General features: G+C 50.9%; 45 protein-coding genes and 1 tRNA gene (1 of these 46 running past the window's edge). 18 read left to right on the top strand and 28 right to left on the bottom strand.

Annotation, left to right across the window (positions count from 1 at the left end; all coding sequences use genetic code 11):
* Both polX and ligA read left to right on the top strand, forming a co-directional pair.
* Positions 1-429 carry the final stretch of a DNA polymerase/3'-5' exonuclease PolX gene (gene polX, locus F4Z13_00335; GenBank protein MXZ47692.1) on the top strand. 1,290 nt of this gene lie to the left of the window's left edge, so the window shows 429 of its 1,719 coding nt (coding positions 1,291-1,719); the start codon falls outside the window, past its left edge; the stop codon is at positions 427-429.
* A gap of 1 nt (position 430) precedes the next feature.
* Positions 431-2,494, top strand: coding sequence for an NAD-dependent DNA ligase LigA (gene ligA / locus F4Z13_00330; GenBank protein ID MXZ47691.1), 2,064 nt, complete (start codon positions 431-433; stop codon positions 2,492-2,494).
* Here ligA and rlmB read toward each other — a convergent pair.
* Entirely contained in the window at positions 2,481-3,227 is a 747-nt protein-coding gene (gene rlmB / locus F4Z13_00325) for a 23S rRNA (guanosine(2251)-2'-O)-methyltransferase RlmB (protein MXZ47690.1), read from the bottom strand. The genes ligA and rlmB overlap by 14 nt on opposite strands.
* Positions 3,224-4,606 (bottom strand): M23 family metallopeptidase, encoded by a 1,383-nt coding sequence (locus F4Z13_00320; protein ID MXZ47689.1) that lies wholly within the window; start codon positions 4,604-4,606, stop codon positions 3,224-3,226. The genes rlmB and F4Z13_00320 overlap by 4 nt, the downstream gene beginning before the upstream one ends.
* A gap of 315 nt (positions 4,607-4,921) precedes the next feature.
* Here F4Z13_00320 and F4Z13_00315 point away from each other — a divergent pair, with 315 nt between their 5' ends.
* Both F4Z13_00315 and der read left to right on the top strand, forming a co-directional pair.
* On the top strand, positions 4,922-8,737 hold the full coding sequence (locus tag F4Z13_00315; GenBank protein MXZ47688.1) for a hypothetical protein: 3,816 nt from the start codon (positions 4,922-4,924) through the stop codon (positions 8,735-8,737).
* A 51-nt stretch (positions 8,738-8,788) separates the two neighbouring features.
* Positions 8,789-10,132, top strand: coding sequence for a ribosome biogenesis GTPase Der (gene der, locus F4Z13_00310; GenBank protein MXZ47687.1), 1,344 nt, complete (start codon positions 8,789-8,791; stop codon positions 10,130-10,132).
* 1 nt (position 10,133) lies between these two features.
* On the opposite strand, the gene F4Z13_00305 is transcribed toward der, so the two are convergent.
* On the bottom strand, positions 10,134-11,342 hold the full coding sequence (locus F4Z13_00305) for a glycosyltransferase family 4 protein (protein ID MXZ47686.1): 1,209 nt from the start codon (positions 11,340-11,342) through the stop codon (positions 10,134-10,136).
* Positions 11,343-11,452: 110 nt separating this feature from the next.
* On the opposite strand from F4Z13_00305, the gene F4Z13_00300 reads away from it, so the two are divergent.
* Entirely contained in the window at positions 11,453-12,181 is a 729-nt protein-coding gene (locus tag F4Z13_00300; GenBank protein ID MXZ47685.1) for a hypothetical protein, read from the top strand.
* Positions 12,182-12,190: 9 nt separating this feature from the next.
* On the opposite strand, the gene F4Z13_00295 is transcribed toward F4Z13_00300, so the two are convergent.
* The 6 genes from F4Z13_00295 to F4Z13_00270 form a co-directional block, all read right to left on the bottom strand.
* Positions 12,191-13,291 carry a metal ABC transporter permease gene (locus tag F4Z13_00295; GenBank protein MXZ47684.1) on the bottom strand — a complete coding sequence of 367 codons (1,101 nt, stop codon included), beginning with the start codon at positions 13,289-13,291 and terminating at the stop codon, positions 12,191-12,193.
* Complete coding sequence (locus F4Z13_00290; protein MXZ47683.1) at positions 13,288-14,412, bottom strand: metal ABC transporter permease; 1,125 nt, start codon at positions 14,410-14,412, stop codon at positions 13,288-13,290. Before F4Z13_00290 ends, F4Z13_00295 begins: the two co-directional genes overlap by 4 nt.
* Positions 14,412-15,188 (bottom strand): metal ABC transporter ATP-binding protein, encoded by a 777-nt coding sequence (locus F4Z13_00285; protein MXZ47682.1) that lies wholly within the window; start codon positions 15,186-15,188, stop codon positions 14,412-14,414. The genes F4Z13_00290 and F4Z13_00285 overlap by 1 nt, the downstream gene beginning before the upstream one ends.
* Positions 15,188-16,171, bottom strand: a complete 984-nt coding sequence (locus F4Z13_00280) for a manganese transporter (GenBank protein ID MXZ47681.1) — start codon at positions 16,169-16,171, stop codon at positions 15,188-15,190. The genes F4Z13_00285 and F4Z13_00280 overlap by 1 nt, the downstream gene beginning before the upstream one ends.
* A gap of 11 nt (positions 16,172-16,182) precedes the next feature.
* Entirely contained in the window at positions 16,183-16,842 is a 660-nt protein-coding gene (locus F4Z13_00275) for a metal-dependent transcriptional regulator (protein MXZ47680.1), read from the bottom strand.
* A gap of 178 nt (positions 16,843-17,020) precedes the next feature.
* Positions 17,021-18,466 carry a hypothetical protein gene (locus tag F4Z13_00270; GenBank protein ID MXZ47679.1) on the bottom strand — a complete coding sequence of 482 codons (1,446 nt, stop codon included), beginning with the start codon at positions 18,464-18,466 and terminating at the stop codon, positions 17,021-17,023.
* A gap of 180 nt (positions 18,467-18,646) precedes the next feature.
* On the opposite strand from F4Z13_00270, the gene F4Z13_00265 reads away from it, so the two are divergent.
* Positions 18,647-19,510, top strand: coding sequence for a glutaminyl-peptide cyclotransferase (locus F4Z13_00265; protein ID MXZ47678.1), 864 nt, complete (start codon positions 18,647-18,649; stop codon positions 19,508-19,510).
* 39 nt (positions 19,511-19,549) lie between these two features.
* Positions 19,550-19,623, top strand: a tRNA-Arg gene (locus F4Z13_00260).
* A gap of 15 nt (positions 19,624-19,638) precedes the next feature.
* Here F4Z13_00260 and F4Z13_00255 read toward each other — a convergent pair.
* The 9 genes from F4Z13_00255 to F4Z13_00215 form a co-directional block, all read right to left on the bottom strand.
* The gene (locus F4Z13_00255) at positions 19,639-20,331 is read right to left on the bottom strand and encodes a glycosyltransferase family 2 protein (protein MXZ47677.1); all 693 of its coding nucleotides are present in this window, start codon (positions 20,329-20,331) and stop codon (positions 19,639-19,641) included.
* A 7-nt stretch (positions 20,332-20,338) separates the two neighbouring features.
* Positions 20,339-23,410 carry an AAA family ATPase gene (locus F4Z13_00250; GenBank protein MXZ47676.1) on the bottom strand — a complete coding sequence of 1,024 codons (3,072 nt, stop codon included), beginning with the start codon at positions 23,408-23,410 and terminating at the stop codon, positions 20,339-20,341.
* A 3-nt stretch (positions 23,411-23,413) separates the two neighbouring features.
* Positions 23,414-26,428 (bottom strand): hypothetical protein, encoded by a 3,015-nt coding sequence (locus tag F4Z13_00245; protein MXZ47675.1) that lies wholly within the window; start codon positions 26,426-26,428, stop codon positions 23,414-23,416.
* A gap of 215 nt (positions 26,429-26,643) precedes the next feature.
* Complete coding sequence (locus tag F4Z13_00240; GenBank protein MXZ47674.1) at positions 26,644-27,039, bottom strand: type II toxin-antitoxin system death-on-curing family toxin; 396 nt, start codon at positions 27,037-27,039, stop codon at positions 26,644-26,646.
* Between the two features lie 2 nt (positions 27,040-27,041).
* Positions 27,042-27,290 (bottom strand): hypothetical protein, encoded by a 249-nt coding sequence (locus F4Z13_00235; protein ID MXZ47673.1) that lies wholly within the window; start codon positions 27,288-27,290, stop codon positions 27,042-27,044.
* 88 nt (positions 27,291-27,378) lie between these two features.
* The gene (locus tag F4Z13_00230) at positions 27,379-27,840 is read right to left on the bottom strand and encodes a hypothetical protein (GenBank protein MXZ47672.1); all 462 of its coding nucleotides are present in this window, start codon (positions 27,838-27,840) and stop codon (positions 27,379-27,381) included.
* A gap of 58 nt (positions 27,841-27,898) precedes the next feature.
* Entirely contained in the window at positions 27,899-29,287 is a 1,389-nt protein-coding gene (locus F4Z13_00225) for a class II fumarate hydratase (GenBank protein MXZ47671.1), read from the bottom strand.
* A 68-nt stretch (positions 29,288-29,355) separates the two neighbouring features.
* Positions 29,356-32,478, bottom strand: coding sequence for an efflux RND transporter permease subunit (locus tag F4Z13_00220; GenBank protein MXZ47670.1), 3,123 nt, complete (start codon positions 32,476-32,478; stop codon positions 29,356-29,358).
* Positions 32,475-33,557 (bottom strand): efflux RND transporter periplasmic adaptor subunit, encoded by a 1,083-nt coding sequence (locus tag F4Z13_00215; GenBank protein MXZ47669.1) that lies wholly within the window; start codon positions 33,555-33,557, stop codon positions 32,475-32,477. The genes F4Z13_00220 and F4Z13_00215 overlap by 4 nt, the downstream gene beginning before the upstream one ends.
* A 208-nt stretch (positions 33,558-33,765) precedes the next feature.
* Between F4Z13_00215 and trxA the strand changes: the two genes are divergently transcribed.
* The 8 genes from trxA (at position 33,766) to nuoH (ending at position 41,616) form a co-directional block, all read left to right on the top strand.
* The gene (gene trxA, locus F4Z13_00210; GenBank protein ID MXZ47668.1) at positions 33,766-34,098 is read left to right on the top strand and encodes a thioredoxin; all 333 of its coding nucleotides are present in this window, start codon (positions 33,766-33,768) and stop codon (positions 34,096-34,098) included.
* Positions 34,099-34,123: 25 nt separating this feature from the next.
* Positions 34,124-34,414, top strand: coding sequence for a GYD domain-containing protein (locus tag F4Z13_00205; protein MXZ47667.1), 291 nt, complete (start codon positions 34,124-34,126; stop codon positions 34,412-34,414).
* A 169-nt stretch (positions 34,415-34,583) separates the two neighbouring features.
* On the top strand, positions 34,584-35,849 hold the full coding sequence (locus F4Z13_00200) for an ABC transporter substrate-binding protein (protein MXZ47666.1): 1,266 nt from the start codon (positions 34,584-34,586) through the stop codon (positions 35,847-35,849).
* Positions 35,850-36,083: 234 nt separating this feature from the next.
* A complete protein-coding gene (locus tag F4Z13_00195; GenBank protein MXZ47665.1) occupies positions 36,084-37,367 on the top strand; it encodes a histidine--tRNA ligase in 1,284 nt (427 codons plus the stop codon).
* A gap of 42 nt (positions 37,368-37,409) precedes the next feature.
* Positions 37,410-38,642 carry an OFA family MFS transporter gene (locus tag F4Z13_00190; GenBank protein ID MXZ47664.1) on the top strand — a complete coding sequence of 411 codons (1,233 nt, stop codon included), beginning with the start codon at positions 37,410-37,412 and terminating at the stop codon, positions 38,640-38,642.
* A 42-nt stretch (positions 38,643-38,684) separates the two neighbouring features.
* Positions 38,685-38,900 carry a twin-arginine translocase TatA/TatE family subunit gene (locus F4Z13_00185; GenBank protein MXZ47663.1) on the top strand — a complete coding sequence of 72 codons (216 nt, stop codon included), beginning with the start codon at positions 38,685-38,687 and terminating at the stop codon, positions 38,898-38,900.
* 62 nt (positions 38,901-38,962) lie between these two features.
* A complete protein-coding gene (locus F4Z13_00180) occupies positions 38,963-40,570 on the top strand; it encodes a molybdopterin-dependent oxidoreductase (GenBank protein ID MXZ47662.1) in 1,608 nt (535 codons plus the stop codon).
* Positions 40,567-41,616, top strand: a complete 1,050-nt coding sequence (nuoH, locus tag F4Z13_00175) for an NADH-quinone oxidoreductase subunit NuoH (GenBank protein ID MXZ47661.1) — start codon at positions 40,567-40,569, stop codon at positions 41,614-41,616. The genes F4Z13_00180 and nuoH overlap by 4 nt, the downstream gene beginning before the upstream one ends.
* 93 nt (positions 41,617-41,709) lie before the next feature.
* On the opposite strand, the gene gyrB is transcribed toward nuoH, so the two are convergent.
* The 9 genes from gyrB to F4Z13_00130 form a co-directional block, all read right to left on the bottom strand.
* On the bottom strand, positions 41,710-44,169 hold the full coding sequence (gene gyrB, locus F4Z13_00170) for a DNA topoisomerase (ATP-hydrolyzing) subunit B (GenBank protein ID MXZ47660.1): 2,460 nt from the start codon (positions 44,167-44,169) through the stop codon (positions 41,710-41,712).
* Positions 44,170-44,351: 182 nt separating this feature from the next.
* Positions 44,352-44,915: a dCTP deaminase gene (locus F4Z13_00165; GenBank protein MXZ47659.1), complete on the bottom strand. Its 564-nt coding sequence runs from the start codon at positions 44,913-44,915 to the stop codon at positions 44,352-44,354.
* A gap of 177 nt (positions 44,916-45,092) precedes the next feature.
* Positions 45,093-46,112, bottom strand: coding sequence for a phenylalanine--tRNA ligase subunit alpha (pheS, locus tag F4Z13_00160; GenBank protein MXZ47658.1), 1,020 nt, complete (start codon positions 46,110-46,112; stop codon positions 45,093-45,095).
* Positions 46,113-46,228: 116 nt separating this feature from the next.
* Positions 46,229-47,140 carry a protein translocase subunit SecF gene (gene secF, locus F4Z13_00155; GenBank protein ID MXZ47657.1) on the bottom strand — a complete coding sequence of 304 codons (912 nt, stop codon included), beginning with the start codon at positions 47,138-47,140 and terminating at the stop codon, positions 46,229-46,231.
* Positions 47,141-47,150: 10 nt separating this feature from the next.
* Positions 47,151-48,752, bottom strand: coding sequence for a protein translocase subunit SecD (gene secD, locus F4Z13_00150; protein MXZ47656.1), 1,602 nt, complete (start codon positions 48,750-48,752; stop codon positions 47,151-47,153).
* Between the two features lie 4 nt (positions 48,753-48,756).
* The gene (gene yajC / locus F4Z13_00145; GenBank protein MXZ47655.1) at positions 48,757-49,083 is read right to left on the bottom strand and encodes a preprotein translocase subunit YajC; all 327 of its coding nucleotides are present in this window, start codon (positions 49,081-49,083) and stop codon (positions 48,757-48,759) included.
* Between the two features lie 51 nt (positions 49,084-49,134).
* Entirely contained in the window at positions 49,135-50,244 is a 1,110-nt protein-coding gene (gene tgt, locus F4Z13_00140) for a tRNA guanosine(34) transglycosylase Tgt (protein ID MXZ47654.1), read from the bottom strand.
* Positions 50,245-50,264: 20 nt separating this feature from the next.
* Positions 50,265-51,065, bottom strand: coding sequence for a 4-hydroxy-tetrahydrodipicolinate reductase (locus tag F4Z13_00135; GenBank protein MXZ47653.1), 801 nt, complete (start codon positions 51,063-51,065; stop codon positions 50,265-50,267).
* Between the two features lies 1 nt (position 51,066).
* On the bottom strand, positions 51,067-51,540 hold the full coding sequence (locus F4Z13_00130) for a nuclear transport factor 2 family protein (protein MXZ47652.1): 474 nt from the start codon (positions 51,538-51,540) through the stop codon (positions 51,067-51,069).
* Between the two features lie 185 nt (positions 51,541-51,725).
* Here F4Z13_00130 and F4Z13_00125 point away from each other — a divergent pair, with 185 nt between their 5' ends.
* Complete coding sequence (locus F4Z13_00125; protein MXZ47651.1) at positions 51,726-52,598, top strand: YicC family protein; 873 nt, start codon at positions 51,726-51,728, stop codon at positions 52,596-52,598.
* Between the two features lie 46 nt (positions 52,599-52,644).
* On the opposite strand, the gene F4Z13_00120 is transcribed toward F4Z13_00125, so the two are convergent.
* Complete coding sequence (locus F4Z13_00120; protein MXZ47650.1) at positions 52,645-53,097, bottom strand: hypothetical protein; 453 nt, start codon at positions 53,095-53,097, stop codon at positions 52,645-52,647.
* Between the two features lie 463 nt (positions 53,098-53,560).
* On the opposite strand from F4Z13_00120, the gene sucD reads away from it, so the two are divergent.
* Both sucD and F4Z13_00110 read left to right on the top strand, forming a co-directional pair.
* Positions 53,561-54,430: a succinate--CoA ligase subunit alpha gene (sucD, locus tag F4Z13_00115; GenBank protein MXZ47649.1), complete on the top strand. Its 870-nt coding sequence runs from the start codon at positions 53,561-53,563 to the stop codon at positions 54,428-54,430.
* A gap of 77 nt (positions 54,431-54,507) precedes the next feature.
* Positions 54,508-57,039 carry a hypothetical protein gene (locus F4Z13_00110; GenBank protein MXZ47648.1) on the top strand — a complete coding sequence of 844 codons (2,532 nt, stop codon included), beginning with the start codon at positions 54,508-54,510 and terminating at the stop codon, positions 57,037-57,039.
* Positions 57,040-57,671: the final 632 nt, after the last annotated feature.

Genomic DNA, 57,671 nt, shown 5'->3' with positions numbered 1-57,671 from the left:
GATTTCGTCGTCGCGTCGGTTCACGGCTCTTTCTCCATGGAAGAGAGGGAAATGACAAGACGGATATGCGGTGCCATAGAGAACCCCAACGTGGACGCCCTAGGACACCCGACCGGAAGGCTGATAGGGCAGAGAGAGCCCTACAGGGTCGACATAGACGCCGTTATCGAAACCGCGAGAGACCACGATAAGGCGCTTGAGATAAACTCATCCTACAAGAGGCTTGACCTTAAGGATACTCACGCCAGGAAAGCCGTTGAGGCCGGGGTGAAAATCATGGTGTCAACGGACGCCCACAGGATACAGCACCTTGAAAGGATAATTTTCGGGGTCGGAACGGCAAGGCGGGGATGGGTAAAGAAAACAGACGTCGTAAACACCTACGGTCTTTCTCGGCTCCTTAAATGGCTTGCAAGCCACGACTCGTAAAATGGCCCGACTCACCAAAAAGCAGGCCCGGGCGGAAATATCCCGCCTGAGAGAGGAAATAAGGCGCCACGACCATCTCTACTACGCGGAGAGCAACCCCGAGATTCCCGATGCCGATTATGACAGACTCATGAGAAGGCTCGTTGAGCTTGAGCAAGACTACGGCCTGGCCGTCCCGGATTCCCCCTCGCAGAGAGTCGCGGGAGAGGTTGCCGAGCAGTTCAATCCGTTCTCCCACGTAATTCCGATGATGAGCATCGATAACGCAGTGGATGAGCAGGAAACCAGGGAGTTTGACAAGCGGATAAAAAGATTTCTCAAGACCGAAGAAGAAATCGAATACGTCCTGCAGCCCAAGTTCGACGGAGTCTCGGCATCGCTTACCTACGCTGAAGGAAAGCTGCTCCACGGCGCCACCAGGGGAGATGGGAAAACGGGAGAGGAGATAACGGCGAACGTAAAGACCGTAAGGTCCGTTCCCCTGGCTCTTTCGGGGAGAGGACGAAAGCCTAAGCTGGTCGAGATAAGGGGGGAGGTCGTATTCCCGAAAAGCCTGTTCGCAAAGCTGAATGAAGAGCTTAAAAAACTTAATGAGGAACTTGAAAAAGAGAACGAAACCCTCTTAAAAGAAGATAAAAAACCGAAGCCTCTTAGGACGCTGTTTAAAAACCCGAGGAACGCGGCTTCAGGTTCACTTCGCCAGCTTGACTCTTCCGTGACCGCGCGACGTCCCCTGCACTTTTACGCCTGGGGAGTGGGTAGCTGCGAAGGGGTGGATTTAAGAGACGAGCTTGAAATATACGAGGCTTTCCATAAATGGGGGTTCATTGCTGAAGAGCCGAGAGGCTGCCTGGGCATCGACCAGGCCATTGAGTACGCAAGGGAGCTTGAGCGGAAAAGAGATTCCATTGATTATGAGATCGACGGGGCCGTTTTGAAGGTAAGAAGCAGGAGGCTGCAGGAAATCCTGGGAACAACGGCGAAATATCCCCGCTGGAGCGTGGCCATAAAGTTCTCCCCCAAGCAGGTAACCACGAAAATAAGGTATATAACCATCCAGGTCGGAAGAACGGGACACCTCACCCCGGTGGCCGAGCTTGAGCCGGTAAAGATATCCGGCATCGAGATAAAGAGGGCGTCCCTTCACACAGAGGACACCGTAAGGGAAAAAGACGTGAGAATCGGCGACACCGTGGTTGTGCAAAGGGCGGGAGACGTGATACCGGAAGTGGTGGAAGTCGTCCCCTCGAAGGAAAGAGGAAAGGAAAGTTTCTCCATGCCGAAGGACTGCCCCCGTTGCGAAGCTTCAATTGAGAGAGAAGGCTCATTTCATCTCTGTCCGAACACCTCCTGTCCCGCGCAGATCAAAGGAAGAATAAGTCTTTTCGCTTCGAGAAACGCTTTTGACATAGAAGGACTCGGGGGGAAAAGAGTGGAGCAACTGATAAACGAAGGAATCCTGAGAAACATGGCCGATATTTTCACTCTCAGGAGGGAACAGCTTCTCGGACTTGAGGGGTTTGCGGAAAAATCCGTTGAGAATCTCCTCGAAGAAATAGAAAAAAGCAGGGATGTAAGTTTTGAGAGATTCTTAAACTCCCTCAGCATAAAGCACGTGGGCTCCAGAACCGCGCAGACGCTAGCCCGCGAATTCAGAACTCCCGAGAGTCTTATGGGAGCCACGGCCGAGGACCTTATTCGCGTGGATGGGGTAGGCGAAGAACTGGCGCAGAGCATACTTAGATTTTTTGAGGATCCAGAGAGGAAAAGCGTGGTTGAGGCGCTTTTGCGTCAGGTGAGAATAGAGGAAGAACCAGAACCGTCAGGGGAAAACGAAAAGATCTCCGGAAAAACGTTTGTTCTGACAGGCACTCTTTCGGTTACCCGAGAGCAGGTAAAAAGCGAGATAGAGAGACTCGGCGGAAAAGTCGTTAACTCGGTATCCGGAAAGACCGATTTTCTGGTTTCAGGAGCGGACCCAGGAACCACGAAACTTCAAAAAGCCCGCGAGCTCGGAACGGATATCATTACGGAAGAACATCTGAAAAGCCTCATAGGGCTTTAGTTCCGCGCCTCTGTCTGTAGACCTCGTAGAGAAAGATTCCTGCGGCTACAGAAGCGTTTAGAGATTCCACTTTCCCCTCTCTTGGAACAGAAAGCAGAAAATCGCATTTCTGCCTTGTCTTGCTTCGCATTCCCCTGCCCTCGTTCCCGATCACAACTGCTATATCGAGCGAAGCGAAGTCGCAGTCACAGACCGCGTCCTCGGAACCCGCATCGGCTCCCGCGACCCAGACCCCTTTTTTCTTAAGAGCATCGATCACCCTGCCGAGATTCGTCTCCCGGGCGATCTTTATGTTGGCCGAAGCCCCGGAGGAAACTTTTACCACCGTCGGATTCACATCGCACGCCCGGTCAGCGGGTATCACGATTCCATGGACTCCGAGAAAATCCGCGGTCCTTATTATGGCGCCGAAATTCTGCGGGTCTTCCATATGATCGAGAACAAGAAGAAAAACCTTCTCCCGTCTTTCCCTCGCCACACCGAGGATCTCCTCAACCGAACTGTAGGTAAAATCAGAGATTTCAGCCGCTATACCCTGGTGATTCGGGCTTTTGCATATGTCCGTAATTGCGTTTCTGGGAAGATGAGTGAGTTTTATGCGGAATTTCTTGATCGAGGCGTTAATCCTCGGGTCAGAAGAAACGTCGAAATTCTCCGAGACCATGATTTTCTTTATCTCCCGAGGAGAATTGCGGAGAAGTTCTGTGACTGAATTCTTGCCGTAGACAATCAACGCGGATTCTCCACGACCCCGAAATTCTTCTTAACGTAGTTAACCTTGTACAGTATGTTGTCGTTGATCCACTTGGCATCCCACCACTCAAGCGGCCTCACCGGAATTCCCTGGACGTAAACCCCGAAGTGCAGATGATCTCCAACGGCAAGCCCGGTAGTGCCCGTCCTTCCCACGATATCTTTTTTACCCACGCTGTCCCCAACGCTCACATCCATCGAGCTCAGGTGGGAGTAAAGACTCATAACTCCCATTCCATGGTCGATGATAACCGTATTGCCGTATATGCCGAGGTGCTCAGCGAAAACCACCACTCCGGTGTTGGAGGCGGGAACGGGGTATTTTTTAGTAACCGAGAGGTCGTAGCCGAGGTGATACTGATTGTCGATCACGTTGCCGTCCATCAGGTATCTCCTGTGATCCGCAAATGTCGCGCCCACCTTGGAATTGCGAAGCTGGTTGAACTTCCCTTTCCAGAGAATCTCCTTCCTGCTTTGTCTTCCAATCTCATATATCCTGTTGTCGTTTTCCTTTCTCGTTTCGCTGTTGATCTTCAGAAACGCCTTACGCAAATCAGGTTTCCCGTCATCTCCGACCGGGGAATAGCCGTAGACCTTGGTGAAAAGCGGAAGCACCTTGCTTTTAAGAAACCACTCGGAGAGGCCTATCTCATCCTTTACGTAAGAGGCCCGAAGAAGCCGGTAATAGACAGATTCCCTCGTTTCGTTGCCGGCCGCGTCAGTAGCAAGAATTTCTATCTTCTCGCCCTTCTCCGCATTATACGGGTAGGCGAAAAAGGCAAGGTGTACCGAGGGGTCTTCGAAGTATCCCGTGTAGCCTTCAAAAAAGAGATCTTTTATCTCGACGCCGCTTGAGACCGTGTCCTCAGAGACCTTGTAGATGACAACTCCCGCGCCCCCGTGTCTTATGTACAGCGCGGGCGAGAGTTCCTGTATCTGGGGAGGGATGAAATCCAGGGTGACTCTCTGGCTGAAAACGGCTTTTTTTCCGGGGAAAAGACCATTCATGAAACGGTCAGTCGCCTCTATTAGAAGTTCCGCTGCGCCGCTTTTTATGCCAAGCTTCTCGGGGTTGATTCTCACGCTTATAACATCGCTTTTAGTTCCTTTCTCGTATTCTTTTTCAACAAGAACGGATTCCCCGTAAGCGTCAAGCAAAGAGATGCGCACCTTGGAAAGCCCTGTGCCCTTGTCAGACACCGTCACATCAAGGGGCTTTAAGCCGAGACTCTTAACATCCCGCTCAAAGGATATGACGGGAGGGCTCATCTCGGCAATGGAGATGACTTTTATGAGAGCAATGATCAGAAGCACAATCCCAAAAACAGCCGCAACCTGTTTTCCGGACACCTTTAGCATTTAAAACAACCTCCTTCGAATTACCGTAGCAGCTTCGCTTATAACATCATAAGAGCAGCCCGGATAGCGTAAGTGAACCTGAAAGAAACCCTGTTTCCGCACCGCCTCGGGAATCTCAAACTTGCCTCTCGCACGATCCGGTTTTACGGGGAAAAGCCCGCAGCGAACAGAACATTTCTTTGGAAAGGACCTTCCGGGCACCTCAAGTGAGTTCTGTTTTTATTTGGCGGCTTTTAAGTATAATAGGCTTGTTAGGAAAATCCAGATCCATACAGCGTAACAGAAGAGAAGTTCCCTGCGTTTTTACTAAGGACAGTGCGTCGAAGAACGATTTTTTTTATATTCACGGCAGTAATCTGCGGCCTTGTCCTGGGGCTTTTTCTGTTCTCCCAGACCGAGGGAAGCCGCCAGTACGCAAAAAACCTCATAGAGCGAAGGCTAAACTCAATCCCCAATTTCCATATCAGCCTCGGAGATATCGAGGGAAGCATAATCTCCACACTGGAGATAAACGATATTGAAGTAAAAATAGCCGGAGAGAGTTACATGAAGATCGAAAAACTCTCGACGAACTACTCAATCCCGCTTCTTTACTCAATGATCTCGAGAAAGAAGCTCTACTTGTCCGACACGGAGATACGGGGTCTCAGGGTTTTTCTTGCAAAGGACAGCCGCGGGGTATGGGATTTCAAGAAGCTGAAGAACGAGGACAAAACCGCCAAGGGCCCGCAAGGGGAAAGAATAAGCCTCATTTTCTCGAATAACAGAATCCGCGATTCCCGCATTACGATTGTTGACCGCACCAGAGACAAGGTCTGGGAATTTGACCTGGTTGAGGAGTCTTTATTCTCGATAAACATCATTGAACTGACGAAAAAGGTCGAACTTGACGCGAAGGACATAAATTTCGACTACGTGTCCCCCAGAATCAGGATAAGAAACCTCAAGGGGAAAATCGATATAGCTTCCTGGGACTGCGTATTCAAAGACGCGGGATTCAAGGTCGAGGGCGTGCCGGTCAGGGGAAGCGGGATCGCGAGAGGCCTGAGGAACCCCGAATTCGACATGACCGTGTATTTCGACACGCTCGGAATAACTGAAAAGGGAGAAGTAAACCTCAAGGCAAAAACGAAGCTGAAGATGCACTCCCTAGACAACATGGTCGGCACAATGGAAATCTCGACACCCGATTCTTTTCTTAATGGAAAGCCGTTTCGGATGGACCTCAGACCTGTAACCATTAAAGGGACAAAGACCTTTATAGAAGGCACGGCAGGCGGAGGATTCGGGGAGTCAAGCCTGAAGGGCAGCATCGACTTTAAGAAATGGCTCGCGGGAGAAGAGAAGAACTGGTTTGATCTCACCGCGGAGCTAAACGGCGCGAACACGGATGAACTGACCGAGATACTCAACCGCACCCCCTACCCGCTTAAGTTCGGAAACGACTCAAGGCTGAACTCGAATCTCAGGGTAAGCGGCAGCTGGGCGAGCAGGGAAATCTATTCCCTTCGGATCGAACCCGATTATCTCGACGTAATAGACAGCGAGCAGAGCAGCCTTCGGATCGAAGGTTACATGACGTTCAGAAACGACGGTATAGATTTCGATTCGACCTCAAAGGCAAAAGGATTCAAGCTGAAATTCGAATTCCCGGATATCACAATTGACAACTATGTCGACGGAAGCGCGACTTTTAAGGGGGCGATACCGAAAAAAGCCAAATTCTTCAAAGACAAGTACTTGCGCGTAAACGCCGACCTTAAAACAGACGAACTATACGGAATAACGAACATAAACTCCCAGATAGACGGCAGCATTCAAAAAGGAACCCTGAAGGTAACCAGGCTTAACGTCCTGTCCGATCAATTTTCCCTGTCCGCGGAAAAAACCAAAGTAACGCAGAAGGGTATTGACTGCGTTTTTGAATTCAAAACGCAGGACTTGAGTTTTCTCTCCGAGATTGACGAAAGGATTCCTCTGGTTTTAGGAAAAATAGACTCAAGCGGAAAGATAAGCGGAGACATTTCCACCCCGCTTATCGAGGCGAACTCGCGCGTAGAGAACTTCGCCTATGAAGAAGACTTCGTAGTTCAGGACATGTCCGTTAGGTCAAGCACCCGGATTGATTTAGAAAACGCCCCCAAGGTATCGCTTGATATATACCTGCTGGGAGAACGGGCCCGCGTTCTCGGCAATTACTCGGACACGATCGAGGCAAAGCTTCGGGGAACGGAAACTCGCTTTGACGCGGGAGTCCTTTTGAGCAAGAAAGACGGTTCCTACGCCTCTTCAGAATTCAGCGTCAGCGACCTCATGGAACACGAGAAAAGATTAAGGATCACGTATCTTGAAGGTCTTCTGGACGAAAAACTGTTTAAAAACAAAGGAGATATACTCCTTGACATATCTTCTGACAGGACAAGCATTCGGGGAGATGAACTTACCTACGGAGAGGGGAGAATCTCCGGCTTTCTGGGAGAAATCGACAGGAAAGAAAAAACGATCGACCTGCGGGCCGACATAACAAACTTTAATCCGCTGATCATATCGAAGGTTCTTAATCTCAGACACGACCTGGGAGGAACTCTCAACGGAAAAGTCCGAGCCAGTGGTTCTTTTACCGCTCCTTCAGTTCAGGCCGAAATAAGATCGGAAGGCTTCTCTTACGGATTCCCGGCATCGGGAGATATGAAAATCAGACTCGGTGGCAAAGAAGGAAGACTTTCTCTGGACCTGCTATCCTCACTAGGACAGAAGGAAAGCCTGAGCTTACGGGGAGATCTGCTGGTTCCGCGAAATGCGCAGAGCCCGCTGGAAGCGGTAATGGGAACTTCGATGGACCTTGAATTGAAGTCGGACGGGTACGGTCTTGGTTTCGTGAAAATTTTTTCAAGTTCGATAGAGAAAATCGATGGCGACTTTTCATCCGGCAGTCTTTCTCTAAACGGCACCCTCTCAAAACCGCGTGTAAAAGGGAACCTTGAACTAAATGACGTAAGACTCTCTCTTGCCCAGCTCAGAAACAGTCTCTTCACCGAGCATGCGAAGCTTTCGTTCAGCGGAACAAAACTCTCCCTGCCAAGAACGGAAATCCTCTCAAAACAGGGAAGAGCCTACCTGAAAGGCAAAATGGACATCTCCGATTTCACCTACCGCGCAAATCTTGAGATGGAGAAAGTCCGTTTTAATCCTCATTCGATAAAAACGGATCTCTCCGGTGATCTCAAGATAGAAAAAAAAGGCGAATTTCTTGAAATAACGGGAAAGACCAAGGTCACCGCGGGAAGAATTCGCCTGTACCCGGGCAGGATAAAAACCATAAAAGACATCAGCTTCATAGAGAAAACCGAAAGCTTGGCCGACGAGTTTTCACTTGAGGCACAGAATGAAACCGGTTTTTACAGAGAAAAAACCGCGATGGATATCTCAGTCGACATCTCCTCGGGCACGTGGATTAAAACCAAGGAGGCCAACTTTAATACAAGAGGAAAACTGAGGCTCAAGAAAGAACCGGGCGGCGACCTTAACATGCAGGGAAACATAGTGTCATCCGAGGGGTATTACGCGGTCTTCGGAAAGCTTTTCGACATAGAGGACGCCACGCTTAATTTTACGGGGGCATCGAATAACCCGGATCTCAACGTCAAGGCCTATTACGACGCCGGCGATGTAGACGTGTACGTAAACGTCACGGGAGACCTGAGGGAACCGGACCTGTCTCTCTCAAGCACTCCTGATCTCGAAGAAATCGACATAATCTCCTATATAGTCTTCGGAGCTTCGAGCAACAGGCTCCAGAGCCAGCAAAGGGCATTTATGGGGAAATTCGCGACCGCAGTTGCCGCAGGCGGAATCTCTGAGCTTTTAAGCTCTGAGATCGGCCTCGACCTGCTGAGCATACAGGAAGGAGACCGAGGGTTTGAGGACAGCACGCTAAAAGTCGGCTCCTACGTCACAAGGGACATCTTCGTCGGCTACGAGAGGTCGCCCTCCAAGACCTCGCTTGACCACACGGCGGAGATGCACAACAAGCTCAACCTCGAATGGAGACTGAACAGAAGATTCTCGATTGAAAGCCAGATGGGCGGAGAAAACCCCGGAGTCGATTTTTTCTACAATTTCAATTTTTAAAAGACAAGGCTTCGGTCATACTCTTGCCAGAAGCGATAACGGAGAAACGCAATGAACGGGCAAAAGCCGGTCGTAGCCATAGTCGGAAGACCAAATGTCGGCAAGTCCACCCTTTTTAACAGAATAATAGGGTGGAACAAGACGATAGTAGAGGATATCCCCGGCGTCACGAGAGACAGGGTCTATGAAGACACCCGATGGAAGGAAAAGGAGTTCACCCTGGTTGACACCGGAGGACTTTCACTCGGCGAAGACGACCAGGACTACTCACTCATAAAAGAGCAGATAGACGTGGCTATCTCGGAAGCGGATCTCGTGGTGATGCTTTTTGACGGCAGGGACGGGGTCCTGCCTCAGGATTCCGAGATAGTACGGTATCTTCGAAAGACCGAAAAAAAAGTCATCTACGCCGTAAACAAAATCGACCATGGAAACATAAAGCAGGTGCTGAAGACATACGAATTCTACGGAACGGGCACGGATGACTTCATGGCGATTTCCGCGCTTCACAACAAAAATATCTACGAACTCGTGGAGCAGATCGCTTCCTGCATAGAAACCTCCGGGCAACCGGAAGAACCGGAAGAGTCAGAAGAGACGAGAATCGCCGTTATCGGCAAACCCAACGTGGGAAAATCCACCCTGGTGAACAGGATACTCGGAGAACAGAGACTCATAACAAGTTCCACGCCCGGCACGACACGTGACTCCATTGACTCCATCTATGAAAAAGACGGGAAGAGATACGTCTTTATTGATACCGCGGGCATAAGAAGAAAGTCAAGAATAGACGCCCCGGTTGAGAAACACAGCGTCTTCCGGGCAATAAGGTCCATCGAAAGAGCCCACATCGTGCTGCTGATGATAGACGGTCAAGAAGGCCCGACCCACCACGACTCGCGCCTCGCGGAACTGATTAAAGGCAGAAACAGGGCCCTTATAATACTGCTTAACAAATGGGACCTCGCTCCCGAGGACATAGCGGACCCCAAAGAAGTTGAAGAGGTTACAAAGGAGAAACTGACCGGGTTTGACTACGCCCCCGTGCTGACCATCTCCGCTCTTACCGGCAAGAAAGTCGGGAGAATTTTCGACGCTGTCGAGCGGGTGGAGGAAAATTTCAGAAGAAAGATCTCCACGGGAAAGCTAAACAGGTTCCTTGAAGACCTTACAAGACGCCATCCTCCCCCGGTCTACAAAAGAAAGGAGATCAAGCTTTTCTACATCTCGCAGCCTTTCACCGCACCGCCGACATTCACGATCTTCACGAATTCGGCAAAGGGTATCCCCGAGAACTACAGAAGGTTCCTTGAGAACAAGTTAAGGGAGTACGCGGACTTCGAAGGATCTCCCCTCAGGCTTCTGTTTCGGGACAGGGAAGGAAAGGAAGTCTAGATCACCGGGCCTCGAGTATTATTTTCTGTACGTCCGCGGTTCGCTCGACAGCGGAGCACATTTCCATTACCCTGCGCCTTGAGTTTCGGCCCATCTCACCCCGGGCCTCCGCGTCCCTTGCAAGAATCGAGACGCTCTCCCCCATCTTCTGAAAATCCCCCGGTGCGCAGAGAAAACCGGTCTTTCCGTCCTCAATGGCCTCCGCTATTCCCCCTATTGAAAAACCCACGACGGGGAGGCTGAACGCCATCGCCTCTATCACTGACCTCGGGAAAGGATCCGGGTAATTGGACGGAATAACGAAGAGGTCAAAATCCTTAAGATACGGCCTTACGTCCTTTCTGTATCCGGTGAAGATAAAGCTATCCCGCACCCCCAGCCTCTCCGCATGATCCTCAAGCTCCTGCAGGTGGTTTTTCGGAAAGAACCACGGAGTATCTCCGACTATAACGAACTTTGTTTTCTCTTTGATATTGCCGTCTGAGACAAGTCGGCTTACAGTGTCGATGAATTCCACGTAGCCCTTTCTCGGAACCACCCTTCCGGTGTTTCCGACAAGCACTGTATCCGGGGGAATGGAGAACTCCTCTCTCAGAGACCCCCGAACGGAATCCCTGTCGAAATCCGCGGGGTCAATGCCGTTATAGACGACGTGAACCTTGTTTTTTGCCCTCTCAAACGGCTTGGCCGTGGCGCGGGAAACGCATATTATCTTCTTCACGCACTGAAACCCCGAGAGCGTTTCCATTAAAGATTTCATAAACCGCGTCTGCTGTATGTTCCTTACGTGCCAGATAACGGGTTTTTTGTTTTTCCTCCCGATCAGAGTTCCCACGATTTTTGCAAGGGTTCCGTTGCAGTAGACAATGTCGATTCCGTTTTCCCTGATTATCTTAGAGGAACCGCAAAGCAGACGGAGCATATTCACTATGTTTATGATTATGGAGAAAACTCTCATAAGACCCGGGGCCCGTGTGGTGTCCGCCACCATTGCTGATTTCTGTATGTTCTCGGGAAACCTGGGGTCGACTATGACGTTTTCAAAGATGCCCTCGGATTTCAGGCTCTCAGAGAATATGTCGTGTTTCGGCACGAGCACAAAAGGGTTTATCTTATCCCGGTCGATGTACTTCAGTATGTAGAGAAGGCTTCTTCCCGGTCCTCCGTCCCTTACCGAGTGATTGATGAAAAGCACGTTTGTTTTTTTCATATCGGCTGATATTGCGGTAAAATCCCCCGGAGTGTCAAAGCGGAAAATAAACTAATACGAATTTCATGTTATCTTTATATGCTAGGCAAATTAAAAATCGAGGAATCTTAATGCACACAAAAACCCGCGCAAGCGCCGTGAAAATCTACCTGTTTTTCCTCTTTATTTCCTTATTCGCAGTTTCGGGATGCGGTCTGGATGTTGATTTCGGCGGAAGCGGGAACAATGGAAACGCCGATGTATCCCATGAAGAAACGATAGAGGGCACCATCAGGGATGTGCCGTCCGCTTACGAAGAAGCAAGCTTTGTCATAAAGGCATGTGTCGTGGAAAACGGGGATATACGAAACTGCGAAGTAAGAGCAATTGAAGAGGATATATTACAGGACGATAAATTTTCCCTAAAGGGAAATCTCGACCCGGAAGTTCAACTTCAGATTTTTGAGACCGGAGACGAATCTTCTCGAATCGGCTCGGGGAGAAGAAATGTTTTCCCCGGATCTGTGGTTAAAATTGGAGATATAGATATAAAGGATGATAAGGGGATATCTTACCGAGAAAAAGTCGAAATAACTTTCAATGGAGAAGTTGACATTGAAGGGAACAAAGATTGTACAGACGAAGACGATGAACTAAACGGAGAAATATTGATTAAGATATCAGCCGAGGGCAGTGAAACTGTAATAATAACCGTCAGACTGGATAATACGGGAATAGAGGGAGAAGATAACCCCAGATGTGATCAACTGGCTCCTGGGTGCGAGATAGAAATAAGAGACGGGGAACTGACGGATGAGCCCAGAACCGTAAGAGCAGTAGAACCGCTCCGCCTACTCTAAGAACCTCCGTTATCTTCCCTCCATGGTCATACGTGCCCTTTCCCTACCTTTATCCGTAAGAAAGAGCTTCCCGCCCGCAACAGCTATCTCCCCTTTGCGCTTCAGAAATTCGACCACTTTTGAGGCGAAATCAGCCGACCGGAACATGCCCCTGCTGTCGGGGTGGTTCTTTACCGCATCTCCTCTTTCTTGGTTGTAAAGACTCACGAGGAGCGAAGCCTCGGCAAAGTCCATCCTCTGTCTCCTTTTTTCTCTTATTATGCCGAAGAGTCCCCTTTGGGGAGCAAGGAGAAAAACCACGAGAAAAAACAACCCGCACACAAAAGCCATTGAACCCGCTATGTTAACGTCAAGCCAGTTGGCGACCCAGAACCCTGAAACGGCTGCCGAGATTCCAAAGACCACGCTCAGAAGAATCATCCTGAAAAGCGAATCCGTAAGAAGGTAGGCGCAGCAGGGCGGAATCACTATAAGCGCTATAACAAGTATCGAGCCCACCGCGTCAAACGCCCCGACGCATGTAAGCGACACAACAGCCATAAGCAGGTAGTGGATGAGCCGGGGACGGAATCCTATTGACGACGCAAAGCTCTCGTCAAAAGTCGACACCTTAAGCTCCTTATAGAAAAAGGAAATGAAAAGCAGGTTCAGAAGAAGAATCGAACCCATTACGTAAACCGACTTGGGTCCCAGGTCCATACCCGAGAGAATCAGGCGGTTAAAAGGAGCGAACGCTATCTCTCCGAGAAGCACGGAGTGGGTGTCAATATGCACGTTTCGCGCATACTTGGAAAGCAATATGACCGCCACGCTGAAAAGAAACGGGAAGACTATCCCTATCGACGCGTCCTTTTTGACCAGCCTTGCGCGGTTAACCGCCTTTATGAGCGAAATCGCAAGCACCCCGCTTGCGGCGGCTCCTATTATGAGAATCGGCGATGAAAGGTCCTTCACGAGAAAAAAAGCGAGGATTATGCCGAGCAGAATGGAATGGCTGATCGCATCGGTCATCATGGACATTCTTCTTAGAACAAGGAACGCCCCCGGTATGGCGCATGAAGCCGCAACTATGACGGCTACCAGCTGTATATCAAACTGATGCGGGCTCATCCGTTACTCCCCACCGGTGAAAGCTTTCTGATCTCGCGAATACCGCTTGGGGTGAGCCGCCAGTTCTCTTCCCCCGCTCTCTCCACGTGCCCCGCCTCCTGCAGTTGCAAAAGACTTTTTCGCACGTTAAACCCCTTCTCGCTTCCAAGCGCAAGCAGCTTCTCGGAATGCGCGTAGCCGGGGTCGTTATGCTCAAGAGCCAGATCGTGCAGGGCTTTTAAGACGTAATCCTTCTTTATCTCCCTTCTGCTCCTGGCGTCTTTGAATCTCAGGGTGAAAAACCCGTTCGGCGAGAAAAGAACCGAGAAAAAAGCGACGGCGCTCACGCAGACTATAACCGCGGGTCCCGTTGGCACGTTCTCAAGCCCGGCACTCAGCGCAACACCCGTTACGCCGGAGACGGCCGCTATCAAAGCCGCAAGAATCACCATCGAGCCCATACCGCCGGTCCACTGTCTGGCCGCAACCGCGGGGGCAATGAGCATTGAGCTCATAAGCACGACCCCTACTGTCTGCAGCCCGATCACTATCGCCGAAACTATGACGGCCGTAACAAGCAGGTCCAGAGACTTCATGGAAAAACCCATAGTGCCTCCGAAATCCGGATCGAAGCAAAGAAGTTTGAACTCTTTCCAGAAAAGTCCCACAACCAAAAGGGCGAAAAACCCCGTGACACCTATAACAAGAACGTCTTTTCCGACAAGCGCTTCCGCCTGGCCGAAAAGAAACTTATCAAGCCCCGCCTGGTTGGCATCCGGCATCTTCTGCGCGTAGGTAAGAAGAACAAGGCCAAGCCCGAAAAAGACAGAAAGCGCCATCCCCATCGCGCTGTCGGTTTTTACCCTCGAGTTGCTGGTAATCAGGTTGATCAGAAAAACCGCCAGGACGGCTGAGAGCGCAGCCCCGATAAAGATAGGCAGCTGTTCCTTTACTCCCATTATGAGGAAGGCAAGCACTATTCCGGGAAGGGCCGCGTGCGACATGACGTCGCCTACGAGGCTTTGCTTTCTAAGCACCGCGTAAGAGCCGACCACGCCGCTTACAATGCCCAGGGAAGCCGCTCCCAAGAGAATGGTCCTGGCCGTATAGTCAGAGAAAAGCTCAACAGCAAATTCAAGCATCACACTGCCCTTTTGGCCGATTTTCTTTCGGGGAAAAAGGAGGTCTTGCCTCCGTAAGCCTTCATGAGATTCTCGGAATTAAAGACCTCATCCACCCTCCCCGAGGCCACAAGCCCCACGTTCAGAATGGCGATTCGCTCGTAGTACTCGGAAACGGTGTTAAGATCGTGATGAACCGCAAGCACAGTCTTTCCCCCAGCGGCAAGCTCTTTCAGTATCCTGACTATCGCTTTTTCGGTCGTAGCGTCAACTCCCTGGAAAGGTTCATCCAGAAGGTAAACCGACGCGCTCTGAACAAGGGCTCTTGCGAGAAAAACTCTCTGCTGCTGCCCTCCGGAGAGCTGGCTTATCTGCCTCTGGGCAAACTCAAGCATATCGACTTTTTCAAGGGCGCTGAGCGCCTTTTCATGCTCCTTTTTTCCGGGACGCCTTATCCATCCCAAGTCTCCGTAACTCCCCATTTTCACCGTATCCACTACGGAGGTGGGAAAATCCCAGTCCACAGAACCTCTCTGGGGAACGTAACTCACTTCCTTCCTCTGTTTCTCGTAAGGTTTGCCGTGGATGGAGACGACTCCCGCAACGCGCGGAACAAGTCCCTGGATGGATTTTATCAGGGTTGTCTTGCCGGCGCCGTTTGGTCCCACGACGGCGACCATCGACCCGCTTGGAATCTCAAGGTCTATATCCCAGAGAACGGTCTTGTCGCCGTAAGCGACGGTAAGGTCCGTCACACGGACTGCCGGAACGGCCGGATTCTGCTCTCCGCTGCTCATTACCCATCTCCGGCGGCTTCGACTTTGGAATCGGCAACCTCGATACTGCGGCTGAGGGATTCCACGATAGTATCCACGTTGCTTCTGAACATCCCTATGTAGCTGCCCTCTTCTGTTCCCGGGCTCCCCATCGAGTCCGAGTAAAGACTGCCGCCTATCCGGACATCAAAACCTCTTGCCTTCACCGAGGCCCGAAGGGCACGCATGTATCTGGGAGAGATGGAAGTTTCAACGAAAACTGCCGGAATTTTTCGCTCGGCAACTACCCTTGAGAGATTCTGTATATCCGCAACGCTCGCTTCAGAATCGGTACTTATTCCCTGAAGCCCCATTACCTCAAATCCGTAACCTCTTCCGAAATAATTAAAAGCGTCGTGGGCCGTTATAAGCACCCTTCTTTCGTGGCGCAACAAGGCTATCTTCTTCTGTATGTAAGACTGTAAAAGGCTCAGTTCTTTGAGATAGGATTCGGCGTTCTGCTTGTAGATACCGGCGTTTTGCGGGTCGTAGAGTGAGAAAGCCTCCATGACAATCTTGGCCGCTTTTTTCCACAGAGTGACATCAAACCAGATATGCGGATCGTAGTATCCTTCGTATTCCTCGGGAGAAAGAAGCAGGGACTTGTCGATTCCCTCCGCGACGCCCACGGTGAATATGCCGCTTTTTTTCATCTGCGCAAGAACATCCGTAATCTTTCCCTCAAGGTGAAGGCCGTTATAAAAAATCATGTCGGCTCCGGCAAGCTTTTCCACGTCCCCGGCGCTCGCCTTGTAAAGATGCGGGTCAACCCCGGTTCCCATAAGCGAGACGACCTCCGCTTTTTCCCCGGCGACGTTCTTGACCAGGTCTCCGATCATAGCGGTGGTAGTAACCACTTTTATCGTGCCTTCTCTTTTTACGCTTCCGCTGCTTTCAGCGCAGGCTCCGCAGAGCACCAGCAGCGCAGAAAGCAGAAAGAACCTTATGCCCGTTATCATTCTCATTTTTTCCTCTCTCAGTTGTTCGCTTTCTCAACCAGTATGTACTTGGCAGCGTTTCGCCCTATGGGATATTCCTTCCCGGTCAGCTCAACGATTATGGGGCCCTTAAAAGGCTGCTTCGAAACAACCGTCATCTCGGTCTCGGGATAAAGACCTATCCCGCCCAGGTAACGAAGCAGTTCCGGGTCATGATCGCTCACTTCAACCACTCTCACCAAGGTATCCGGCTCCACATCCACAAGAGCGTCGCACTCCCTCACGATCATTGTGCCGTCTCGGCGCGGGATCGGTGAGCCGTGCGGGTCGGTGACAGGATAACCAAGAAACTTGTCGATCCTGTCTTCAAGATCCTCTGAGAGCACGTGTTCCCATTTCTCGGCTTCCTGGTGCACCTGGTCCCAGGGAACACCTAGCGCCTCCTTGAGGTAAAGCTCGATAAGCCGGTGATGTCTGATTATCTCAAGAGCTATTTTCCTGCCAGCGGGAGTAAGCTTCACTCCCTGGTAGCGCTTGTGGGTTATGAGCTTTTTCTCCGAGAGCTTTTTCACCATGCTCGTCACTGAAGCCGGAGACACGCCCAGTTTTTCAGAAAGCGCACTGGTCGAAACCTTTCCCTCGGAAGTCTCAACCTCGTAAATGGTCTTCAGGTAATCCTCTATTGATTGTGAAAGCATCTTTTTTTCTCTTTATCCCAGCAAAAGCCGCTTAAGATTCAGACAGGCAAAAAATTATTTTAGTCTTGTCTAAATTTGTTTTTAATTCTAGCAAAAACCTGTGTGCTGTCAAGGGGAAGTTCAGAGGTTATATTCAGCCGGGAGAAAATTCCCGGTTCCTTTGTTTCGCTCGCTCTATCTAAATATGTTTTCTCAGAAAAACGGCCGAGAACAAGACAAATGCTATCAAAAACAGGTTAAGCAAATTACTTTGAGGCGTATGGGTGGTTGCGGCAATTGCGCACCCTTCGTCATCTTCTTTGCAATATTCTGCGTTGTCGAGATAAATTCCTGAACCGACGATACGCCAAGACGGGGGAGTATCCGAAGGAGCAAAAGGTGGTGTTACGTCTATCACCTCAATATAGCCTTTCTTTATAGAGAAACCCGGGACTTCGTTTTTTTCAAGATAGCCCTCGTTGTTGTCCTCAAGAGTCTCGGGATGGTCCCAATGATATGTGACGAAACCGTGATTCCCCACTGCCAAATCTGCCAGGTCCCCGCTTCCATCTGTCACTGCATTGCGAAAAGCTTCCAGAATATTTGCTCCGTCGCACTGAATCGGGTCAGGGTCGGTTAATGAGACGCTTAGTCCATAGAGATGGAAATCGAGCCCGTTTATGACTGCGGTGCCGTCCTCGGGAGACAGCATGAAGGGATATATAGAACCCTCCCCGTAATCTCCTCTGGCAAGACAGCCTGTTGTACTGAGAGCTATCCGGACAGATTTTTCTCCGAGTTCTTCCTCCGCAGACTGTACCTGTTCCGGTGTGCTGCCCGGAACAAGCCCTGTGGCAATGGAGACGAGTCCGGGTTCATCTCTCAATAGCTGCAGTGCTATCCTGTCCTGGCGTGCCTTCAATCCCTCGGCAACTGCTTTCACATACTGTACAAGCGATTCTTCCTTCTCTTGCGGATCTTGTTCATCGTTAACCTGCTTTGCGGTAACAGGAAGGCTGAACAGGGGATCATTACAGTTAGGATTGTCCCTCTCGATTAGATTGTAGTCATCCCTTGCGTGATGGAAACCCACTACATTGATTGTACGGCCACCGGAGGAGAAGATGTCCACGCTCATTGCACATACCATTCTATCTTCTCCGTCATAGTGGTAATCTACGCATGTCGGTTCCTCGCTGTCGAGCAGAGTCTCCATGGTTGTGGTCGTCATGCCGTCTCCATTTCTAAACTCAAAGGAAGGAAAATATTTTTTGAAATGCAGGTCGGGATACAATCCATGGTTCACTATATATCCCTCGGGGTTTACAAGGATGGAGTAGACTTCACCATTATTGAAGACTCCCAGCTCTCTCGTCCGTTGTCCCAATATCACTAACTCTCTGGCTTGCTCCGGGCGACTAAGGTTTGAGTCCTCCTGAACCAGTGCGATGTGCTCTGCCAGGTGACGGGCCATTTTCTCTATGGAAGCCTCGTCTCCAACACCAACGTTTTCCACACTTATATCGAGGTCTGGACTATGGGAATAACCCCTGTATTCATGAGCGGACGCGTCGGTGCCGAATAAGAAACTAACACCAAGTGCAAAAAACAGACTTAAGAAAATCCCGTGTATTTTAATCTTCACGCTAATTACCTCTCCAATAATTTTTTTACCGAACTTAAATAACAATGACGGCCAACAGCCATTTTATTAAATCAAGGCTGAAGTTGAAATGCAATAAATACATGGGGAAAGGTCAAAGAACATTAAGCACGCGCTCTATGGAATGCAGGAGGGAAAATCAAAACCTAAGAGCTTGGTAGGATTCTATATAATTCGAAGTTTCAAAAAAAGTATTTATGGCTTAGAATAAGCCCTGTGGGGAAGGAGCATCATAAACGAATAAATCCCCTTGCGGGCGTGGCAGGTCTTGTCTGCCTCTTTCTCCTTATTTTTTCCTCATGTTTCACGACGGAAAACAAGGGAAATTATCCCGTTGGGACTGCTTTCAATGTACTCTACTCTTTCCCCCACGACCTGACTGCCTTCACTCAGGGATTTGTCTACAGAGATGGTTTTCTTTATGAAAGTACCGGGCTTTACGGAAACTCATCTCTTAGAAAGATCAACCCGGTCACGGGAGCAGTGTTTGTAAGGGTGAACCTTCCCGCGAGGTTTTTCGGCGAAGGTCTTACCATAATAGGCGACAGCATATACCAGCTCACCTGGAGGTCCAGACAGGGCTTCATATACGACAAAGAGAGCCTGCAGCAGAAAGGGTCGTTTACCTACTTCACCGAAGGCTGGGGACTTACAGACGACGGAACTCAACTCATAATGAGCGACGGAACCGAAAAACTGTATTTTCTTTCCCCTAGGAACTTCGGGATAACAAAAGTGTTAAGCGTAAAGGAGAATGGATCGGCAGTTACCATGCTTAACGAGCTTGAATATGTGGATGGAAAAATCTACTGCAACATATGGAACTCGGACGATATAGTGGTCGTAGATTCCTACAGCGGCATGGTGGAGAGACGGATAAACCTAGGGGAACTCAGGGAAAGACTCAGTTTCGCGCACGAGGCCGGAGTGCTAAATGGAATCGCCTGGAAATCCTCCTCCCGTACTTTCCTTATCACCGGAAAGAACTGGTCCGAGGTCTTTGAGATAAGATTCGCTTTCCCTTGAAGCAGAGACCTAAGCGGGTAGACTCATTTTCCCTTCTGTGTCCCCGTAGCTCAGTTGGATAGAGCGCAGGATTCCTAATCCTGAGGCCGCAGGTTCGAATCCTGCCGGGGACGCGCCAGCAAGAAACCCTATGAAAGAAGCTGCCTGAATATCATCCAGATGATCTTCACCCCGGCCATAAAGCTTCCCGTGATTGTTCCGGTTACCTTTGAAGTTCCTATTCTCTTCCTGTAACTCACCGGAATCTCGGTGCAGCGAAGTCCTTTCTTGGCGGCCTTTACCTGCATCTCAACCGTCCATCCGAAAGTCCTGTCTCTCATGCCAAGAGAAAGGAGCTTGTCGTATCTTACGGCCCTGAAGGGACCAAGGTCGGTAAAGCTCACTCCGTAAAACAGTTTTATAAGCCTAGTAGCCACGTAGTTGCCCACAAGGGCCTGGGGCAGAAGCGCCCCTTTCTGTCTTTCGCCGATGGTCCTTGACCCTATGACGAGATCGTATCCGTCCTCGATTATCGGTGAGACGAGGTTTTTCATTTCTCCCGGATAATCAGAATAGTCTCCATCCAAAAACACTATGATATCAGGTGGATACGAAGAACTTTTAATGTAATCTATCCCTGCAAGACATGCCTGCCCATACCCCCTCCTCTCTTCATCTATAACCGTAGCCCCGCAACCCGAGGCAACGCTTGCTGTGGAGTCGGTCGAGCCGTTGTTAACGACCACTGTCTCCGTAACGAGGTCCCGGGGAATATCCCCAATCACCTGCCCTATGGAGCGCTCTTCGTTAAGCGCCGGGATTATCACGACCGTTTTTTCCATGGAACTCTTATATGGAGACAAGCTCAACCTGCGGGATAAGAACTATGTGGCGCGAAAGCAGTGGTTTTTCGAATCTTGAGCGTATGGCTTCGCGGTAACCGTCCATCTGCTCTTCGTAAGCCTCACGGGCGTCTTCATTCATCGATTTTCTGTACTTGTAGTCGAAAAGACGCATTCCCCCATCCTCTTCCGTCAGAAGGTCTATTCTGCCCCTTCTCGAAGCACCCTCACCGGGATCAAAGACAAATTTAAGCTCTCTTCTGATTTCCCGAGCCTCGCCTATAAAGGAAAAGAGCTCGGACTCTAGAAAATTCGAGGAAAGTTCCAGCAGCAGTTCCTTCATATTCGGGTTTGAGACGAGGAATTCCCCCAGAACGAACTCAATCTCTTTCTCGGCCGTTTCCTCCCTGAAATCCCAGACCTCAAGGAACCTGTGCATTATGCTCCCCACTCTCTCCGGATCCTTTAAGCGGTCAGTAGGAGAAAACAGGTCTGGAAGCGGGGAGATCTCCACCCGCTTTGGCTTATCTTCCCTGCCGTATGTGGGTTCCATGTATTTAAGCCGTAAAGGAGTTTTCGTTTCCACGGATGGAGTATCCGAGGCTGAGTCAGGTTCTTCTGAAGCTTCTCCCTCGTAGAGACCCGGGAAAGAAATTCCCCATGTGTCGTCTGTAAATCCTTGCGGTTCCTCAAGACACCGGGAAGAGAGGGAGAGCTTCGAATCAATAAGTTCGGCGAAGCTTCCCTTTTCCACCTGGATCCGGTCTTCCTTGGCCAGACGGCGGCCGCTTAAGCATATGAAAAGTCTTTCCTTGGCCCGGGTCATGGCCACGTAGAGGTCTCTTCTCTCCTCCTCGGTTTCTTTTCTCTCGACGCGGGATTTAAGCTCTTCCCAGTTATCCGAAGAGGAGGCCGGATATCTGACTACAAAACCTTTTTCGATATCCGCCATCACCCTTTCAGACGGCACGACCCTTCTGTAGTTAGTGTTGCAGAGAAAAACGGTATGAAACTCAAGCCCCTTCGCCCCGTGAACCGTCATAAGCTTCACTACCCCGCTGTCGTCTGTTTCCTCAAAAACCTGCTCTTCTTCATAACTTCCGCGCATGGAATCAAAGTGCTCAACCACCTGGCAAAGCCCGTATCCCTTGTGTGAGACCAGATTCTCTGCCATCAGAAGAACTTTTTTGAGGTTGAGGTATTTGGCCTTGCCGTCCGGGAGCGCCAGAGCCGCGGAGGAATAACCAAGCCCGTTTACAGCAAAATCGACCGCCCCGAATGCATCTCCGTTAACGTATTCCCTTCTTTTTTCATCAAGAAAACGAAGGTATTGCCCGACCCTGGAGCCGTTTTCTCCTCCCCCTACCCGGAAATGGGAGAAAAGCTCGTCATCCGACGCCCCGAAATAAGGAGACCTGAGCACAGACGCCCAGGCCAGCAGGTCCTGAGGATCAAGCAGGTATCTGAGCATGGACATGACGTCCCTTACCTCGGGAAGATCGTAGAAACCGCGCCCTATGCGTGACTGGAACCTGATACCCTCCCGCGCAAGGGCCTTCTCGTAGACAGAGACGTTTGAAGACCTTCTGAACAGAAGAGCAATTTCTTCCGGAGATTCCTTCTGTACCTCCTTTATCCTCGACGCCACGGCGCGGGCCTCAAGTTCAATAGCCGCATCGGGCTTCGCTCCTTCGCACGCGATGATTTCCACCGAGATACCGGAACCACTCTTAGGTACGGGGGCTGTCATCTCTTCGTAATATCCTTTGGGAAAAGTGTCGGCGAAAAAAACATTGAAAAAGTCTATGAGACTGCCGCGAGAGCGGTAATTGGCCGCAAAGGATATCTTCTCGAAATCCCCGGCCTGAAGTATCTTCCCGAACGTCTCGGGCTCGGCCCCCCTGAAGCCGTAGATGGACTGGTTCACGTCACCGACCACAATAAGACTGCCTCTGGAGTCGCCGTCTGTGAGAAGGTTCATCAACCTGAGCTGAAGGGAATCGGTGTCCTGGAATTCATCAACTATAATAAACTTCAGGAAGTTTCTGTAATAGCCTAGTATTTCAGGATTTTTTTCGAGGAGTTCAATTGTGAGACGTATCATGTCCTCGTACTCTATTTTCTCCTCAAGGATTTTCCTCTGCCTAAGAAAACCATACGCGTCGCCCGATAAATCAAGATAGATAGAGTTGATTTCCGAATCATAATGTCCCATGACTGAAAAGACCGTATCAACAAGCGCAAGCCTCGACTGCTCAACCTCGGACTTTTTCATCTCATTTCTCGCCTCTTCGTAAACGGCTTTCAGGTAGCGGATATTTGGGTCAAGACCCAGAGTCATGTCTATTTTTCCGCTTAGGTCCTGAAGAGCCTGTTTTCTCCTCTCAGAACGGGACGAAAGAACGGAGATATAGTCCTCGATCCTCGCGCGAAGCCTTTTATCCATGGATTCAAGCGCTTCCGGGGGAGGCTTTTCGGGGCCGGGTCTCTCTCCGCAGTAGGAAAAAGGAGGTGTCATATGGAGCCTTGCCGCTTCTTTCAGTATCATCGCTATGATCTTCAGAATCTGAGCGTAATCATAAGATTCCATCTCGAGAAGCCTCTTCAGCTTTGGATCGTCTTCCCCGATCTTCATCAGAAGAAACTTGCCGATATTCTGTTCGTAAAAAGCGTCCTCTTCGGAACCTTCAATTACGGAGAAGTTAAGCGGAAGTCCTGAATCGAAGACGTTTTCCCTCAGTATCCCTGAGCAGAAGCTGTGGATAGTTCCTATGGGAGCGGAGAAGAACTTCCTGCGCCAACCCTCGGCTATATTCCCCCTGTGGCCGTAATCCTTGATATATCTCGTGATTTCGGAACTTATTCTGGATCTCAGTTCCGCAGCGGCGTTCTCCGTAAAGGTAACGGCCACAATTTGAGGAATATCCGCTTCTCCCCCTTCCAGAATCCCCAGATACCTAGCTATTATGGCTCTTGTCTTTCCCGAGCCCGCTCCCGCCCTGACCGCCACTTTTCTTGCCGGGCGAAGTATCAGGGACTGCTCTTCGTTAAGATCTAAGAAGTTGGAAACTTTCTCCATAGTTTATCCCCGCGAATGCCCGGTTCTCCTTACCACCCCGTCTTTTACCCTGCAAAGGTCAGCGTAATCACAGTAAGAGCAGGGACGACCCTTGGACATCTCGAGGTAGTGGGCTTCCTGGTTCTTCTCTTTTTTCCCCACATACGGAGGGAAAAAACCTTTTTTTATGTTCTCCACGTAGTACTCCGCAAGCGAAGCCGCTTCCTCCAGAGAAGGATCCCGGGAAGAAACGCTGTCTCCCGGTTTCCCGATTGAAAGATAGGAGCCTCTGGAGGGAACCGCCCCCTCTTCAGACAACGCTTTCAGGTAAAGGGGGATCTGGAGATTTTCAAAATCAAAATATTTTCTGCCTTTTACCCCTCCGATCTTGTAATCGACAACCGCGGCCTTTTTCTCGTCGTCTCTGTGGACGTCTACCCTGTCCACTTTTCCGCTGATTTCGGCATTCCCGATGCGGAACTTCACTTCTTTTTCAAAAAACCGGGGGATGAATTCATCTTTTCCGATTCTTTGAATCTCATCGGCGATGAAGTTCGGCAAAATGCAGTCAAAAAACCTTTTCTTCCCAATCTCAGCCACGTTCTTCGGCAGATGGGAGAAAACTCCCGGTCTCGTTTCGTGCTTCCTTCTGAGTCTCTCATAGACCTCGGCAACGCGGCTTGCATCAGGCCAGCCGGAACCCTCGGCGAAAACTGTCTCCATGAACTCCTTCAGTATCTCGTGGGCAAGTGAGCCAAGGTCAAGCTGCGACGCCTTTTGTTCCTCGGGGTCCTCGACCTTTCCCAGTTTCAGCACTTCCTTCGAAAAATACATGAAGGGGCATGTCCCGTAGGTCTCAAGCCTTGTGGGTGAAAAAGTGTCCGGTCGCGGAGGGGCGTTTCGGAGAACCCCTTCGAAGTCCGTGTAATCACCCTCAAGCTCGAGTCTTTTTCTCTCAGCGGAGATGCCATCTGAGAGATAACCGACCATATCCGAACCGTAGTGCTCTCTTATAACCTCCACAAGCTCCGGGGCGACATCCGATGTTCCCGAGGGTGAAAAACAGTGAAACAGGGCATCTTCCCCCGAGAATATCTCTCCCGGTTCCGAGAAGCTCTCAGAGCGTCGCGCCTGAGGGGAGATCCCCGCCTCCTCAAGAAAATCAGAGCGGTTTACATCCCTTGACTTCTGGTCGTAGCGGAAGCAGGAAAAAAACACTTTCTCGGAAGCTGCGGCGCCAAGGGTAGAGAAAAGATGCTTTTCCTTTTCGTAATGAAGACCTTCCTCGTCAAAAACTCTTTTTTTTAGCACCCGGTTTATTTCCGCCTTCTCCCTGGGCTTAAGCACGGGATCCGCGGGAAGAGCGGAAGGAAAAGAAGTGTCCGAAAGGCCGACCAGAAAAAGAAACTTCGGGTTTATTCCGCGGGCCGCGGAGAAATCGGTAACGCTCACCCTTTCCGAATCGCCGTCGCAGGGGGTTTTATAGGGAACCGTCCTCTCTCCCATGAACTCATCCAGAAAAAGAAGGTACTCTCCAGGGTCTGGAACCCGGAAATCAAACTCTCCGTAAGAGAAGGAAAGCTCCCTTAGAAAAGAGAAGAACTCATCGAAACACTCCCTGGTGGTCTGATTTCTCTCTATAAGCAGTGCCGAATTCTCAGAAACCCTGAGTTCTGAGAAAATCTTTCTAAGATCAGAAGTCATCGCTGAAAAAGTTCTTCTGCCGAACTTTGACGATACGGAATCAAGCGCCATGTCTATATCACGGGCGACTGAGGAGAGCTGGGCGTCCCGCTCCACTATGTGTTCGAGAACCCTCTTCCAGCCCGAGATACCGCTTATGGTTCTGTATTTCCTGTCTTCGGAAGAAACGCTTGCGGAGGAAATCTCCTTTACAAGGTTGGTGCAGCACTGCGAGAACTCAGACTCTCCCAGATAGAGAGAAAAAAGCGGGTTGCGAAGAAGTCCGATCAGGTCGTTTCTGTGAAAATTGCCTGACTTGAGGCGAAGAATATCGCCCGCGAGGCGCCCGTATACGCTCCCCGCCAGGGTTCCGGAGTTTCTGAGGTCAACCGCGACTCCGTTTTTCTCGAATATATGTGCTATGGACTGACCTCTTTTCTGCGATGACCTGACGAGAACCTTAAAATCAGAAGCTTTGTGTCCCTCATCAACAATGAGCTTTTTGATCTTTCTTGAGACGTACTCGATCTCATCGTGAGAGTCCCGGAACTCATTGAACTCGCTTTGCGTCCTGGTTGCCGGAATTTCGTCTGTTATTGCGGAATCTTCTTCACAGGCCACGGAAGCTTCGCTGAATCTGCCCAGAAAACAGTCTCTGTATTCATCCAGATCGCCGAAGTCGCTTACGAAAAAGAAAGTTTCCGGAACCGCCGAGGAAAGGCCTTTTATCACGTCAAGTTCGCAGAGAGTAAAATCGGAGAACCCGAAGATAACAAGCTTTCTTGCAGACGGGAAAAACGGCGTAAGCCCTTCCCTCTCCAACTCTTCTGAAACGACACGGACAGAATCCGCATCGTCAAGAAAATCTCTCTCGGTGATAAGCGCCTCGTATTTTTCGTAAACAAGCCCTGTATCCGAGAGTTTCTTCTTCAAGCTCCGCGCCTTGATTGTTCTGGCAGACCCGACAAGCTCCCTTGCGGCAATCTTGCTTTGCTTCAGTTTCGAAATAATCAAAGCCGTGGCGTTTAGAAAATCCCGGTTCTGCGAGAATTCCCCGAAAACCTCAAGGTTCCCCGAGACCGACTCCGCCGCTTTTCTGGTTATCGATAAGGTCTGGGTTCTCGATATCCTTTTCTTCTTCAGGTTTGGGGATGCTTCGTTTACAAAATCCGAGAGTTCATTAAACGTAAGCAGGTTTTTTCCCCACACACCTACGCCAGAGTAGCAATCTTCTATTTCCTGCACAACCGAGACCCCCGGAAGAAGGAAAAGGGTTGTCTCATCACTTGGGTTAAGTCCGTATTTTTTGAAAAGATCTTTAAAAGTGAATTCTTTAGGGTGATAGATAAGCTTCATCTAGTATGAATTCGGGACTCTTGAAGGTCCAAATAACGCTTCAAACTGGTTGGGCGTTTCCACTTTTGGGACATTTCTTTATCTCTTCTTGAGCAGTCAAAAATTCCAGAACGCGCTTCACAGCCCGCTTGGTCGTTTCCTCGCAAATTCCCAACTCTTTAAGGAAATCCTCAAAAAGCATTCCAGCTTTTCCCTTTTTAATATCCGCAGTCATTTTAACCGCCTTGAGTTCGAAAATTCTCTTGAGCCAGGGTTCTAAGCCACTCCGCCAGTTCCCTTTCGTCAATAAAGCCTTGGGCGGCTTTAATCATCATGTCACCAGCTTCCGCCGTGTCAAAATCCAACTCTATACCGTTTATAGTCAAGCAAGTATCCATTGCCTTAAATGCTGTTCTCTTATTACCGTCATTAAACGCATTACCAACAGCAATACAACATGCATAACAGGCAGCAAGTTCAAACACATCCTCAATCAACCCGTAGGCGATGCGGTTGTCGACACGTGCCAAAACTGATTCTATATACTTGTTCCGGGCCACGCCTTGCAATTCGTCAGGTCTAATGATCTGCTCGTGCATGGCAACCACCTTCTCGGGTGATAAATATTTCATGCCTATTTATCTTTCAGGTAATCCAAGATTGGTTGTATCTTGTCTTTGCGTTTTGCAATAGCAGCATCAACCTCATCAGAATCAGCAAGCTCAAAGCTGATTTTATGTACAGCGGAAGCAGGCACAAAATAACCTTCAAGCTTATTGCGATTTAATATGGCAACGGGTTTGCCACCGGCTTTCCTAATCACGTTCTTGGGATCACGAAATTCGGTTAATGAAGCGGTTTTATTAGTTAGTAAGTCCTCCATAACTACCTCCTGTCTCGTGCTTCAAGTATACGGAACTCCGCCTAAAATGTCAATTAAATGTATACCTAGATGCATATTTAGATATCTTTTAAGAAGAATTTTTCTCTACAGGCAGGTCTTCTAGCGCTTCCGGAATCTCCTGAAGAATATGGATCTTCTTCGCCTTCATGATGTTCTTGCGCTTGGAAAGAAAATATCTTTTATGCTTGCTGTAGCGACCCCAGATCCTTACTCTGCTCCCGTTCTCAATGCCTTCCACGAACCCTCTTGCGTAAATGTTTATTCCTTTTTCCGGATCGTCTTCGAAAAACTGAAACAGGGTGAACTTCCTTCCGTTCGCCATCTTCTTGAACTCCAGTTCACCCACCTGCCCCTCAAGGGTAAATATTTTCCTGTCAAATTCATCCCGGGAGGAAAGAACCTGCGAGATGGTTACAGCCGGCGGTTTAAGTTCTCCGATATTGGTATAGGTCTTGTAACCCTCTTCTTTTCCGTAAGAAGAAACCGGAATCGCCAAAAAAAGCAGAAAAACTAAAAGAATTTTCCTCATTATTCAAATTTCCGCCGAAAATACTCTACATAGTCAAACTGCTATCCGGGCCCATGGCCTAGGAAGTCGGCTTTGTCATCGACAGCGGATCAAGAACCCTGTCAAGTTCCTCGTCTGAAAGCACTCCCTTTTGCCTGGCAACTTCCCTTACGGTGCTCCCCGAAGCGTAGGCTTCCTTCGCAATCGCAGCCGCGTTGTCATAACCTATGATCGGCGCTAGGCTGGTGCACATGGCGAGGCTCTGCTCGATGGTTTCCCCGCAGCGCTCTTCATCCGCCTCTATCCCGGAGATGCACTTGTCGACAAACACGGTGCATACCCTCGAGAGAAGCCTTATCGACTGAAGGAGATTGTCCGCCATCATTGGCATCATCACGTTGAGCTCGAAATTCCCCGACTGCCCTCCGATCGTTATCGCCGCGTCATTGCCGATCACCTGGGCCGCGACCTGTGTAACCGACTCGCCGATCACCGGGTTAACCTTCCCGGGCATAATGGACGAACCAGGCTGTATCGCAGGCAGAAGGACCTCTCCGAAGCCGCAGCGCGGGCCGCTTCCAAGCCACCGTATGTCATTTGCTATCTTGATGAGGCTCACGGAGACCGTCTTGAGTGCTCCGCTTGCCTGGACAACCGCGTCCTTTGACGCCTGGGCCTCGAAGTGGTTTTTAGCCTCCCTGAACTTAACCCCCGTAGCCTCGGTTATCCTCGCCGCCACCTGTTTTCCGAAATCCTTGTGGGTGTTTATCCCCGTGCCGACCGCGGTCCCTCCTATGGCAAGTTCTGAAAGGTCGGTTCTTGTCCTCTTTAATCTCGAGATCCCGTGATCAACCATGCTCGCGTACCCGCTGAACTCCTGACCGAGCCGTATAGGGGTAGCGTCCATAAGGTGGGTGCGCCCTATCTTTACTATGTGATCAAACTCCTTTGCCTTTTTCGAGAGCGCGTCGCGAAGATACTCAAGCGACGGTATGAGGTCTTTTTCTATCGCTTCAAGGGAAGAGACATGCATGGCCGTGGGGATCACGTCATTGCTTGACTGACCCATGTTCACATGGTCGTTCGGATGCACCCGGGTCTTTCCCTTAAGTATCTCGGTCGCCCTGTTGGCTATCACTTCATTCGTGTTCATGTTTGTCGAGGTGCCTGAACCCGTCTGAAAAACGTCCACCACGAAATGATCGTCAAGCTTCCCGTCGACAACCTCCTGCGCGGCTCTCGCTATGGCCCGCGCGGCACCCTTCTTCAAGAATCCGAGTTCTGCGTTTGTATGCGCGGCGGCCAGTTTCACAAGACCCATCGCCCTTATGAATTCCCTTGGAAGAGTGCGTCCGCTCACGGGAAAGTTCTCAACCGCCCTTGCCGTCTGCGCCCCGTAATAAGCGTCCGAGGGAACTTTCATCTTTCCCATCGAGTCGGATTCCACCCTGTATTTCGTCTTAGCCATTTAAGATTCCCTCCAAATGATTGTCAATTTCAGTCAGGGAATTTATTATGCCACAAACAAAACCGGTTTCATAAGAAGGAGGGCCTTCTTCGGAACTCTAGCATGAGGCTGAAAACGGAAGGGATCAGAAACAGGGTGAAGACCGTGGAGAGAACAAGTCCGCCGACCACGACGCTTCCAAGGCCCTTGTAAAGCTCAGAGCCTTCCCCCGGGGCAAGCACAAGGGGAAGCATGCCGAATACGCTCGTGAGGGTGCTCATGAAGATCGGCCTTATCCTCACCCTTACCGATTCGCGTATGGCCTCCTGCTGTTCCATGCCCGCCCGGATGTTGTTAAGCGCTTGGTGGACTATGAGTATGGCGTTGTTAATGACTATCCCTATGAGAATAACAAAACCCAGCATCGTCAGTATATCAAGCGGCTGGTACGTGAACAGGTTAAGGATAAAAAGCCCTAGAAACCCTCCGAGGGAGGCAAACGGAACCGTGATCAGGATAACAAGCGGATGGAGAAAACTCCCGAAAAGAGCCGCCATCAGCAGAAACGATATCATCACGGCCAGAAGAAAGTTCCACTGAAGCGCGTCTTTTGCCGTTGCGAGCTTGTCCGCTGTCCCGGCAAGGACAAAACCGGTCCGCTCCCCCACCTGGCCGCTTTGCTGAAGCACGGAGATTATATCGTCGTTAACGGTCTCTATCGCCTCCTCAAGCGCAATTTCCTCGGGAGGAGTTATCTGTATCGTTATCACCCTTTGTCTTTCGTAGTGATTTATCTGCTCCGGGCCGCTCTCAAGACTGACCCTGGCCAGGGCTCCCACGGTAACCACCTGCCCGCTCGGAGAAGTGATCATTATGTTCTCTATATCCTGGGTTCTCTCGGAGAAATCCTGCTCCGCCCGCAAGACTATGTCGACCTCCTGTCCCTCGAGGTTAAAATCGCTTGCCTGGACTCCGTCTATCAGGGATCTCACGGTAAACCCGAGCTCGCTGTTGGTGATCCCGACCCGAGAAGCCGCCTCCCGCTCAGTAACGATCCTGAGCTCGGGGTTTCCGAGATCAAGGCTCGGAATCGGTCTTATCTGCGCCCCGGGCATGCTCTCCATGGACATGAAAAACACGCTCCTAGCGGTCTTCAGTATCTCGTCCAGATCATCTCCCGTGACGTTAACATCTATCGACCTCCCCTCGCCTATGTTGGCGTTAAAGATGCTGGGCTGAATTATCACTCCGAACGTTCCCGGGACCTTGGACAGGGCCTGTTGAAGAACGGGAAAAAGTTCCTTGAGTTCCTTTCTGTTCTCGGCGACCGCGCCCATGAAAATCTGTTTTCCCCTCGCGACGTAGAAGAAATTCTTTATCCGCGGGAGATCTTTCCCGGTCGCGGTCTTTCCGTTCATGTAGGGTTCGAAATCAGCCTCGAGCTGCTTTCCGATGGCAGTATATTCCTCGACATTGTATCCGGGAGGCGGGATAAGTATCCCGAAAAGCAGGTTCCTGTTCCCCGTGGGAAGATACTCGGTCTTGGGAAAGACGGCGATTATAAGCACTATTGACAAGAGGGTGAAGGAACCCACGAGAACCGCTCTTTTCCTGACGCTTGTCATTATCTCCTCGGTAAAGCGGTTTATAAATTCTGAGACCCTTCCCGCGAAACCGAACAGCCGCGACATGATATGAAGGCGCTCAAGAGATTCCGCGCCCTTCGCGGAGAGGTACTTTGAAGACGCAGACGGTATGACGGTTATGGAAACAAGAAGACTAAGTATGACGGAGACGCTGATCGCTATGGCTATGTCGCGAAACAGCTGTCCCGTCTGCTCCTGAATGAACATGATCGGAATGAACACGGCGGCCGTGGTGAGGGTGCTTGCAAGCACCGCCCCCCAGACCTCGGTCGTGCCGTCATAGGCTGCCTTCATCCTCGATTTTCCCATCTGCATGTGGCGGTACACGTTTTCAAGAACCACGATCGAGTTATCTATGACCATGCCGACGGCGAAGCTCATCCCCGCAAGACTGACCACGTTTAAGGTGCGCCCGAGCGCCTCGAAAACTATGAAAGTCCCTATGACGCTTGACGGTATGGCGATTGCCACAATTATCGTGCTGCTCGCGCTTCTAAGGAAAAGAAGAAGAACCGTTATGGCGAGCACACCGCCTATAATAAGATTTCCCCTAACGAGCTTTATCGCGTTTTTTATGTACCCGGTCTCTTCGTAGACATTCCGGAGGCGAAGTCCGTTTTCCTTGAGGACTCCCTCATTCAGTTCCTCAACGGCCGCAAAGATGCCCTCTTTAACCTCTATTGAGTTCGCCCCGCTTTCGCGAAGCACGTTAACGGCGATGCAGGGCTCTCCGTTCTGCCTCACGGTGTAGCCCGGATCCTCGTACCCGAGGCGGATAGTGGCAACATCCCTCAGGTAAACGGGAAGACCGCTTTGCGCGGTAGCCACTACTATGTTTTCTATGTCCCGCGTGGTTCTGTACTCTCCGACAGTTCGAACGAGATACTGCCTTTTACCCTCGTTAAAGGAACCGGCGCTGAAATTCTCATTCTCCCTGTCAATGGAGGCGGCAAGCCCAGCTATCGTAATATTCCTCTTGGCAAGCGCGGCGGGGTCGAAAAGAACCTCTATAAGCCGTTCCCTTCCGCCGAACACGTTTGAGGCCCCGACTCCGGGAACCCTCTCAAGCCTGGTGCGGATTATCTCATCCGCGAAATCGTAGTAGAGATTTATATCAGCGGGACTGTCAGGAAGAGGCTTCAGGATAAACCACGCCATGGCGTTTGCCCTGGGATCGACGGTGGTTATCACGGGCCGCTCGACCTCGTCCGGGTATTCCTTTACCTGGTCAAGCCTGTTCGACACCTTGACCACCTTGGAGTCAATGTCGGCGCCAACTTCAAACTCGAGTATTACCTCGGAGGAGTTCTCCGAGCTCTCGCTGTCAAGCCTTCTGAGTCCCGTTATTCCCCTGAGCTCGTCTTCCTGCTCGTTTACCACCTCGCTTTCCATCTCAAAGGGGCTTGCCCCTCTCCAGAAGGTGCTCACGGTAACCCTGAGCGTCTCGACGTCCGGGGTAAGCTGAACGGGAATTCTAAAGAGCGAGATAACCCCGAAAATAACAAGGAATATAACGCCGACGGCTACGGTTACGGGATTTTTTATAGAGGTCTCGACAAGATTCATTGCTCTATGGTGTCAGTGATCCTGACTTTCTGCATGGACATGAGTCTCTCGTTTCCTCTCACGACCACGCTCTCGCCTACGCTTATTCCCCCTTCAACGTGAGTGAAGCCCTCATACCAGCCCTTTTCTTCCACCGGCACAGAGTGCGCAAGTCCTTCCCTCACGACAAAAACCATGGTGCCCTGGGGAGACCTGACTATGGAATCTTTCGGTACGAGCTTTATTTTCTCGGTTTCGCCGATCCTTACCATGAGTATGGCCGAAGCTGAGGATTTTATCGTATGATCGGGATTCTCAAGCACCACCCTTACCGGAAAGGATACGGTTCTCGGGTCCGCGTCCGGGATGACTGAAGAGATCTCTGCAGGAATGGTAAGCCGATTGTGAGAGGGCAGTATGACTTCAACCTCCATGCCCTCGCTTATGTCATCTACGTACCTCTCGGGCACCCCAGCCATTACCTCTATCGTGTCTATGTCCACAAAGGAAACCACCTTGTCCCCGAGACCTAACCACTGTCCCGCTTCGGCGTGGTGCTTAGTCACGTAGCCGTTAAAGGGGGCGGCTATCCTCGACGCCGCAAGATCGTATTCGGCGATTTCGATGCGGCTTTCGAGGCTGAGCAGCCCGGCCTGAGTGGACTCCCTCTGGGTCCTTGCCCTGTCAAAATCTCCATCAGAAATAATTCCCTTGTCGTAAAGCTCTTTCATCCTTGCAAAATCTTTTTCCGAAAGCTCGGCCCTCGCAAGGGCTTCCTTTCTCTCGTTCTTAAGCTGCTCAAGGGCAAAGCGGATCTTGTCGTTCTTTATCTCGGCGAGGGTCTCACCCTTTTTTACGTACTGGCCCTCCTCGGCGTTCATTTTCCCGACTACTCCTTCGACCTCGCTTGATATGGTGGATTTTCTCGCAGGAAAGGTTGCGCCGACAAGCCTGAGGGGCTTCTTCACCTCCCTCTCGACAACCGCGGATACCACCACTGGAGCGTCGGGAGGCTGGGCGAGCGAGAGCCCGGGGAAAAAACAGACAGCTAAAAAAAGCATTAAGACTGTTATTCGCATAACCACGGCTTCATTCTCCATATATCAAACATCCATTTCAGAATAACCGCGAATAACCCGCACACATCCTATTTAAAGGCGCGGGGCGGCGCCGGCACGTTTCGGAATCCCGTAAATTATACATGACTAAATGACCGGTACTATAGACGAGAAACATCTCCGGTCCTCTCCTTGTATTATTCCAAATTGGTATTAGCATATAGGCATAAAAGCCCCAAAGGAGATTAAAATGGCATCCTCAAACATAGTCGAAGTAGTAGATTCCGTGTTCGATAAGGAGGTAATGGAAAGCGAAGTCCCCGTCCTGGTCGACTTCTGGGCTCCCTGGTGCGGTCCCTGCAGGGCCCTTTCGCCTGTTATCGAGGAGATCTCCAATGACTACGAAGGCAGCGTTAAGGTGGGAAAGGTAAATGTGGACGAGAACCCACAGACGACCATGAAATTCCGCATAAGAAGCATTCCCACGCTGATAGTTTTTAAAGACGGAGAGGTCGCCGAGCAGATAGTCGGCGCCGTCCCGAAAAGTGAAATAGAAAAGGTATTGAACAAGACCCTGGACTGATACGTTCCGGGCACGGACACGAAAAATGGGCAAATACATCATGCTTAGCAACCTCACCGACGAGGGCAGAAGGACCATAAAGATGAGGCCCGAGAGGATAAACGAGGTTAACAGGGAGCTTGAAGAGATGGGCGCCAAGGTCGAAGCCCAGTACGCAGCGCTCGGTCCTTATGATTTCGTTAACATAGTGGAAGCCCCGGATAACGAAACAATCACGAAAATCGTAATAGAACTCGGTTCAAGGGGCACAATCCATATAGAAACCCTTGCCGCAATTCCCATAGGCGAATTCGAAGAAAAACTGATAAACGAATAAGCCCTTCACTTGCCCCAAGTATTAAATAAAAAGAAACTTTTTACCTATATATAAATCATTGTAAAAAAACTGGACCGCTCAGTTCCATTTTGGTGTATAGTCATAAAGTACATCAACGGACCGAAGGTTCGGTGATGGCAATACATATTTTATTTGGAGGTATCTGGCCGTGAAAAGATTAATCGTTCTGGGTTCTGTCCTGCTTTTTGTTTCCATGGGAATATTTTCTTTGGGGTGCTTTCACGACGAAGAAGATGAGGCGGAAGTAGATTGTGCGGAAACTTTCTGCATAGGAACACTTCTGGCTGAAGGCGAAGATTTTAACGCTCCTCTTATAGAAGCCGTGGGGCTTGCTAAAGACGACATTAACAAGGCAGGGGGAAATATAGAGATCATAAGCGGGAACTCTTTCCAGGCGGGAGCGGGTGAAGCTGTCGCGAGCGCAATGGAGCTTCTTGAAATGGGCGTACGCGGTATAGTGGGACCTTCATACTCCTCGGACTCTGTGGCGGTTCATCCTTTTCTAAGCGAAAATGAAATAGTCGCTATTTCACCCTCGGCCACTTCTCCTAGACTTACCGATATGAACAAAAGCGTCGTTGACTCTGGAGGTCAGCCTTTCTTCTTCAGAGTATCCCCTTCTGACCTCTTTCAGGGGCCGATACTGGCGAAGCAGGCTCGAGGCAACACGGTTATAGTGAATCGTGATGACGCATGGGGAGAAGCCCTTGCGGCAATTGTCGAAAAAGAGATAATGTCTGACGGCAGGCAGGTCGAGGTCGTTAGCTATAACTCTGAGCCATCTCCTCCAGCTGCCGATGTGGTCTCACGTGTCGAAGCGGCAGTGCAGCAAATCCCGGACGTAGAATCTATAGTGCTGCTTGTTTTTAGTGAGGGAGGGGAGATAATCAGAGGTCTGCTTGATTCTTCGGTGATTCCCGAGGGAATCGGGTATTACGTCGGGGACGGGCTCGTGTTCAGTACCAATCTTTTTCCGCATGTGGATGAGGAAAACGGTGAAATTGAAGGATTCAGGCAGGTAATTTCAACTCCACCTCCGGGCACAAGGCTTGAAGAATTCAAAGAACGGTTCAACTTTAGTGACTATACGGCACACGCCTACGATGCGGTGGTCATACTCCGCCTTGCGGCCTTAAGCGCCGGAAGCAACGACCCTTCCGTTTATGTTTCCAAAGTCCAGGAGGTCACGAGAGGTGGAACAAAGTGCCACAGTTACGCTACTTGCGCCGCGGCGCTTACCGACGAAACCACGATCAACGACGACATTGACTACGAGGGGCTTTCGGGTCCGATCGACCTTAACGAAAATGGAGATATAACGGACGGACTCTACGCGGTTGACACATACGACGCTCAGGGTGTAGCGCAAAGAATATATCTTGATTTTCAGGGCGAAGAAGCGAACACGAATTAACTCCCTCGGCAACAAGCCCGTATGTTCGCCACGGGCCTGGGAAGACAGTTTCAAGAGGTCGGTTGAAAGCGCCGGTTTCCAGAGGTTTTAAACCTTACCGGCGGCATTCGCCGACCTTCCCTCCCATGTACTTCCAGAAGAGCGCTCTTCGGTGTCGGAAACTTTATTTTTGATTGAAGAGCGTATAACCTTAACCAACCCGCGGGAATAACCGTTCACCCGGAAAAACGTACTATGAAAGCGGCCCGTCTTCACGGATTCAAAGACATATTCAACCCCGAAACGGAAAGACTGCGACTCGTAGAGAGCAGGACCAAAGAAGTGTTCGAACGCTTCGGTTTTTCCGAGATAATCATTCCGGTTCTGGAACTCTCCGGGGTCTACTCAACAGGTCTCGGCGACACTACCGACATCGTCCAGAAGGAGATGTACACGTTTGAGACCAAGGGCGGAGAGTGGGTTTCAATGAGGCCCGAGGGGACGGCGGGAGTCGTAAGGGCTTTTATCGAGCATTCCCTTCACAGGAAGTCGCCCGTGACGAAGCTTTACTACTCGGGGGAAATGTTCAGGCACGAGAAACCCCAGGAAGGAAGGCAGAGAAGCTTCAACCAGATAGGAGCCGAGCTTTTCGGTTCCAGTGACCCCCTTGCCGATTCAGAGATAATCGCAATGCTTTGGCTCGCGATCACGGAACTCGGGCTCTCAGATCACGTGGAACTTGAGCTTAACTCGATAGGAAAGCCTGCCGAGCGCGAGCGATACAAAGAAGCCCTTATCGGGTTTCTCTCCCCGAAGAAGGACTCCCTTTGCGAGAACTGCCAAAACAGACTAGGCACGAATCCCCTTCGGATACTCGACTGCAAAACCGGAACGTGCCGCGAGGTGACTTCCGAGATCCCCTTCTCGATCCGGGATTATCTCTCGGAGCAGAGCAGCGAGCACCTTGACGCTCTCATCTCCTCTCTCGAGGGAAAATCCATACCCTACAGACTCAACCCCAGAATAGTGAGAGGACTTGACTACTACACAGACACCGTCTTCGAGGTAACGACGGACAAGCTCGGTTCCCAGAACGCCGTGGCCGCCGGAGGAAGGTACGATCTTCTGGTGGAGCGGATGGGAGGACCGGAAACTCCCGCGGTGGGATTCGCTATTGGGCTTGAGAGGATACTCCTTCTGCTTGAAAAAACCGGGACGCGGAGGAATTCCCCCGGGAAAAAACAGCTCGTATGCATTATCCATATCGGCGATGAGGCCAGGGGTGAAGCGGCGAAAATAGCCGACGACCTGAGGAGAAAGGGTATACGGGTCGAGACCGAATACGAAAACAAAAGCCTGAAAAGCCAGATGAGAAAAGCGAACAGGACCGGGGCTGCGTACTCAGTAATTATCGGAGAGGACGAGCTTCGGAAAAAAGTCTTCTCGCTTCGCAACATGAGAACCGGAGAGGAAAAGACGCTTCCCATCGAAAAACTCGCCGACCTTGGAGGGCACGGCGATTTTCGGAAACTTCTCTGATTCGCCCGCGGCGGAGAAATCCCGTTTCCACACAGAGAGCCCATGCTTAGAAACAAAATTTTTTACGGATGGATCATAGTCTTAGCGGGACACCTGCTCATAACGCTTGACGGGATGGTTCTCTACTCGTTCGGGATATTTCTCCCTTACCTGAACGAAGCTTTCGGTCTCTCAAATACCGCCGGATCGTCATTTTTTTCCCTCAGATGCGTCTGCATGGCCTTCTCATTCGTGTTCGCGGGAAGGCTTATAGATACCCACGACGCGAGAGCCCTCACCTTTTTCGGAGGACTCATAGCGGCCTTCGGCTTTCTTCTCTCCGCTTATGCCGAAACCACATGGGAACTCTACCTGACCTACAGCGTAATGGTGGGAATAGGAGACGGGTTTCTCTACATACTGCCCGTCACCATTATCAGCAGGTGGTTTGTTAAGAAAAGGGCACTTGCCATAGGAATCGCCACGGCAGGGGTTCCGGTAAGCGGGCTGGTGGTAAACCCTCTTACTACCTGGCTTATAGAATCATTCGGTTACGAACGCGCCCTTGTTTATCTCTCCGTAATTTTTACCGCGATACTCTGTGCCGCATTCTTGGTGAAAAGCCATCCCGAGGACATGAACCTAAAAGCGTACGGAGAGAACTCGGAAGATGCAAAAAAACAGAAGGGGGCTTCTGACTGGAGTCCGAAGGAAGCGTTTTCACACTCAAGCTTCTGGCTTATGTACGCTGCCTTCTTCTTCGGGTTTAACACTTTTCTCATCATTGTCGTTAATCTTTTTAACTTCTCAGTAGGGGCAGGAATATCCCCTCTCGTCGCGGCAGGGGCACCCGCCTTCATAGGGGTTGGAAGCATTATCGGGCGGATTTTCTTCTCGGGAGTCGTGACCAACTTCCTAAGCGACGTGCGCATACTGTTTGTCTGCTATTTCTTCCAGGCAACCTCCATAATAATCATTCTGTCGGTCGCGGAGGTATGGTCGCTTTACCTGTTCGGCTTTCTGTTCGGCCTTTTCTACAGCGGGTGGGTGCCGATGTTTCCGACTATACTTGGAAAATTCTACGGTCTTAAGTCACTTGGAAGCATCTTCGGTATTTTTGGCACCGGATTCTCCCTCGCCGCGATCAGCGGCCCCCTTGTTTCCGGACTTCTCTTCGACATGACTCAGAGCTACCAGAACTCCCTTATTGTGGCAATGGCGGCGTCTTTTATAACGGCCTTCTTAGTACTGCTTATAAGGACTCCCGTAAAAAAAATTAACAAAACCGCCACTTAGTCTTCCGGTTTTGGTTATATTAGACACTGGGAGAAAGAAACGATGTTCGGACTCGGCACAGCTGAATTACTCATAATACTTTTCATCGCACTTGTGGTTCTGGGGCCCAAGGAGTTGCCCAAGGTCGCAAGAACCCTTGGCAGGGGGATAAGAGAGCTTCAAAGAGCCAAGGACGATATAAAAAAGAACATAGAATTTGAAGACGATATGGACGAAAAAACCAAGTTTCAGACACCCAAAAAGGACGAAAACGTCTGACTTGTCAAAAGCACTTTCTCTGATAATATTTACGCTAATCGCTTTTCCCTTGAGTCCTCTCTATGCCCAAGATAACCATCGACGGAATTGAACTTGATGTGGACGACGGAATAAACGTCATCCAGGCTGCCGCGGTGGCCGGGATAGAGATCCCTCATTTCTGCTATCACCCTTCGCTGAGCGTGGTCGCCCAGTGCAGGCAATGCCTTGTGGAAGTGGAAGGCGTTCCCAAGGTACTCCCCGCGTGCAACACGACCGTAAGAGACGGCCTAGTGGTCAAGACGGACACCGAAAAAGCTTTTGAGGCAAGAAAGGCGGCCGTTGAGTTCACTCTGATAAACCACCCGCTTGACTGTCCCATATGCGCCAAGGGAGGGGAATGTCCGCTCCAGATGACCACTTTCGATCACGGTCCCGGCTACAGCAGGGTCGGCGGTCCCGAGAACAAGAAGGTAAGGCAGAAAACCTACCTGAGCGACCGCATAATGTACGACGCCAACAGGTGCATCATGTGCACCAGATGCGTGCGCTTCACGGATGAGGTAACGAAAACCCACGAACTTGGGACCACCGGAAGAGGCTTTCGGAAGAAAATCTCCGTTTTCCCCGGGAAAACACTCGATAATGAACTTGCGGGAAACGTGATTGACATCTGCCCGGTCGGTGCCCTGCTCCCCAAAGATAACCTTCACGAAGAGAGGGTCTGGTACATGAAATTCACAGACTCCGTGTGTTCTCTCTGCAGTACCGGGTGCAACATTACCGTGGGCGTCGATCCGAGAAAAGGAGAAGTCTCCCGCATACGCCCGAGAATAAACGAGGAAGTTAACGGACACTGGATATGCGACAGGGGAAGATTCGACTACAAGAAGGTCCAAGAGTTGACCAGACTTAAGGACCCCATAATGAAAAGCGGTAAGGACTACGAGATAGCCTCCTGGGAAAACGCGATTAACAGCGTCGGTGCCAGACTCTCTGGAATAAAGTCAGGCGGCGCGGGCACCTGCGTGATTGCGGGATCAGCCAGGCTTACAAATGAGGAAATGTTTCTCGCGGCGAAGCTTTCGTCCACACTTGGAGACTGCCCGGTAATCTGCGCTGTGGGAACCGAGGAAATAGAGAAAAAATTCGACCTCGTAAGCAACGACCCGTATCCAAACAGCGCCGGGGCCAAGAATTTCATGACGCAGGCAAACGGAAACGATACGAAAACTACGATGGACTCGCTGCTTGCCGGCAGGATCAATACGCTGGTAGTCATCGAGACAGACCTGTTCGAGATGGTTTCAGGCCACGAGAAGTACGCTCTTTCCCGGGCTCTTGAGAAAATCAGCTTTCTTGCCATCATCGACTACAGACTCACCGAGACCGCGAGACACGCTCACGTAATACTTCCGGCGGCAAGCCCCTATGAAAAAAACGGGACTTTCACGAACGACGCCGGACGGGTTCAGAGAATAAGAAAGGCCATCCCTCCTCCCGGGAATGCTAAGTCCGCATGCGAAATACTGTGCATGATCGGAGAACGGCTCGATAAAGCCCTGTTCAGTTACGGCTCCGCGTCGGAAGTGATGGATGACATAAGCCTCAAGATCCCCGGATACGGGGGGATTAGCTACGACAGGATAGGCACCGTCGGAAAAGTTCTTGAGCACGGCGCGGGCAGATGACTCCACTTCTAATATCAATAGCGGTCGCAAAGATAGCGCTTGTTTTTTTCGTCGTCCTGACGGTTGTTGCCTATTTAACCTTCGCGGAAAGAAGGTTAAGCGCCTTCATACAGGACCGCTACGGACCGAACAGGGTTGGGCCCTCGGGGCTGCTCCAGCCTCTTGCAGACGGCATCAAGTTCATATTCAAAGAAGACATCATTCCCCCGAAAGCGAACAAGACCATGTACATAATGGCCCCGGCGTTCGCGCTCGTCACGGCCCTTGCGGCCCTCGCCGTGATTCCCATAGGAAAGGGGGTTCATACTGATCTCTTCGGATTTCTCCAAGATCCCGTATTCATAAGGTTCCAGATAGCCGATATAAACATCGGCCTTCTCTACGTGCTTGGAATAAGTTCGCTCAGCGTATACGGCGTGGTGCTCGGCGGGTGGGGTTCTAACAGCAAGTACTCGCTCCTGGGAGGTCTTCGGGCCGCAGCGCAGATGATAAGCTATGAACTCGCTCTGGGCCTGTCCATACTGGGGGTAATCGCCATAACGGGATCTCTTCGCCTCGGGGACATAATCGAAGCGCAGGAGAAGATGTGGTTCTTAATCCCGTCCTTTATAGGCTTTGTGGTTTTCGTAGTTTCCGCATTTGCCGAAACCAACAGGCTTCCATTTGATATGCCGGAAGCCGAGCCCGAGATAGTCGCCGGCTATCACACCGAATACAGCAGCATAAAATTTGCAATGTTCTTCATGGCTGAATATACTCATATGATAGTTGCTTCGTGCATGATAACTTGTTTATTTTTGGGTGGTTGGTATCCCTTACCGTTCGGAGGGTGGTTCGGCATTGATATCAACACACATTGGTATCTGCCGCCAGCTGTCTTTATCGGCAAAGTCCTTTTCTTACTCTTCCTGTTTATCTGGGTAAGATGGACTTTGCCAAGGTTCAGATATGATCAGGTAATGAGCCTCGGCTGGAAGAGGCTTTTCCCCCTAGCAGTAGCTAACCTGCTTCTCATAAGTTTTCTTATCGTTTCGGGAATTCTTTAGTCTAAAGCTCGTTCTTAAAAGTCCTCACACGAACTTAAGAGTCACACGGAAAGTTTTATAAATTATGGTGAAGTAAAGCGGTTCTGAGTGTTATTAAATATCCAGATTACTAACTCTAAGAGCGTTTAATTCAATAAACTCCTTTCTGGGTTCTACCTGATCGCCCATGAGTTTTGAGAATATCTCGTCCGCCTCAACAGCATCGTCAACCTGGACCTGTTTCAGCACCCTATTCTCGGGATTCATGGTAGTTGACCAAAGCTGCTCCGGGTTCATCTCTCCGAGACCTTTATACCTCTGTATAAACTGACCCTTCTTCCCTCTTTCCATGATGAACTCAACGAATCTCTCAATGCTTCCGATCTCTTTTTCTTCGCTATCATCAACTATATGGCAGGCAGAGTCCCAAAGCGGGCTAAGAGACTCCGCAAGCTTCCTAAGTTCCCTGAAATCGGGAGAAGCGAGGAAGTTAAAATCAATAAAGGAGGAACTTACCCTTCCGTTTTCCCTGAAATCGTATTCAATGCTGTTTGAATTATGCTCGGTGTCCTCTCCAAACTTCCAGTCAAGATCGACTATGTCGGGATAGTTCTCCCCAAGCCACTCCCTTATTGCGACAAGATGAGTGTCCAGGGAGGTTTCATTGCCGTGCTTGAGGTTGGTTTTGCCGAAATCGGTTCTTCTGGCAAAAGCGTCAACTATCCCCCTGTTTCTCCCCCACCTGCTCATGCGGTCAAGAAGTTTTCCGTACCTGATGGCTTTCTGCACGAGATCGAAAAGCTTTTGTCCCTTAATCTGCCTTGCGTGGCCGTTTGTGCCTCCGGAAGCGATTTCAAGGCCTTCGACTCCAAGCTTAACGAGAAACTCCTCGTATTCCTGATCGTCCTTGAGGTAAGTTTCCTTCCTTCCCTTTCTCACGAGATAGAGAGGAGGCTGGGCGACATAGAGATATCCCTTTTCTATTACTTCCCTGAAATAGCGGTAAAACAGCGTGAGAAGAAGGGTTCTTATGTGCGATCCGTCGACGTCCGCGTCGGTCATCAGTATTATCTTGTGATAGCGTATCTTCGATATGTCGAAGTCGCCTTCCTCTTCCCCTATTCCGGTGCCCAAAACGGTGATCGTGGTACGGATTTCCTCGTTGGCGAGCATCTTGTCAAGCCTGGCCTTCTCAACGTTCAGGATTTTTCCCTTAAGAGGCAAAATGGCCTGATTGTGCCTGTCCCTCGCCTGTTTTGCGGATCCGCCCGCCGACTCTCCCTCGACTATGTAGAGTTCGCTTTTCTCTGGATCGCGCTCTTGGCAGTCAGCCAGCTTTCCGGGAAGCGCACCGGATTCAAGAGCACTTTTTCTCCTGGTAAGCTCCTTTGCTTTTCTCGCGGCATTCCTCGCCCTTGCGGCTTCTATCGTTTTTTCCACGATTCGTCTGGCCACAGTGGGATTTTCTTCAAAGAACACCCGAAGCTTATCGTTCAGCAAGGACTCGACGATACCCCTTACGGAAGTATTCCCAAGCTTCGTTTTGGTCTGGCCTTCAAATTTGGGATCCGGGATCTTTACGCTCACGACGGCCACCAGACCCTCTCTCACATCTTCTCCGGCAATCGCCATCTTGAGGTTCTTAAGAAGGTTCTTCTCCTCGGCGTACCTGTTTATGGTTCTCGTTAAGGAAGTGCGAAAGCCCGAGAGGTGGGTTCCCCCCTCAATGTTGTTTATGTTGTTCGCGTAGCAGAATATGGTTTCCCTATAAGTGTCGTTGTACTGCAGGGCGACTTCGACCACGGTCGAGTCCCTCTCGCCAGAGACGTAGATCACCTCGGGATGAAGCGCTTTTCTGTTCTGGTTAAGCTCCTCAACGAAAGCGACGATCCCCCCTTCGTAGAAAAACTCCTGGGACCTGTCCGCTCTCTCGTCGTTAAGGGTGATACGAAGGCCCTTGTTAAGGAAGGCAAGCTCCCTTATCCTGTGGGCGAGGATGTCGTAATTGAACTCGCTAACCTCGAATATCCCGGAATCGGGCTTGAAATGTATCTTTGTTCCGCTTTTTTTCGTTTTTCCGGTCTTTTTAAGGTCTTTTACCGCTTCTCCCTTCTCATACTCCTGATACCAGACATCCCCTTCCCTCTTTATCTCTATCGAGAGGCTCTCCGATAGGGCGTTTACCACCGTGACGCCCACGCCGTGGAGCCCTCCTGAAACCTGATAGACCTTGCTGTCGAATTTTCCTCCGGCATGAAGCATGGTCATCACGACCTCAACGGCTGGTTTTCCCGTCTCCTCGTGGACATCAACCGGAATCCCTCTTCCGTCGTCTTCAACCGTAATGCTCTCATCTACGTGCACGGTGACGGAGATATTGTCGCAGAAGCCCGCAAGGGATTCGTCCACGCTGTTATCGAGAACCTCGAACACGAGGTGGTGGAATCCCCGGGAATTGGTATCCCCTATGTACATGTCAGGGCGTTTTCGTACGGCTTCAAGGCCCGGAAGAACCTTTATCTGCTCGGCGGTGTAATCATCACCGGAACCGTTATCCTGCCGCAATTCACCCATTATTTCGGATTCTTGAGACTCGCTCAAAACAAGTACCTCCCGGTCAGAGATAATGTGTCTATTATAATACCTGAAAAAAAGAAAAAAGTCCGTAATATCCGGCAGTTTAAGTAAAAATCAGAATTTTCTGAGGAGGAATCAGTCTAAGCGGCCTCCCGAAGACAAAATTACTTCGCGGAACCTTATCCCTGGGAAATTTTCGGATGCGTGATTCCGGTCTGTTTCTGGTATTTTCCCTTCTTGTCCGCATAGGAGATCTGGCATTCCTCATCACCCTCAAAAAAGAGCACCTGGGCGATTCCCTCGTTTGAATATATCTTCGCGGGAATGGGGGTTGTATTTGAGATCTCAAGCGTCACGTATCCCTCCCACTCGGGTTCAAATGGGGTGACGTTAACGATTATCCCGCACCTTGCGTAAGTGGATTTACCGACGCACACGGTAACTGTGCTTCTGGGTATCCTGAAATACTCAACGGTCTTTGCAAGCGCAAAGGAGTTTGGTGGAATTATGCAGTAATCGTTCTCTATCTCCACAAAGGAATTGGGATCAAAATTCTTAGGGTCAACGACGGCACTGTGCAGGTTGGTAAACACCTTGAACTCATTGCTTACCCTGATATCGTAGCCGTAAGAGGAAAGGCCGTACGATATGACGCCCTTGCTTACCTGCCCTTCAACAAAAGGGTCTATCATCTTGTGCTCAAGCGCCATTTTCCTTATCCAGTGATCAGGTTTGATTCCCATTGGTGTTCTCCTTTCTGTTTTCTCGAATCTTGTTTAATATCTGATTCGTATTACCCTCATATATAAAGATATTTTTAAAACTCGGAAAAGCTGTCTAATCCGGTGGTTTTCATGCACTAAAATGAAGCGATCCATAAAAAACGGTGCCTCACACATGACTGGGGCCCTGCAAAAAAATTATACGAACTGCCTCAAAAACCTTACATCGTTTTCAAAGAAAAGCCTTATGTCGTTTATTCCGTACTTAAGCATGGCGATTCTCTCAACCCCCATGCCGAAGGCAAAACCCGAGTAGATGTCAGTGTTGTAGTTAACGCTTGAGAAAACCGCGGGATCGACCATTCCACATCCCATTATTTCAAGCCATCCTGTACCCTTGCATACCCTGCATCCGTTGCCGGAACATATCTGACACTCTATGTCCACCTCGGCGCTAGGCTCGGTGAAGGGAAAGAAACTCGGGCGGAACCTTACGTTCGTATCATCGCCGAAAGTGAGTTTCACGAACTGAATGATGACGGATTTCAGGTTTCCGAAAGTTATCCCCTTGTCAACGAGAAGACCCTCTATCTGGTGGAACATAGGGGTGTGGGAAACGTCGCTGTCGCACCGGTAAACCTTTCCGGGAGCTATTATCTTCACGGGAGGCTGCTGGGTCTGCATGATCCGTATCTGCACCGGCGAGGTGTGGGTTCTTAAGACCATGTCATCAGTTATGTAGAAAGTGTCCTGCATATCCCTTGCAGGGTGGTTTTTCGGTATGTTAAGCGCCTCGAAATTGTAGTAGTCAAGCTCGACCTCGGGACCCTCGGCGACTTCGAATCCCATCCTCTCAAAATCATAGACGATGCGCTCCATCACCTGAGTTATGGGATGCTTGGCTCCAACCGGCATTCCACGCCCTGGGAGAGTGAAGTCGGTTGCCTCCTCAAGGAGCTTTTCATCCATCGCTCTGCGCTTTATCTCGTCGGATTTTCTCTCGATCAGCTCCTCGACTTCCTTTTTGGTTCCGTTTATGAGAATGCCCGCCTGGCGACGCTCGGAAGCGGGAAGGTCCTTCATGGATTTTAGGAGCTGCGTGAGGGACCCCTTCTTCCCAACGTAGCTTGCCTTAACCCTGACGAGATCGGCCTCTGTAGAGACCCCCTCAAGGTCAGAATCTATCTGGTTTCTTATCTGCTCAAGCGCTTCTTGCATGATGTGAACGAGTTATCTATTTTAAGAAACAAAACGGGAAATATTTAACCGTTATGAGAGCGATTATCAAAGCGCGGAACCAGCTTTCGACGGGGCCATCCGCCAAAGCGCGGCTTCTATCCGGCAGCCTTTCTTTTTCTCCAGTAGACCACGAAGGCACTCGCCACGAAAATCGACGAGTAGGTTCCTATAACGACCCCAACCATAAGGGTAAAGGCGAAATCGTGTATTACCGAGCCGCCGAGGAAAAAGAGCGGAAGGAGCACTATGAATACCGTTATAGCCGTGAGCAACGTACGCGAGAGCGTCTGGCTTATTCCATCGTTAACAAGTTCCCTGAAGCCCTTTTCGGGGAAATTCCCCATGTTCTCCCTTATCCTGTCAAATATGACGATTGTGTCGTTAACCGAATAACCTATCACGGTCAGAAGCGCAGCTACGATCGCAAGGGTGAACTCCTTGTCCGCGATCGATATGGCCCCAACGGTTATAAGGGTATCGTGAAGAAGGGCGATAACTGCTCCCACGGCAAAACCGAATTCAAACCTGAACACCAAGTAGGCGAGTATGCCGACGCACGCAATCAGTATGGATAAAAGGGCCTTGGTTATGAGCTCCTTACCCACCCTGGGGCCTATGTAGTCTATTCTCTGGATGGAGGCTCCCTCAAAATTTTCTGACGTGGCGAAGAGGTCTTCCAGCTTTTTCTGAAAATCCCCTATCTGGTCAAAAGTCGCAAGTTCCGGCGCAAACTGTATCAGGTGCTCGTTGTCGCCCGGAAGGCCGAAGCGCTGAACCGATTCTGAGGGAAAGCCGTTCTCGGCAAGCGCACCTTTGAGAACTTCGGTCTCAAGGCTCTTTGCGAGCTTTATATGTATCTCCGTCCCGCCGGTGAACTCTACTCCCCAGTTAGGGCCCTGGTGATACAGAAGGGAGGCGATGGAGATAACCACAAGTGCGATGGAAATACGCATCGCGCCCCCCATCTTATCCACAAAATCGTAACTCAGTTTTCCTATAATCCGCACTCGCGTACCCTCAGATACTTACTTCCGTTAGATTCTTGTCTCTGTAAAGCATGTTCGTAAAGACTCTCGCCACAATCAGGTTGCTGAAAACGGTCGACACTATTCCGATTGAAAGCGTTGCCGCAAAACCTTTTACGGGGCCGGTGCCCAGCCAGAAGAGTATAAGCGCCGTAAGAAGCGTCGTGACGTTCGCATCAAGTATGGTCCAGACGGATCTCGCGTATCCCGTTTCAATCGAGTGAACCGCGGTTTTGCCGGCCATGAGTTCCTCTTTTATCCTCTCGAATATGATGATGTTTCCGTCGACCGCCATGCCGAGCGTCAAAACGAGTCCCGCTATGCCGGGAAGCGTAAGCGTAACGCCGAAGGCGGAGAGAAAACCCATTATGAAAAGTATGTTGAGCACAAGCGCGGCGTTCGCTACAACACCCTGCATCCTGTAGAAAAAGACCATGAACACTAGAACAAGTATGCCGCCGACGATCATGGAGAATCTCCCCTTCTCTATCGAGTCCTGCCCCAGGGAAGGACCTACGGTCCTTTCCTGCTCGACCCTCACGGGAACCGGAAGGGAACCTGACCTCAGGATAAGCGCGAGGTCTTTTGCCTCCTCCGTGGTGAAAGTGCCGGTTATCGTGCCCTGATAGGTTATCTTGTCCTGGATTGTGGGAGCTGACTTTATCACGCCGTCAAGAACTATCGCCAGACGTTCGCCGATGTTAGCCTCGGTAAGCTTTCCGAACTTGCTCGCGCCCTCCCCCCTGAACGTGAATCCGACCGCCGGGTTTCCGTAATTGTCAAACGTTATCCGGGCATCCGAGATATACTCCCCCGTCACGCTCGCAAGCCTGTCGGTCAGGAAAAACTTTTCGTTCTCGTTCCCGGTGTCTCCCTCGTGGATGGCAAGGCCTTTTTCCGCAAGCTGCCTCTTGGTCCCGGCTTCAGCAGCAGCAAGCAGGTTCTCCTGCGACACCCCGGCCGCCCTTACGATCTTGAATTCCAAAACAGCCGTCTTTTTGATCAGGTTAACTATTCTCTGCCTGTCTTTTTTGGAAGCGCCCGGCACCTGCACCAGGATCCTGTCTTCGCCTGATTTCTGTATGCTCGGCTCGACGAGGCCGAAATCCTTAACGCGGTTCTCTATTATGTGGCGGACCCTCTCTATTGAATTTCGCTCAAGCTCATCCACGTAGGACGGCTTTATCGAGAGCCTAACCAGAAAGCCGTCGGAACTTATATTCGCCACCTTTTCAAACTCGTCGCGTGCAACCTCAAGCGCCTTGTCCATATCCGCGCCTGGGAAAAGGCCGATCGTGAGGGTTCCGTCCGAAACAGAGGAGTTCTTAACGAGAATCCTGTTCTCTCTGAATTTCGATACTAGGGCTTCCTCAACTATGAGCATTTCCTGCTCCACGCCCTCTTCGGTCTCTACTCCGAGAAGAAGAAATATCCCTCCCTCAAGATCAAGCCCGAGGCTTATCCCCTTGCTTGAGAAAACCTTTCCCCACCACGAGGGAAGCTTGTCGCCCATGAAGGTAGGCGTAAGGAGTATTACGCAGAGAAATGAGAAAAGAACGATAACGCTAATCCAAAGACGGGACACGCCTTTCATTTAATCAGCTGCCCCCTTTGGATTTGCCTTCAGCGGCCCCGGAATCGGTCTTCTCCGAGATCCCGGAGCGGACCATTTTTATGTTGATGCCTTTAGCTATCTCGACCGTGAGCTCGTCCCCGTCGACGTTTATCACCCTGCCGTATATGCCACCGGTGGTAACAATGCTGTCGCCTCTTTTTACCTCGGCGAGCATTTTCTTGCGCTCACGGCTCTGGCGCTGCTGGGGTCTTATTATAAGAAAGTAGAAAAGGGCGAATATTAAAACGAACGGGAGTATGGCCGAGAACGGAGTTCCCCCCGTTCCTCCCTGCCCGGTCCCGGGAGGCATGCATGATAAAAGAAAAAGGGCTGTAGTAGCGGCAAAAGCTAGTTTTTTCAATTACTGTTCCTCCTCAGCGTCGCTGAGTTCCGAGCACAACTGCCTGAAGGTGCCGGTTTTTATCGATTCTCTTATTCTTCTCATCAGTTCGGAGTAATAATAGAGGTTATGAAGGGTCAGCAGCTGAAGAGAGAGAATCTCCCCGGCCATGAATATATGCCTCAGATACGACCTTGAAAAATTTTCGCACGTGTAGCAGCCGCAATCCTCATCAAGAGCCGAGCTGTCGTACGCGTAACGGGAGTTTTTTATAACCACTTTTCCTCGGCTTGTAAAGAGAGTGCCGTTGCGGGCGTTCCGGGTCGGGATCACGCAGTCGAAAAGATCGACTCCGAGAGCTACCGCCCTTACTATGTCGCTCGGATTGCCGATGCCCATGAGGTAGCGGAGCCTGTCCTCGGGCAGAAGCCCGGCGCAGAGTTCGGTGATCTCGAAAGTCGCCCCGGTTGACTCGCCGATCCCCAGCCCGCCTATTGAGTAGCCGTCAAACCCTATGTCCACAAGCTCTCCCACAGAGCGCGCCCGAAGGTCCTCGTACACCCCTCCCTGCACGATGCCGAAAAGGGCCCTGGAGGGATCCCGCCGCGCCTGCTTGCAGAGCCCCGCCCAGCGCGTCGTAAGGGAAACCGACTTCTCCATGTACTCGTAGGGGGAATCGTGGGGCGGACATTCGTCAAAACACATCATCACGTCAGATCCCAGATCCTCCTGAACAGCCACAGAGACCTCGGGGGAGAAGAAATGCTCGCTTCCGTCTATGTGGGAGCGGAAGGAGACCCCGTCTTCCGTTATTTTTCTGCTTTTCGCGAGGCTCAGGACCTGATAGCCGCCGCTGTCGGTAACAATCGCGCCGTCCCACGACATGTAGCGGTGAAGTCCGCCGAGGGAGCTTATTATGTCAGTGCCGGGCCTAAGGTAGAGATGGTAGGCGTTTGCGATAAGAACCCTGAAACCGAGACGGCGAAGATCAAGGGGAGTTATGGCCTTGCCCGCTCCCTGGGTCGCTACGGGCATGAAAGCCGGAGTCTCAACCGTTTCGTGGGAAGTATGGATTTCTCCCAGCCTGGCGGAACCGCCCTTTTCCTTTTCGATAAGCTTGAACTGGTACATGGTGGATAAACGCGGCGGGATCAGAATCCGAGCACGTCCCTCATAGCGTAGATCCCCGGAGGTTTTCCCGGAATCCACTTCGCCGCGCGAATCGCGCCTGCGGAGAAGTTCTCCCTTGTGGTCGCCCTGTGGGTAAGCTCCACTCTCTCTCCGTCGCCGAGGAACATGACGGTGTGATCCCCGACTACGTCTCCTCCCCGAAGCGTCTGGATGCCTATTTCCCCTTTCCCTCTTGCCCCTATGCGCCCGTGCCTTTCGTATTTCGCCACGTCTTTGAGTTCTGATCCGAGACCGGCGGCGATCGCTTCCCCGAGCGCGATTGCCGTTCCGCTGGGAGAATCGGCTTTCCCCCTGTGATGGGCCTCAAAAATCTCGGCGTCGTAGCTCTCTCCCAGATGAGAGGCCACCTGTCTCGATATCTCGAAAAGAACGTTTATCCCGACGCTCATGTTGGGAGAGAAAACACAGGGTATCCGCCGAAGCAGCCCAAGAAGTTCTTCTCTCTGCCCGGGCTCAAAGCCTGTTGTCCCTATGACCATCGATTTTCCGTTCCGGACCGAATATTCAGCATGGGCAAGAGTCGCTTCGGGAACGGTAAAGTCAATTATGACGTCTGCTTCCCGGGCCGCTTCCTCGATACTGTCGCTCACGCTTACTCCAGATCCCGCGCCCGCGACAAGATCCCCGAGATCCCGGCCAACCGAAACGTGTCCCGTCGCCTCAGTGGCTCCCACAAGCTCAATATCCCCGTCTGAACCCGCGAGCGAAGCCACACTCATTCCCATACGCCCGCACACCCCCACTACCGCAACTTTTATCACCTTAGCCTCCTCCGTCTCCGCCCTGCGGTCCGTAACTGCAGTTCTCAATGCACTCGTCCTTCATTATCTTCCATTCTTTTTCGGGTATGGAAAGATCGTAGCGGTTTGTGTATCTGGCCCTCTGACGCTTGTCTTCGCCCGGCTCCCTGTAGTCGACCTCCACTTCTGCAACCACTATGGCGGTGTCCTTGAAAAGCTGGGTCGCCAGGACCCTGTAGTCAACTATCCTGATGTCGTAGCGCTCGTAAAGAAGCTCGAACCTGCTCACGTAACCCTCGCGGTCGGAACTGAATATATGGATCTTGTCGTAAGCGGATTTAAAGTCCCGCTCCTTAAGCGCCTCGAGAAAAGATTTCACGACGCTGGTGGCGGAAACCTTCGGCTGCGGCCTTCTTGCGTCTTGACTCCGCACGGGAATGGCGCAGGAAGCAAAAAGAAGCAGCAATGGCAGAACGAAAAGATAAGTTTTTCTCATGGAGCGGGAACTGGAGATCCTGTGAATAAACTAAGAAGTTAAACGAGAAAAATGGCGCAGGCAAGTTTCGGCGACATGCGCAGCGGTTTTCTCTGCACACCCGGCGGCGGTTGCGAAGCGGAACCCGTTGCGGGTATCCTGCTTGGGAAAAAAGAAAACGGATACAGGAAAAAGAGAAAACTATCATGAAAAGCATGACAGGTTTCGCGGAATCATCCGTAAGCACGGAGATCGGAAAGATCATGGTGGACATGCGGTCGGAGAACCACAGGTTCCTTGACGTCAAGGCCAGCGTTCCCGAATCGTTACTCCACATGGAAACCACCATTGAAGACAGGCTGAAGAACTCGATTCAGAGGGGGAAACTCCGCCTCAGGCTTTCCGTGCAGACAAACAGAAAGGAAAGACAGCAGTTATCCGAAAAGGTTCTCCGGGAAAATCACAGTTCCCTCAAAAGAATCAATTCCGCCCTGGGGCTCAAAACGGAGATAGGAATTGAGCACCTGCTCATGATGGAGAACTCCTTTGAAAGCCACGCCGGACCAGAGGTCTCAAGGGAGACGGAAGCCAGAATCAAGGAAGCGGTCGCAAAAACTCTCGTAAAGTTCAACAAAAGCCGGGAAATCGAGGGGCAGAAACTTGAAAAATCCATACTCGGGCGTCTGGAGGTCATAAGAAAAACTGTTGACGGCATAAAGAAAAAAAGAAAGGAATTCATAAAGAAATCCGACAAAAAGACTAAGGAGAAAATCGAGAAAATCTTCTCCTCAAAGCACAAGAACGACCCTATTCTCTCCCAGGAAGCCGCAGCAATAATCACGGAGAAAAGCGAAATTGACGAGGAAATCGTAAGGCTTGAGGCTCATATCTCAAAGTTCAGGAAAACCGCCAGGAAAAAGGGGGCCGTAGGGAAGGAGCTTGACTTTCTAGTCCAAGAAATGAACAGGGAGGCGGGAACGATATCGGCGAAATGCAAGGACGCGGGAATCTCGCACCTTACAATAGGCGTACGCCTTGAACTCGAGAAAATACGGGAACAGATTCAGAATATAGAATAGAGTTCCACCGGGTCCCGAGACTCATGCCCGGATACCCTTTTATTTCTCATACAACTTTAACCACCGGTCGGGTTTTCGTCGTCCGCAGTGCCTGACACGCTAGCTTCGTCTGGAAATAAGCGACGGAAGTATCTCCTCTTTTTCTTATCGCCTCTCGACGGGCCCTGCTCTCGGCTTCAGCGCATCTCTTGCACCGGCTTGAGAGACCAACCGACCTGCAGCAGTCCGAATAGAATTCCGACACGGGAAGTTTTCGCCAACACCAAGAACAAACGTGATAACCGCTGTCTCTACGAGGATACTTGGGCCTCTTTCGCCGGTTTCTTTCTTTAGGCCACCTGTTGTCACGCAACGACGGCGCTTCGGGATTCACGTTGACCTGCTTCCCGTCAACATATCTGTTTATCGGTTTCTCAAGCCCCATGATCCACTTTCTTTCCTCCCGGTCGGCAACCTCCTGCTTTCGGTGGCGAGAGAGGACTTCAACAGTCGGCTTCATTATCAGAAGATTTCGGTGCAGAATCGAATTGCATGGGTTCGACCGCCGATGCTGCGCGAGTCGGGAGGAAACCGGCTGTCTTGTCTGCCCAACGTAAGCCGACCCGTCAGGAAAGCTGATTTTATATATCTGTATCATTCCGCCCGTTCTAGGCGGTGGCTTGGCCATGAACGGGCATTGTAACAATTTATAAGTAGTTTTAGTATGATACGAAACGGTAAGCCCTAGAAGAAGCAGTGCGTCCTTCACAGAAAACCGCTTATAAGGCCCTCCCCCGAACTAGGCAACAATGTTCTGAGGACTGTCGCTGAGCACCCTTTTAAAAAAGACGTTTCAGGACTGCAGGATATCCTTCGTCATCTTTGCAGACCCGGAGCAGGGAACTTTGAAAAAACGGATCGGGCATGTTATAGTTCCCCCCTCATTTGAAAAACAATGAAACCCAACAGAGAGAACCGGGAAAATAAGCATTCTTGTAAATAAAGACTCAAAAGTCCTCGTGCAGGGAATAACGGGAAGCGCCGGGCTTTTCCACGCGACCCAGTGCCGCGAGTACGGAACCAACGTCGTTGGCGGCGTCACTCCGGGAAAAGGCGGAAGCAGCGTCGAGGGATTCCCGGTTTTCGACACCATGTCTGAAGCGGTGCGGGAAACCGGAGCGGACGTGTCCCTTGTGTTCGTTCCTGCAGCGTTTGCGATGGACTCGATGCTCGAGGCCCTCGATTCAGGCGTGGAGCTTGTAATCTGCATAACCGAGGGAATACCCACCCTGGACGTTGTAAGGGTAAAGGAGTACATGAGGGGTTCTGACTCTAGGCTCGTTGGACCCAACTGCCCGGGCGTGATAACCCCCGGGGAGGCCAAGGTGGGAATAATGCCTGGGTACATCCACAAACCCGGAAGAGTGGGAATAATCTCAAGAAGCGGAACACTTACCTACGAGGCCGTATGGCAGCTTACCAACCTCGACATAGGACAATCGACATGCATCGGCATAGGCGGCGACCCGGTGATCGGAACTACGTTTATCGACGCGCTTTCGCTCTATGAGAACGATCCGGACACAGACGCGGTGGTAATGATAGGGGAAATCGGTGGGTCTGATGAAGAAGAGGCGGCCGAATACATAAGCCAGAACTTCACGAAGCCCATAGCCGCGTTCATCGCGGGAGCCACGGCGCCCAAAGGGAAAAGAATGGGCCACGCGGGAGCCATTATCTCAGGGAGTTCGGGAAGCGCCGAGGACAAGTTCCGTGCCCTCGAGCGCGCCGGAGTCACCACCTGCAAAAGCCCGGCCGAGATGGGAGAAGCGCTAAAAAGCGTAATCTCGTAAAGCCGCGAGACTCAACTGCCACTCCGAATCCTGCTTCTCACACGGGTAATCCTTAAATTGGTTATTATCTTGCCCGTATGGAACTAAGACTTTTCGAGCTCGAGATCTTCAACAACCTTCTCGGAACAATTGCCGAGGAGATGGGTTCTGTTCTCGTAAGGGCGGGATTCTCTCCCAACATAAAGGAAAGAAGGGATCTTTCCTGCGCCATATTCAACTCAGACGGAGAAATGATCGCCCAGGCGGCCCATATCCCCATACACCTGGGATCAATGTCGTTTGCCGCAAGGTCGGTAGCGACGGAGAACCTCTCCCCGGGAGATGTCTTCATACTTAACGACCCTTTCCGCGGCGGAACGCATCTTCCCGACGTAACGTGCGTAGCACCCGTGTTCGTTCATGGGAAGCCCGAGTTTCTGCTTGCCTCGCGGGCCCACCACGCTGACATAGGGGGCGATACCCCGGGGTCCATGCCGCTTTCAACGACAATCCACGAAGAGGGAATCATCATACCCCCGACGAGGATACGGGAAGAAGGAATACTGAAAGAAACCCTGCTCCAGGAGATAATCCTCTCGACCAGGGATCATGAGGAAAGAGAAGGGGATCTTCGGGCGCAGATAGCCTCGCTTGATACCGGGGAGAAAAGGATGCGGGAGCTTCTCGAAAAATATTCTCTTTCGAAAATAAACCAGGCCGCTTCCGGGCTTCTTGACTACGGGGAGAGGCTCGTTAGAAACGCCATAGAGAAAATACCGGACGGCGATTACGTCTTTACCGACTACCTTGAAGACGACGGGGCGGGAACGAGCAATATACCGATACAGGTAAAGATAGAAATAAGCGGGGACGCGGCGGTGGTGGACTTAAGAGGAAGTTCGAAGAAGGTAAAAGGATGCCTCAACGCCCCCCTGAGCGTAACCACCTCCGCGGTTTTGTACTGTTTTCAGTGTCTCTCGGGCGAAGACACGCCTCTTAACTCGGGAACCCTGAGGCCTATTGAGATCAGAGTCGATGAGGACTCGATTCTTAACGCCAGGTACCCGAGCGCGGTCGTCGGCGGAAACGTAGAGACGTCCCAGAGAATAGTGGACGTGGTGTTCGGAGCGCTGGCGGAGGCAATACCCGAAACAATACAGGCGGCAAGCGCGGGAACAATGAGCAACCTCGCGTTCGGCTCGCCGCAGGACACGCCCTCCAATGCCTCCTACGCATACTACGAAACCATAGCCGGCGGAATGGGAGGACGGTCGGGCGCAGACGGGGCGAACGCAGTGCACACGCACATGACAAACACGCTTAACACCCCCGTTGAGGCAATCGAGAGAGAGCTTCCCGTAATGGTGGAATCATATTCCGTGAGAAAGGGGTCAGGAGGCGCCGGCAGGTTCCCGGGCGGGGCCGGAATCATAAGACAGTACAGGTTCCTCGAGGACTCTCATGTCTCCCTCATAACCGAGAGAAGGGAGAAGCGGCCCTGGGGGGCCCGAGGCGGAGAAGACGGGAAAAGCGGGCGGAACACGCTTGTGTCGGGTGGGGAAGAGAAAAGGCTGCCCGCAAAATGCTCCGTTTCGGTAAAGGCCGGAGAAGCTGTAAGAATCGAGACTCCGGGAGGAGGAGGATGGGGAGTGTCCGTCCCGGCTAATTTTTTCACCATTGACGCTCACCAGGACATAGCCTTTCACATGCGCCACTACAAAAGGGATTTCGAGAATCCCGAGATTCCCTGCATGATAACCCTGCCTGGACTCAGACAGAGCGGGACTAGGGTTGTTTTCAACACCGTTTTCATACACCCGAAGCACAAACCCGCGGGTTCCGTTACAGAAGCCATGGCCCAGCTTGACCTCTACGACAAGATATACAGTGAATACTCAGAAAGCGTTTTTCAGATAAGAAACAAAGGAGACATAGACAAACTGCGGGAAGGCAGAAAAATCGGGTTTTTCACTCTAATGGAAGGAGCTGACCCAGTATTGAACCCGGAGCATCTTCTCGAATACCAAAAAAGGGGCGTCCGGGCTCTCGGTCTTTCCTGGAACAACAGAAACATCTACGCTTCCGGGCCCGAAAGCAGCGAAGGACTCTCCGAGCAGGGAAAGGAGCTTCTGCGGCAGATGAACGCCCTGGGCATCACGCTTGATCTCTCCCACCTTAACGAACGCTGTTTCTGGGAAAGCGTGGAACTAACCGATCTCATACCCGTTGCGACCCACTCTAATTCAAGAGCGCTTGTCGATCATCCAAGAAACCTGCGTGACGAGCAGCTTCGCGCCATCTCCGAGAGGGGCGGGGTAATCGGGGTTGTTTTCTACGGGAAATTCCTAAGGAAAGGAGAAGGCTGCGCCACCCTCGAAGACATATACGCCCACATAGACCACATTATAGGCGTCTGCGGCGAGGATCACGTGGGAGTGGGAACCGACATGGACGGAGCGCCGATAAATGATTTCCCTGAGGAAATGAGACATATATCCGAACTCCCGGCACTCCCCGAATATCTCCTCGGCAAGGGATATCCGAGGGCGGTTGTGGAAAAAATAATGGGGGAAAACTTCCTTCGGATAATAAAAACGAATCTTGAAAAGGTACCGGACGACATTGAGTAACGCGTCGCCGCCCTGCCTCCGTTTTACCCCTACCTACCACGTCTTTCCGCTGACACAGGCAAACTTACTGAACTAGAAAAATTCCTTGATTCGTTTCTCTGCCAGAGACTTGTATTTCAAACAACTTTGTCAACAGCGCGAAAGTCGCTTTGCTGCTATGATCCCTGGCGGCGATGTAAAACCACTGACCGTTATGTCTAGCAACGACCGAAGCACAATCTCCATCAGTCCGGGGACCTGAACAAATCATCTGAGGCTGCGTATCGCTTGATATTACTTCGAATCGCTGTCCAGCGGGGCTGCAGTCCCAGCCATCTCGCTTTTCGCCCTCTTTATCGCAACTTTCGCCGTCGTTGATCTTTGAGATTTTGACTATTTCCCTGTCCCTAGGTGGCACTTTTACGTTCTGCGACAAATAGTGCATTATTCCGAACAATGAGCGGGTTCTCACTTTTATTTCGGAATCGGCCCTAGTTTCAGAGTCGACCAGTATTAAAATTCCTTCTCTATCCTCAATCTTCAAAAGATCCGTCAACTTTTTCCACTGCGGGTCATCATTGTTTTTGCATAAGCAATCGTTATTATCCAAAAAGCAGGCCATTAATTTTCTCTGTGATTCTTCTTCCTTGGTT

The sequence above is a fragment of the Candidatus Dadabacteria bacterium genome, from assembly GCA_009837205.1.
GTDB lineage: Bacteria > Desulfobacterota_D > UBA1144 > Nemesobacterales > Nemesobacteraceae > Nemesobacter.
The sequence above is the reverse complement of the archived record's forward strand: the minus strand, read 5'-3'. Positions and strand labels throughout refer to the sequence as shown.

What these genes read in the sequence shown, in the direction of transcription:
- F4Z13_00285 (MXZ47682.1), bottom strand. Translation starts at nt 15,188, where the DNA reads ATGAGCAGCGGAGAGCAGAATCCGGCCGTTCCGGCAGTCCGTGTGACG.
- F4Z13_00245 (MXZ47675.1), bottom strand. Translation starts at nt 26,428, where the DNA reads ATGAAGCTTATCTATCACCCTAAAGAATTCACTTTTAAAGATCTTTTC.
- F4Z13_00230 (MXZ47672.1), bottom strand. Translation starts at nt 27,840, where the DNA reads ATGAGGAAAATTCTTTTAGTTTTTCTGCTTTTTTTGGCGATTCCGGTT.
- F4Z13_00180 (MXZ47662.1), top strand. Translation starts at nt 38,963, where the DNA reads ATGCCCAAGATAACCATCGACGGAATTGAACTTGATGTGGACGACGGA.
- F4Z13_00250 (MXZ47676.1), bottom strand. Translation starts at nt 23,410, where the DNA reads ATGGAGAAAGTTTCCAACTTCTTAGATCTTAACGAAGAGCAGTCCCTG.
- yajC (MXZ47655.1), bottom strand. Translation starts at nt 49,083, where the DNA reads ATGCCTCCCGGGACCGGGCAGGGAGGAACGGGGGGAACTCCGTTCTCG.
- F4Z13_00235 (MXZ47673.1), bottom strand. Translation starts at nt 27,290, where the DNA reads ATGGAGGACTTACTAACTAATAAAACCGCTTCATTAACCGAATTTCGT.
- gyrB (MXZ47660.1), bottom strand. Translation starts at nt 44,169, where the DNA reads ATGGGTGAATTGCGGCAGGATAACGGTTCCGGTGATGATTACACCGCC.
- F4Z13_00195 (MXZ47665.1), top strand. Translation starts at nt 36,084, where the DNA reads ATGAAAGCGGCCCGTCTTCACGGATTCAAAGACATATTCAACCCCGAA.
- ligA (MXZ47691.1), top strand. Translation starts at nt 431, where the DNA reads ATGGCCCGACTCACCAAAAAGCAGGCCCGGGCGGAAATATCCCGCCTG.
- F4Z13_00110 (MXZ47648.1), top strand. Translation starts at nt 54,508, where the DNA reads ATGGAACTAAGACTTTTCGAGCTCGAGATCTTCAACAACCTTCTCGGA.
- F4Z13_00240 (MXZ47674.1), bottom strand. Translation starts at nt 27,039, where the DNA reads ATGAAATATTTATCACCCGAGAAGGTGGTTGCCATGCACGAGCAGATC.
- nuoH (MXZ47661.1), top strand. Translation starts at nt 40,567, where the DNA reads ATGACTCCACTTCTAATATCAATAGCGGTCGCAAAGATAGCGCTTGTT.
- tgt (MXZ47654.1), bottom strand. Translation starts at nt 50,244, where the DNA reads ATGTACCAGTTCAAGCTTATCGAAAAGGAAAAGGGCGGTTCCGCCAGG.
- F4Z13_00280 (MXZ47681.1), bottom strand. Translation starts at nt 16,171, where the DNA reads ATGAGAATGATAACGGGCATAAGGTTCTTTCTGCTTTCTGCGCTGCTG.
- trxA (MXZ47668.1), top strand. Translation starts at nt 33,766, where the DNA reads ATGGCATCCTCAAACATAGTCGAAGTAGTAGATTCCGTGTTCGATAAG.
- F4Z13_00215 (MXZ47669.1), bottom strand. Translation starts at nt 33,557, where the DNA reads ATGGAGAATGAAGCCGTGGTTATGCGAATAACAGTCTTAATGCTTTTT.
- F4Z13_00225 (MXZ47671.1), bottom strand. Translation starts at nt 29,287, where the DNA reads ATGGCTAAGACGAAATACAGGGTGGAATCCGACTCGATGGGAAAGATG.
- F4Z13_00290 (MXZ47683.1), bottom strand. Translation starts at nt 14,412, where the DNA reads ATGCTTGAATTTGCTGTTGAGCTTTTCTCTGACTATACGGCCAGGACC.
- pheS (MXZ47658.1), bottom strand. Translation starts at nt 46,112, where the DNA reads ATGCAAGAAGCGCTTGAGCAGATAAGAAACCAGATAGATTCTGACCTT.
- F4Z13_00205 (MXZ47667.1), top strand. Translation starts at nt 34,124, where the DNA reads ATGGGCAAATACATCATGCTTAGCAACCTCACCGACGAGGGCAGAAGG.
- der (MXZ47687.1), top strand. Translation starts at nt 8,789, where the DNA reads ATGAACGGGCAAAAGCCGGTCGTAGCCATAGTCGGAAGACCAAATGTC.
- F4Z13_00165 (MXZ47659.1), bottom strand. Translation starts at nt 44,915, where the DNA reads ATGGGAATCAAACCTGATCACTGGATAAGGAAAATGGCGCTTGAGCAC.
- F4Z13_00305 (MXZ47686.1), bottom strand. Translation starts at nt 11,342, where the DNA reads ATGAAAAAAACAAACGTGCTTTTCATCAATCACTCGGTAAGGGACGGA.
- F4Z13_00255 (MXZ47677.1), bottom strand. Translation starts at nt 20,331, where the DNA reads ATGGAAAAAACGGTCGTGATAATCCCGGCGCTTAACGAAGAGCGCTCC.
- F4Z13_00185 (MXZ47663.1), top strand. Translation starts at nt 38,685, where the DNA reads ATGTTCGGACTCGGCACAGCTGAATTACTCATAATACTTTTCATCGCA.
- F4Z13_00125 (MXZ47651.1), top strand. Translation starts at nt 51,726, where the DNA reads ATGAAAAGCATGACAGGTTTCGCGGAATCATCCGTAAGCACGGAGATC.
- F4Z13_00275 (MXZ47680.1), bottom strand. Translation starts at nt 16,842, where the DNA reads ATGCTTTCACAATCAATAGAGGATTACCTGAAGACCATTTACGAGGTT.
- F4Z13_00190 (MXZ47664.1), top strand. Translation starts at nt 37,410, where the DNA reads ATGCTTAGAAACAAAATTTTTTACGGATGGATCATAGTCTTAGCGGGA.
- F4Z13_00130 (MXZ47652.1), bottom strand. Translation starts at nt 51,540, where the DNA reads ATGAGAAAAACTTATCTTTTCGTTCTGCCATTGCTGCTTCTTTTTGCT.
- F4Z13_00220 (MXZ47670.1), bottom strand. Translation starts at nt 32,478, where the DNA reads ATGAATCTTGTCGAGACCTCTATAAAAAATCCCGTAACCGTAGCCGTC.
- F4Z13_00295 (MXZ47684.1), bottom strand. Translation starts at nt 13,291, where the DNA reads ATGAGCCCGCATCAGTTTGATATACAGCTGGTAGCCGTCATAGTTGCG.
- secD (MXZ47656.1), bottom strand. Translation starts at nt 48,752, where the DNA reads ATGAAAGGCGTGTCCCGTCTTTGGATTAGCGTTATCGTTCTTTTCTCA.
- F4Z13_00300 (MXZ47685.1), top strand. Translation starts at nt 11,453, where the DNA reads ATGCACACAAAAACCCGCGCAAGCGCCGTGAAAATCTACCTGTTTTTC.
- F4Z13_00120 (MXZ47650.1), bottom strand. Translation starts at nt 53,097, where the DNA reads ATGAAGCCGACTGTTGAAGTCCTCTCTCGCCACCGAAAGCAGGAGGTT.
- F4Z13_00320 (MXZ47689.1), bottom strand. Translation starts at nt 4,606, where the DNA reads ATGCTAAAGGTGTCCGGAAAACAGGTTGCGGCTGTTTTTGGGATTGTG.